This window comes from Paraburkholderia sp. BR13444 (genome assembly GCF_040948755.1).
GTDB classification, from domain to species: domain Bacteria; phylum Pseudomonadota; class Gammaproteobacteria; order Burkholderiales; family Burkholderiaceae; genus Paraburkholderia; species Paraburkholderia youngii.
Genome location: NZ_JBFPKM010000010.1, coordinates 228,698 through 278,833, shown reverse-complemented (window position 1 = coordinate 278,833; position 50,136 = coordinate 228,698). Strand labels below are relative to the sequence as shown.

45 protein-coding genes (1 of these 45 running past the window's edge) are annotated in these 50,136 nt (G+C 64.7%); 27 read left to right on the top strand and 18 right to left on the bottom strand.

Annotation, left to right across the window (positions count from 1 at the left end; genetic code table 11):
• Positions 1–464: 464 nt before the first annotated feature.
• From AB3X95_RS27010 to AB3X95_RS26995, 4 genes are all read right to left on the bottom strand, one after another.
• Positions 465–821, bottom strand: a complete 357-nt coding sequence (locus AB3X95_RS27010) for a c-type cytochrome (protein WP_368622995.1) — start codon at positions 819–821, stop codon at positions 465–467.
• Positions 821–1,612, bottom strand: a complete 792-nt coding sequence (locus tag AB3X95_RS27005; RefSeq protein ID WP_368622994.1) for a BON domain-containing protein — start codon at positions 1,610–1,612, stop codon at positions 821–823. The genes AB3X95_RS27010 and AB3X95_RS27005 overlap by 1 nt, the downstream gene beginning before the upstream one ends.
• Positions 1,613–1,638: 26 nt before the next feature.
• A complete protein-coding gene (locus AB3X95_RS27000) occupies positions 1,639–2,226 on the bottom strand; it encodes a phosphoheptose isomerase (RefSeq protein ID WP_062125567.1) in 588 nt (195 codons plus the stop codon).
• Between the two features lie 148 nt (positions 2,227–2,374).
• Complete coding sequence (locus tag AB3X95_RS26995; protein WP_176109765.1) at positions 2,375–2,887, bottom strand: YraN family protein; 513 nt, start codon at positions 2,885–2,887, stop codon at positions 2,375–2,377.
• Between AB3X95_RS26995 and rsmI the strand changes: the two genes are divergently transcribed.
• The gene (rsmI, locus tag AB3X95_RS26990; RefSeq protein WP_176122308.1) at positions 2,886–3,770 is read left to right on the top strand and encodes a 16S rRNA (cytidine(1402)-2'-O)-methyltransferase; all 885 of its coding nucleotides are present in this window, start codon (positions 2,886–2,888) and stop codon (positions 3,768–3,770) included. The two genes, AB3X95_RS26995 and rsmI, sit on opposite strands and share 2 nt — an antisense overlap.
• 122 nt (positions 3,771–3,892) lie before the next feature.
• Here rsmI and AB3X95_RS26985 read toward each other — a convergent pair whose 3' ends face one another.
• Complete coding sequence (locus AB3X95_RS26985; protein WP_368622993.1) at positions 3,893–4,498, bottom strand: septal ring lytic transglycosylase RlpA family protein; 606 nt, start codon at positions 4,496–4,498, stop codon at positions 3,893–3,895.
• Between the two features lie 646 nt (positions 4,499–5,144).
• Here AB3X95_RS26985 and AB3X95_RS26980 point away from each other — a divergent pair.
• From AB3X95_RS26980 to AB3X95_RS26970, 3 genes are all read left to right on the top strand, one after another.
• Complete coding sequence (locus AB3X95_RS26980; protein ID WP_176109768.1) at positions 5,145–5,789, top strand: MBL fold metallo-hydrolase; 645 nt, start codon at positions 5,145–5,147, stop codon at positions 5,787–5,789.
• A complete protein-coding gene (locus tag AB3X95_RS26975) occupies positions 5,786–6,418 on the top strand; it encodes an exonuclease (protein ID WP_013088123.1) in 633 nt (210 codons plus the stop codon). Before AB3X95_RS26980 ends, AB3X95_RS26975 begins: the two co-directional genes overlap by 4 nt.
• Before the next feature lie 90 nt (positions 6,419–6,508).
• Complete coding sequence (locus AB3X95_RS26970) at positions 6,509–6,967, top strand: Lrp/AsnC family transcriptional regulator (RefSeq protein WP_012431468.1); 459 nt, start codon at positions 6,509–6,511, stop codon at positions 6,965–6,967.
• Positions 6,968–7,030: 63 nt separating this feature from the next.
• Here the strand turns inward: AB3X95_RS26970 and AB3X95_RS26965 are convergent, their stop codons facing one another.
• From AB3X95_RS26965 to AB3X95_RS26955, 3 genes are all read right to left on the bottom strand, one after another.
• Positions 7,031–8,314 (bottom strand): cation diffusion facilitator family transporter, encoded by a 1,284-nt coding sequence (locus tag AB3X95_RS26965; RefSeq protein WP_176122310.1) that lies wholly within the window; start codon positions 8,312–8,314, stop codon positions 7,031–7,033.
• A 285-nt stretch (positions 8,315–8,599) separates the two neighbouring features.
• Positions 8,600–8,902, bottom strand: coding sequence for an H-NS family nucleoid-associated regulatory protein (locus AB3X95_RS26960; RefSeq protein ID WP_008921239.1), 303 nt, complete (start codon positions 8,900–8,902; stop codon positions 8,600–8,602).
• A 396-nt stretch (positions 8,903–9,298) separates the two neighbouring features.
• Entirely contained in the window at positions 9,299–9,961 is a 663-nt protein-coding gene (locus AB3X95_RS26955) for a HugZ family protein (protein WP_368622992.1), read from the bottom strand.
• Positions 9,962–10,213: 252 nt separating this feature from the next.
• Between AB3X95_RS26955 and AB3X95_RS26950 the strand changes: the two genes are divergently transcribed.
• Positions 10,214–11,428, top strand: a complete 1,215-nt coding sequence (locus tag AB3X95_RS26950) for an MFS transporter (protein ID WP_368622991.1) — start codon at positions 10,214–10,216, stop codon at positions 11,426–11,428.
• Positions 11,429–11,532: 104 nt separating this feature from the next.
• Here AB3X95_RS26950 and AB3X95_RS26945 read toward each other — a convergent pair whose 3' ends face one another.
• Together AB3X95_RS26945 and AB3X95_RS26940 are read right to left on the bottom strand one after the other, a co-directional pair.
• Positions 11,533–12,678 carry a branched-chain amino acid ABC transporter substrate-binding protein gene (locus AB3X95_RS26945; RefSeq protein WP_018436890.1) on the bottom strand — a complete coding sequence of 382 codons (1,146 nt, stop codon included), beginning with the start codon at positions 12,676–12,678 and terminating at the stop codon, positions 11,533–11,535.
• A 451-nt stretch (positions 12,679–13,129) separates the two neighbouring features.
• A complete protein-coding gene (locus AB3X95_RS26940; protein ID WP_368622990.1) occupies positions 13,130–14,233 on the bottom strand; it encodes an NAD(P)H-dependent flavin oxidoreductase in 1,104 nt (367 codons plus the stop codon).
• 321 nt (positions 14,234–14,554) lie between these two features.
• On the opposite strand from AB3X95_RS26940, the gene AB3X95_RS26935 reads away from it, so the two are divergent.
• Together AB3X95_RS26935 and AB3X95_RS26930 are read left to right on the top strand one after the other, a co-directional pair.
• Positions 14,555–15,253, top strand: coding sequence for a dienelactone hydrolase family protein (locus AB3X95_RS26935; protein ID WP_184226127.1), 699 nt, complete (start codon positions 14,555–14,557; stop codon positions 15,251–15,253).
• Positions 15,254–15,494: 241 nt separating this feature from the next.
• On the top strand, positions 15,495–17,051 hold the full coding sequence (locus AB3X95_RS26930; RefSeq protein ID WP_217709965.1) for an amidase: 1,557 nt from the start codon (positions 15,495–15,497) through the stop codon (positions 17,049–17,051).
• 127 nt (positions 17,052–17,178) lie between these two features.
• On the opposite strand, the gene AB3X95_RS26925 is transcribed toward AB3X95_RS26930, so the two are convergent.
• The 3 genes from AB3X95_RS26925 to AB3X95_RS26915 all read right to left on the bottom strand — a co-directional run bounded on the left by AB3X95_RS26925 (position 17,179) and on the right by AB3X95_RS26915 (position 20,061).
• Positions 17,179–17,490: a high-potential iron-sulfur protein gene (locus AB3X95_RS26925; RefSeq protein WP_176109775.1), complete on the bottom strand. Its 312-nt coding sequence runs from the start codon at positions 17,488–17,490 to the stop codon at positions 17,179–17,181.
• A 132-nt stretch (positions 17,491–17,622) separates the two neighbouring features.
• On the bottom strand, positions 17,623–18,729 hold the full coding sequence (locus tag AB3X95_RS26920) for an NAD(P)/FAD-dependent oxidoreductase (RefSeq protein ID WP_176122315.1): 1,107 nt from the start codon (positions 18,727–18,729) through the stop codon (positions 17,623–17,625).
• Positions 18,730–19,083: 354 nt separating this feature from the next.
• Entirely contained in the window at positions 19,084–20,061 is a 978-nt protein-coding gene (locus AB3X95_RS26915; RefSeq protein ID WP_176122316.1) for an AAA family ATPase, read from the bottom strand.
• Between the two features lie 281 nt (positions 20,062–20,342).
• Here AB3X95_RS26915 and AB3X95_RS26910 point away from each other — a divergent pair, with 281 nt between their 5' ends.
• Positions 20,343–20,903 carry a hypothetical protein gene (locus AB3X95_RS26910; protein ID WP_176367401.1) on the top strand — a complete coding sequence of 187 codons (561 nt, stop codon included), beginning with the start codon at positions 20,343–20,345 and terminating at the stop codon, positions 20,901–20,903.
• 54 nt (positions 20,904–20,957) lie between these two features.
• On the top strand, positions 20,958–21,755 hold the full coding sequence (locus AB3X95_RS26905) for an endonuclease/exonuclease/phosphatase family protein (protein ID WP_176109779.1): 798 nt from the start codon (positions 20,958–20,960) through the stop codon (positions 21,753–21,755).
• Positions 21,756–21,802: 47 nt separating this feature from the next.
• Here AB3X95_RS26905 and AB3X95_RS26900 read toward each other — a convergent pair whose 3' ends face one another.
• Complete coding sequence (locus tag AB3X95_RS26900) at positions 21,803–22,759, bottom strand: aldose 1-epimerase (RefSeq protein ID WP_368623001.1); 957 nt, start codon at positions 22,757–22,759, stop codon at positions 21,803–21,805.
• Positions 22,760–23,150: 391 nt separating this feature from the next.
• On the opposite strand from AB3X95_RS26900, the gene AB3X95_RS26895 reads away from it, so the two are divergent.
• The 5 genes from AB3X95_RS26895 to AB3X95_RS26875 all read left to right on the top strand — a co-directional run bounded on the left by AB3X95_RS26895 (position 23,151) and on the right by AB3X95_RS26875 (position 29,297).
• Positions 23,151–24,203, top strand: coding sequence for a LacI family DNA-binding transcriptional regulator (locus tag AB3X95_RS26895; protein WP_368622989.1), 1,053 nt, complete (start codon positions 23,151–23,153; stop codon positions 24,201–24,203).
• Positions 24,204–24,378: 175 nt separating this feature from the next.
• Positions 24,379–25,398, top strand: a complete 1,020-nt coding sequence (locus AB3X95_RS26890) for an ABC transporter substrate-binding protein (protein ID WP_176109781.1) — start codon at positions 24,379–24,381, stop codon at positions 25,396–25,398.
• 324 nt (positions 25,399–25,722) lie between these two features.
• Positions 25,723–27,288, top strand: a complete 1,566-nt coding sequence (locus AB3X95_RS26885; RefSeq protein WP_368623000.1) for a sugar ABC transporter ATP-binding protein — start codon at positions 25,723–25,725, stop codon at positions 27,286–27,288.
• A 49-nt stretch (positions 27,289–27,337) separates the two neighbouring features.
• Entirely contained in the window at positions 27,338–28,318 is a 981-nt protein-coding gene (locus AB3X95_RS26880; RefSeq protein WP_368622999.1) for an ABC transporter permease, read from the top strand.
• 22 nt (positions 28,319–28,340) lie between these two features.
• Positions 28,341–29,297 (top strand): ABC transporter permease, encoded by a 957-nt coding sequence (locus tag AB3X95_RS26875; RefSeq protein WP_368622988.1) that lies wholly within the window; start codon positions 28,341–28,343, stop codon positions 29,295–29,297.
• 187 nt (positions 29,298–29,484) lie between these two features.
• On the opposite strand, the gene AB3X95_RS26870 is transcribed toward AB3X95_RS26875, so the two are convergent.
• Complete coding sequence (locus AB3X95_RS26870) at positions 29,485–30,621, bottom strand: hypothetical protein (RefSeq protein ID WP_246392089.1); 1,137 nt, start codon at positions 30,619–30,621, stop codon at positions 29,485–29,487.
• 606 nt (positions 30,622–31,227) lie between these two features.
• On the opposite strand from AB3X95_RS26870, the gene AB3X95_RS26865 reads away from it, so the two are divergent.
• The 11 genes from AB3X95_RS26865 (at position 31,228) to AB3X95_RS26815 (ending at position 43,791) form a co-directional block, all read left to right on the top strand.
• A complete protein-coding gene (locus AB3X95_RS26865; RefSeq protein WP_368622987.1) occupies positions 31,228–31,998 on the top strand; it encodes a ferredoxin--NADP reductase in 771 nt (256 codons plus the stop codon).
• Between the two features lie 402 nt (positions 31,999–32,400).
• Entirely contained in the window at positions 32,401–33,288 is an 888-nt protein-coding gene (locus tag AB3X95_RS26860; protein WP_368622986.1) for a sensor histidine kinase, read from the top strand.
• Between the two features lie 10 nt (positions 33,289–33,298).
• Entirely contained in the window at positions 33,299–33,955 is a 657-nt protein-coding gene (gene rqpR, locus AB3X95_RS26855; RefSeq protein WP_176109785.1) for a response regulator transcription factor RqpR, read from the top strand.
• A 302-nt stretch (positions 33,956–34,257) separates the two neighbouring features.
• Positions 34,258–35,649: an amino acid permease gene (locus tag AB3X95_RS26850; RefSeq protein WP_018436903.1), complete on the top strand. Its 1,392-nt coding sequence runs from the start codon at positions 34,258–34,260 to the stop codon at positions 35,647–35,649.
• 469 nt (positions 35,650–36,118) lie between these two features.
• The gene (locus tag AB3X95_RS26845) at positions 36,119–36,640 is read left to right on the top strand and encodes a (2Fe-2S)-binding protein (RefSeq protein ID WP_368622985.1); all 522 of its coding nucleotides are present in this window, start codon (positions 36,119–36,121) and stop codon (positions 36,638–36,640) included.
• A 10-nt stretch (positions 36,641–36,650) separates the two neighbouring features.
• The gene (locus AB3X95_RS26840; protein ID WP_368622984.1) at positions 36,651–39,032 is read left to right on the top strand and encodes a xanthine dehydrogenase family protein molybdopterin-binding subunit; all 2,382 of its coding nucleotides are present in this window, start codon (positions 36,651–36,653) and stop codon (positions 39,030–39,032) included.
• A gap of 28 nt (positions 39,033–39,060) precedes the next feature.
• Entirely contained in the window at positions 39,061–39,858 is a 798-nt protein-coding gene (locus AB3X95_RS26835) for a xanthine dehydrogenase family protein subunit M (RefSeq protein ID WP_176122324.1), read from the top strand.
• 168 nt (positions 39,859–40,026) lie between these two features.
• On the top strand, positions 40,027–40,908 hold the full coding sequence (locus AB3X95_RS26830; RefSeq protein ID WP_368622983.1) for an AAA family ATPase: 882 nt from the start codon (positions 40,027–40,029) through the stop codon (positions 40,906–40,908).
• Positions 40,909–40,919: 11 nt separating this feature from the next.
• Positions 40,920–42,191 (top strand): VWA domain-containing protein, encoded by a 1,272-nt coding sequence (locus AB3X95_RS26825; RefSeq protein WP_368622982.1) that lies wholly within the window; start codon positions 40,920–40,922, stop codon positions 42,189–42,191.
• Positions 42,182–42,796, top strand: a complete 615-nt coding sequence (locus tag AB3X95_RS26820) for a CoxG family protein (RefSeq protein WP_368622981.1) — start codon at positions 42,182–42,184, stop codon at positions 42,794–42,796. The genes AB3X95_RS26825 and AB3X95_RS26820 overlap by 10 nt, the downstream gene beginning before the upstream one ends.
• Positions 42,769–43,791 (top strand): XdhC family protein, encoded by a 1,023-nt coding sequence (locus AB3X95_RS26815; RefSeq protein WP_368622980.1) that lies wholly within the window; start codon positions 42,769–42,771, stop codon positions 43,789–43,791. The genes AB3X95_RS26820 and AB3X95_RS26815 overlap by 28 nt, the downstream gene beginning before the upstream one ends.
• A 51-nt stretch (positions 43,792–43,842) precedes the next feature.
• Here AB3X95_RS26815 and AB3X95_RS26810 read toward each other — a convergent pair whose 3' ends face one another.
• Positions 43,843–44,556: a PepSY-associated TM helix domain-containing protein gene (locus AB3X95_RS26810; RefSeq protein WP_368622979.1), complete on the bottom strand. Its 714-nt coding sequence runs from the start codon at positions 44,554–44,556 to the stop codon at positions 43,843–43,845.
• Positions 44,557–44,890: 334 nt separating this feature from the next.
• Between AB3X95_RS26810 and AB3X95_RS26805 the strand changes: the two genes are divergently transcribed.
• On the top strand, positions 44,891–46,789 hold the full coding sequence (locus AB3X95_RS26805) for a DUF3857 domain-containing transglutaminase family protein (protein ID WP_368622978.1): 1,899 nt from the start codon (positions 44,891–44,893) through the stop codon (positions 46,787–46,789).
• A gap of 19 nt (positions 46,790–46,808) precedes the next feature.
• Here the strand turns inward: AB3X95_RS26805 and AB3X95_RS26800 are convergent, their stop codons facing one another.
• Together AB3X95_RS26800 and AB3X95_RS26795 are read right to left on the bottom strand one after the other, a co-directional pair.
• Positions 46,809–47,846, bottom strand: a complete 1,038-nt coding sequence (locus tag AB3X95_RS26800) for a serine/threonine protein kinase (protein ID WP_368622977.1) — start codon at positions 47,844–47,846, stop codon at positions 46,809–46,811.
• 218 nt (positions 47,847–48,064) lie between these two features.
• Positions 48,065–48,277: a hypothetical protein gene (locus tag AB3X95_RS26795; RefSeq protein WP_176122332.1), complete on the bottom strand. Its 213-nt coding sequence runs from the start codon at positions 48,275–48,277 to the stop codon at positions 48,065–48,067.
• A 420-nt stretch (positions 48,278–48,697) separates the two neighbouring features.
• Between AB3X95_RS26795 and AB3X95_RS26790 the strand changes: the two genes are divergently transcribed.
• Positions 48,698–50,136, top strand: the start of a protein-coding gene (locus AB3X95_RS26790) for an efflux RND transporter permease subunit (protein WP_368622976.1). It continues 1,744 nt past the right edge of the window; only the first 1,439 of its 3,183 coding nucleotides appear in the window; its start codon is at positions 48,698–48,700; the stop codon falls past the right edge of the window.

Genomic DNA, 50,136 nt, shown 5'->3' with positions numbered 1-50,136 from the left:
GATGATCCTCAGAAAGCTGAGGCTTTTTTACGCCCTTGTTCTGATCGCCTGGCTTAGCCGATCAATCACCGTAGACTTCCAGGCTTGAGGGCAAGCGCCGACCCAACCGAATTATTCAGACCCGACTGGATAGTTGGCCTCTTCACTTGGGTATTCAATCGAGGCTGTCACGTTCAAACGTTGCGTGCTACCTGGCTGCTCTCCCAGTTGTGTAGCCAATCGCTGCCCGCGGAAGCCAGGCGGCTCCCTGTCTTCGATAATGCAGGGCTTCTCGGTGAAAGATGGCATCGTTACTCATCGGGTTGCGGTGAGCATCGCGTACGGCTATTTTGTGAGGAGGAGGATCGAACTCCCGACCTTCGCATTGCGAACGCGACGCTCTCCCAGCTGAGCTACCCCCCCAACGAAAATAATTCTAGCACAGCCATTTTCCCTTTTGCCAAGCCTCCAGCCTCGGGAAAACCTCATCTGGACGGCGCGCCCGCGAGCACCCAGTCGACCACCGTGCGGATATCCGCATCGCTCATCGATTGATGGGCTGGCATCGGAATCATGCCCCATACGCCGGCGCCGCCGTCCTTCACCTTGCGCGCGAGTTTGGCCGGCGCCTGCGCGTCACCCCTATATTTCGCGGCGACTTGCTGGAACGACGGCCCGACCAACTTGCGATCCACCGCGTGACAGCCCATGCACGCATTCGCCGCGGCGACCTGCTGCCCGCGAAGTGCGGCCTCAGCCGCGCAAGCACCCGACGTCATCGTGCCCGCCATCGCACCGACCACCACCGCCAACACAACACCCCCAAGCGTCACACCCCGCATCAAGGCACCGCCTTAGGATTACCCGGCCGAACCGCCGTCGACGAATTAACCGGCGCAGGCGCCTGTTGATCGAGCGGTCGCGCGCTCACCCCCGAATCGGGAATCGCGCCGACCGTCGGCTCACCGACCTCGGGCTGCGAGGCGGCCACCGGCGCCGTCGCGCTCGCGGCCGCAGCGGCCTCCGCTTCCTGCGGCTGGATGTACTGGAACACCTTGACGACCTGCACGACGCCCGGCACGCGACTCGTGACGTCGGCTCCGATTTTGCCCTCATCCATCGTGACAAGGCCCATCAGATAAACGTTGCTGCGCTCGGCCACGACCTTGAAGTTGTTCGCCGAAATGTTCTTCTCGGCGATCAGCGCGGTCTTCACGCGCGTTTCGAGGTAGGTGTCGTTGGTGCGCGACGAGAACGAGCTCGCCGGCATGATCGCCAGTTCATTGACGATCGTATTCACGTTGTTCAGGTTCCGCACGATGCTCTCGGCGCGCTGCTTCGACACCTCGCCCGCGACCTCGCCGGTCAGCAGCACGCGGCGGTTGAACACCGTGACGTTCACGTGCGCGGAGTCCGGCAGGTTCTGGCTGATCTGCGACAGCGCCTTCACCTGAATCTCGCGATCCTCGGTCTGCGCGCCGAGCGTGCGACGGTCGGTCGCCATTAGCGCGCCGCCGCCCGCCGCGGCCCCGACGGCGAGAAAGCAGCCTTGCAGCGTGACCGACAGCCCCGCCGCGAACCCGACCACGAGCACGGTTCTCACCAGTGTCTTCTTGAGGCGGAATACGCTCATCAACTAGCTCTCCTTCGAAATCAGTCTCAGTCTTCGCCGAGCAACATGGCATCGATGCCGTCGCACAGGCAATGGATGGTCAGCAGGTGCACTTCCTGGATGCGCGCGGTGCGATCGGACGGCACGCATACGTGGATGTCGGTGTCACTCAGCACTTCCTGCGCGCGTCCGCCGCCCTTGCCGGTCAGCGCAACGACGATCATTTCGCGCTCATGCGCGGCTTCGATCGCGGCGAGCACGTTCGCGGAATTGCCGGATGTGGTGATCGCGAGCAACACGTCGCCGGGCTGACCGAGCGCCCAGACCTGTTTCGCGTAAATCTGTTCGAACGAATAGTCGTTGGCGATCGCGGTGAGCACGGAGGTGTCGGTGCTGAGCGCAATGGCAGGCAGACCTGGCCGCTCGCGCTCGAAGCGCCCGATCAGCTCGGCCGCGAAATGCTGAGCGTCGGCGGCCGAACCACCGTTGCCGCACGCGAGGATGCGATTGCCGTTGGCGAGCGCGGCGAACATCGTGTCGATCGCGGCGGCGATCGGCATCGAGAGGGTTTCGAGGGCTTCGAGTTTGACTGCCGCGCTGTCGCGGAAGTGTTGTTGGATGCGTTCGACTGACATCGAGTCTCTATCTTCTACCGCGAATGGACCGCACTGTGCGGCCGTGTTGTGAAGGCATACTGCCAGGCTGTGGCCGCCGATAAACTTGCGCTCGCGCGGCACGCGAGCGCAAGTTTATCGCACTCACGCGCGTTGTCCGCGCGGGCCGTCAGAGTTCGTCGGCGCGAAATGCATCGCGCAACCACACGAGCCTGCCGCTCTCGAACGCGACGACGTCGAAACGGCACGCGGGTTCATCGCGCGGGGCGCGGTTCGTCGCGGCGCGAGTCGCGAGATAGTGCCGCGCCGCTCGCACGATGCGCTGCCGCTTCTGCCAACCGATGCTCGCGGCAGCACCGCCGTAATGCCGCTGCGCACGCGCGCGAACTTCCACGAACACCAGCGCGCCGTCGCGATCGCTCATCACGAGATCGATCTCGCCTCCCCGACACGTCACGTTGCTCGCGACGAAGCGCAGACGCTGGCGCTGCAAAAACTCTCGTGCCCGTGCTTCGAAAGCGGCGCCGACGGATTTGGACTGGTGCGCGCAGGAAAAGTTGTGGGCGGTTTTTGGCCTGACGTTGATGGACGTCTTTTGCGCAGTCTTCGGCGCGACCTGCTCGCGCAAGCCCACATGGCACAATGTCGGCCTCGTTCCGTCTGTTTGTGTCTTCCGTGTCATGACTCCTCTCTCCGAACTCGCGCAAGGGCAGCAGTACCCCGCCTCCGCGCTGTATGTGGTGGCCACGCCGATCGGCAACATCGCCGACATCACGCTGCGCGCGCTGCACGTACTCGGACTCGCGGATCGCATCGCCGCCGAGGACACCCGCAACACCGGTCAACTGCTCGCGCGCTACGGCATCTCGAAGCCGCTCGTTGCCGTGCATCAGCACAACGAGCGCGCCGCCGCGCAGCGCGTGGTCGAGTATCTGCAGGCCGGAGAGCGTGTGGCCTATGTGTCCGACGCGGGCACGCCTGGCATCTCGGACCCGGGGGCCAAGCTCGTCGATGCCGTGCGCGAGGCCGGCTTCGCGGTGGTCCCGCTGCCCGGCGCGAGCGCGCTCGCCACCGCGCTCAGCGCGACCGGCGACTGGGTCGCGACGTTCTCGTTCCTCGGCTTCCTGCCGCCGAAGCCGAAGGCGCGCGCCGCCGCCTTGCAGGCGCTCGCGCAGCACCCTCACGCGATGGTGTTCTACGAAGCACCGCACCGGATCATCGAGACGGTGCAGGCGCTCGCCGATGCGTTCGGCGGCACGCGTCGTCTGCTGATCGCGCGGGAACTAACGAAGTTACACGAAGCGCTGCACCAGAGCACCCTGGCCGAAGGGCCAACGTGGCTCGCCGCCGATGCGAACCGGCAGCGGGGCGAATTCGTGCTGGTGGTCGAAGGCGCTTCGCCCAAAGAGGCCGGCGAGCACGATCACGACGCGCTGCTCGGCATCCTGCTCGAAGAATTGACGGTGAGCAGCGCCGCCAAGGTCGCGGCGGCGCTCACGGGCGCATCGCGCAACGCGCTGTACACGCGCGCGCTCGCGCTGAAGGAAGACAAGCCCGACACCTGAGGACAAAGCCGGGCGGGCAAAAGGCGGAAGAGAAAGAGAAAAGGGCCGCATGTCGCGGCCCTTCGCTTGTCTACAGACGGTTGGTTCAGCCGACGCGGCATCGCCGCCGCCGTCACGTCACATCACTTGTTCGAATCCGAGTTCGACGCGAGCGTCTCGTTCAGCTCGGCACGCGCTTCCTGCTGCGTGAGCCCTTCGATCTTGACACGCGCGGTGCCGCTGTGGCGCATGTCGAGCATGCCGGCGGCCGCCATCGACAGGTCGATCACGCGGCCGCGCGCGTACGGACCGCGGTCGTTGATCCGTACGATCACCGAGCGCGAATTGGCCGGATTGGTCACGCGCACGTACGAGCCGAGCGGCAGCGTACGATGCGCGGCCGTCAGGGCGTGCATGTCGTAACGCTCGCCGTTGGCGGTGCGGCGGCCGTGGAAGAAGCGTCCGTACCACGACGCACGTCCAATCTGATGGAAGTCAGGAACGTCGACGCCGTCCTCGGTGAGCGGCTTCGCGTCAGCCAGCGACGGCGCTGGCGCATCCGACGTGCTCGGGCTCGAGGCCGGCGCGCTACCGAACGATTGCGGTCCGAAAGAACTCAGGTGCATGTTCTTCGTACGTTGCGGCGTGTCGTTCGCGGACGTGTCGCTCGCACCCGGAGGCGTGGCGCAGCCGGCCAGTACAAAAAAGGCAAAAAGAGTCCCTAGACCACGGGATAGCCGAGTTTTCATAAGACGTGCAAACACATAGTCGAGCCGCGTCACCCGCGAAACTGCTGGGCATGTTGCTTGCGGCTCCGGCGGTAGGGGCGACAACGCGCCGCGCGAAAAAGCGCAGTACGTCAAAGCCCGGATACGGCTCACTCAGCCGCTACCGCACGGTTAATTTTCACGTCTGGCGCAACCTGTCCCCGGCAGCCTGACCAGACCCCACATGCCGCCAGTCGAACGTGGCAAACACGCTCTTGCGCGCGCAACTCAGCGCGCAGGAACGGCGGCGTAGGCCCCACCCAGCGTCACGGAGGTTAATTCCGTAGCAGGCGCGCGGCGCCTGGCTGGGCAAGACGTGTGCATCGAACGCATCGATACTTGATGGCCGTCGGCATTCCGACAGCCCTTACTTGAATAGCGAGCGGCATCTCCGTTTTGTGGGGATGCGTCGCCTTGTGGCTGCACAACTCTTGTGCATGGACTCCATTATACCCAAAAAAAAATTTTGGGATGGCGAGCACCCACAATCCTTGATCAATCTTCACATTTATCGCAAAAATGGGCATGCGACAGGCGCGACAATGCCATGCGCAAGCCCGTCGCGTCGGCGACGGAGACTGTCCCGAGGCCGGTACAATCAACGTTTTTCCAGCGCGTCGTTCCAGCCATGAAAGTCACCCTGATCCCCGTCACGCCGTTCCAGCAGAACTGCTCGCTGCTCGTATGCGAGACCACCGGGCGCGCGGCCGTCGTCGATCCGGGCGGCGACCTCGACATGATCCAACGCGAAGTCGCGCGGCAGAACGTGACCGTCGAGAAGGTCTTGCTGACACATGGCCACATCGATCACTGCGCCGGCGCGAAAACGCTCGCCACCCACTACGGCGTGCCGATCGAAGGTCCGCATCCCGACGAACGCTTCTGGCTCGACAAGCTGCCGGATCAAAGCACGCGCTTTGGCTTCCCCGCCGCCGATGCCTTCGAGCCGGACCGCTGGCTACAAGACGGCGACACCGTGCAGTTCGGCGACGAAACCTTCGAGGTGTACCACTGCCCCGGCCACACACCGGGCCACGTGGTCTTCTTCAGCCGGGCGCACCGGCTTGCGCTGGTCGGCGACGTGCTGTTCGCCGGCTCGATCGGCCGCACGGATTTCCCGCGCGGCAACCACGCGGACCTGATACGCTCGATCCGCGACAAACTCTGGCCGCTCGGCGACGACATCACGTTCGTGCCGGGCCACGGCCCGACCTCGACGTTCGGGGCCGAGCGCCGCACGAATCCCTATGTCGCCGACGGAGTGGGCGCATGAGCAGCGAAATCTATGTCAGTACCGACGTCGAAGCGGACGGCCCGATCCCAGGCCCGCATTCGATGCTGAGCTTCGCATCCGCCGCATACACCGAGGACAAGCAGTTGATCGCGACGTTCTCGGCGAATCTCGAACTACTCGAAGGCGCGGCGCCGCATCCAGTGCAAGAAGCGTGGTGGAAGACCCAGCCGGAAGCATGGGCGGCCTGCCGTCAGGACTTGCAGAAGCCCGAGGCCGCCCTGAGCGCCTATGTCGACTGGGTCGAGGCGCTGCCGGGCAAGCCGGTGTTCGTCGCGATGCCAGCTGGCTTCGACTTCACCTATATGTTCTGGTACATGATGCGCTTCGTCGGCCGCTGCCCATTCTCGTGGTCGGCGCTCGATATCAAGACGCTCGCCTTTGCGATGACCGGCCTGCCGTACCGCAAGAACATCAAGCCGCGCTTTCCGAAACATTGGTTCGACGAGCATCCGCACACGCACGTCGCGCTCGACGACGCAATCGAGCAGGGTGCCCTCTTTTGCAACATGCTGAAGGACTTGCGCGCGCGTCAGCCCGAACTGCCGGGGGACGGCAAGGATGATGGGGACGGCTCAGGGCAAAACGCCGCTCCGGACCCGGTAAATTAGGCAATCTCGCTCGCGAGAGCCGTTTTACATTGCGTTTCGTTTTCGCGCCCTCTACCATTCGTTGATACGGCGACGCTAACGGAGGCGCAGTTGACACTCGATACGTTCTCACAGAAGATCCTGCGCCTGCTGCAGCTCGACGCACGCCGTTCCGTGCAGGAAATCTCCGACCAGGTCGGGTTGTCGAGCACGCCGTGCTGGCGGCGCATCAAGGATATGGAACAGTCGGGCGTGATCCAGCGCTACACGGCTCTGCTCGATCGCGAAAAGCTCGGCTTGCACGTGTGCGCGCTCGCGCATATCCATCTGACGCGTCACACCGAAGGCGGCGTCGAGCAGTTCGAGCGGGAAATCGCTACCTGCCCCGAAGTGACCGAGTGCTACAGCACGACGGGCGAATCCGATTACATCCTGAAGATCGTCGCGCCCGACATCAAGGCGTACGACAGCTTCCTGCACGAACGCATTTTCAAGATTCCGGCCGTCGCCCAGGTGCGCACGAGCGTGGTGCTGCGCGAAATCAAGTTCGATACGCAGTTGCCGTTGTGACGGATGCCGCCGCCGCGGGCGGCATGGAAGTTCGCGGTTTCGAGCGTCCGAAACTGACCAAACTCAGGTGGCGTTGTGAGGCTCGGTGGCGGTTGACCGACCGGCGGGAGCGGTGCCGGTCTTGAGCTCCGCCGCCGAACCGCCTTGCGCGGCCGAGATATCCCGTTGCAGCAGCACGTCGAGCTTGCGTGCGCCGAGACGACGCTTGAGTGCCGTCAGATCGACGCGGCCGAGCGACTGCGCCTCGCTCTCCAGCAAACGAGCGACTTCGGCACCCTCCGCAGCGCGCCCTTCAGCAGACCCCGCCGCCGGCAACACCACCTCCACGTCGAGCCCGGTGCTCAGGTAGTGCAAATTCACCGCAGCGGCCCGCAAGCCACCCGCAGCCAGCGCTTCGTCGACCTCGGCGGTCACGCGCTCGCGCGGCGGCAGATCGACCGGTGGATGCGCGAGCGCGTCGTTTTCCGGGTCAACGTGAATCAGCGCGTCGAGCACGCGCTTGTCGGTCAGCACACGCAGACGCGCCGACTCCGCGATGTAATGGCCTTCCGACACCGAAATCATCGGATCGACGAGGATATGCGCGTCGACGAGCGCGAAATCGCCCGTCTTGCGCGTGCGCATTTCGTGCACGTCACGCACGCCCGGGGTGGACATCAGCAGCGCGCGCATGTCGGCGGCGGCGGTTTCGTCGAGCGCACGGTCCGACAGATCCTGCAACGCGTCCCAACCGAAGGTCCAGCCCATGCGCGCGACCATGAAGCCGACGATAGCCGCCGCGATCGGGTCGAGCAACCGCAGGCCGGCGAGACTGCCGACCACGCCGATCCCCACCACCAGAGACGACGCCGCGTCCGAGCGGGCGTGCCATGCGTTCGCGATCAGCATCGCGGAACGCACCCGGTTCGCCTCGTGCAGCATGTAGCGAAACAGCGCTTCCTTCGAGACCAGTACGAGCGCCGCGACCGCGAGCGCGCTCATATGCACGGCGGGAATATTTTGTAGATCGGCGAGCCGCGTACCGGCGCGCCACAACATACCGACGCCGACCGAGATCAGCAGCGCGCCGAGAAATAACGACGCCACCGTCTCATAACGGCTATGTCCGTAATTGTGATCGGCGTCGGGTTTTGCCCCGCTATGCCGATTGGCAATCAGCACGACAAAATCGGAAATGAGATCGGCGAGCGAATGGACACCGTCGGCAACCAGCGCCTGCGAGTGCGCGATCGTACCGATGATGATTTGCAGCGTCATCAATACGGTATTGACCGCAATACTCGCAAAGGTACTCTTGCGTGCAACGCGTTGTTTCTCGGCGGTTTGGGCGATCGCGGGGGACGGCATGCTGAAAAGGCGAAAAGGTCAGTTGTTGCTATTGTACCCGCCACGATTCGCCTGCGCAGGGAGGGCTGCGAAAAAACCTTTTTAAATCAGTCGCTTATCAAAACGAAAAGCATTCGCGTTCCAGCTACCTGAAGTGCATGCGACAGAAACCCGGCGCCGCAAATGACAAAACCGCGCCCTGAACGGTGCGCGGCTTTTTGAGATTCTGCAGCAGGCTATAAACGCGGTGGATTGCCAGTATTCGCATTACGTGCAGGCAAACCCTTACCATCCGCCGGATCGCGATTACTTCTGGATCAGAAACTTTTCGCGATCAAGACCGGCGATCCAGCGCGGCGGCTTGCCGCGACCGGACCACGTGCTGCCGCTTTCGGGATCACGATATTTAGGCGCGACGCCTGCGCGCGGCCGGCTCGCTTTAGCGCCCTTCGGTGCGCGGCCGCCGCCGAGTTCGCTCAGCGAAATGCCGTAGTCGGCCATTTTCTGCTTGATTTCATTCAAGACTTCCGCGTATTCGCGCGACTTCGCTTCTTCAATCTGCTTTTCGAGCTTCTCGCGCTGCGCGAGTAGTTCCTTGTAAGAAGACATAGGTTCCCTTGTGGTATGGATAAATGACGCCGGTCTTTTGCCGACTCGCCTTTGAAGGTTTCATGCCTCGGAATTTGATGGCGAGATTAACACAAAATAGAAAGGCTGGATAAGCGCCCGGAAAAAATTAATTTAAATTCGTTTCAAAAAGTTTCCTGCGTCGCTTCTGGGTCGGACTACGGCCTTTCAAATAGGTGATTTCGCACGTCGCTGAAAAATTCCTCCAGTCTGCATATTGATCCGATTTAACTATCAGAAAATGAGACTTGAGCCGTCTATTGCGCATCAAACATTTCACGGCATGAAAGCTTTGACTCGGATAAGCGCGCACTTTTGATACAGGTGTCTCTTCGTCGCGACTGGCACACGCTTGTTTTTCCGATGAACGATAAATGCTTAATCCGCATGCCGCTCGATGCAGACTTCGAGCGCCGCGTGCAATGTTCCGGTATCGGACCGCGCGTCATCGAATGCGAAGCGGCGGCGCACACCGTTGCGTTTCAGATCGGCGCCATAACGGTCGACGCCCAGCAATTCGACGCCGCCCGCGCCACTAAACCGGCGACCGAACTCCGCGATCAGCGCGTCCTCGTCGCTGGCGGCAAGCGGTGGCAGCGGATCGAGTTGCGCGCCGTCGAGCCAGCCCATCGCGCCGAAGCCGCCGATGTAGCGCAGCCGCTCGATCTCCATGATCCAGAACGTGAAATCGCCCAACGCCAGATAGCGCTCCGCGTCCGGGTGATAGCGCAGGTAGCGCCGCACCAGTTCCGGGTCCGAGTCGACCGGCTCGAAGCGGCCGAGCAGCGTGACGCGCTGGCTGCCCACCACGTCGCCATCGGGTGCGTCGACGGCCAGGAAACCGGCGCGCGGATCGGCGTGCAGGTTGTGCGTGTGCTCCGCGAGCCGGCTCACGAGGATCGTCGGACGATGCCGTGCGTCCGGCGCGAACGGCAACACCGACGGATACGGAAACCCCTCGGGCTGGCGAGCGTGCGTGGCGAGCGTGCCGACCGCAGCCGTGTGCAGCAGATGCAGCGGAGCGTGAGCGGGAATGTTCAACTGAGCGTTCCTCGGGTGAATTTGGAATGAACGGGAGAGCGTTGAGCGGCACAAAAGCCGTCACGCGCAGCAATGCAAAAAGCAACAGCGGCGCACCAAAGCATGACATGCAGCAATCCCGCTTCGTTGCATCTCCGGCCCATCAATCGTATGCGCCCGATCCCACGGCTCCAAGCGTTAGCCACCACGCTTCGATAGAATCGGAGATCCGCTTTCAATGCGCTTTCTCGCGCCCTCCGCCTCGAGACCTCCGTGCCCGATCACCATGCCTCCGAATTCGCCGTCCTCCCCGCCGCCCATCGCAACTTGTCCGTCACCGCACGGCAACGCGCACGGATCGCCACGATGGCGCTGTTTTTCATCGCCGGCATGATGTACGCGTCGTGGGGCGTGCATGTGCCGACGGTGCGCGACCGCTTCCATCTGAATCCGGCGATGCTGTCGTTCGCGTTGTTCGCGGTGGCGGGCGGATCGATCGGCGCGATGGTGACCAATGCGTCGTGGATCGCGCGGGTCGGCACGCGCCGGGCCTGTCTGGCCGGCGGCCTCGCGATGGCCGCCTGCGCGGCGCTGATTCTGGCCGTGCCCGCGTACTGGATTCTGCTGATCGTGCTGGCCGTCTTCGGCGCCGGCATGGCCACGCTCGACGTCGCGATGAACGCCGAAGCGAGCGCCGTCGAAAAGGCGCTCGGCAAGCCGATCATGTCCTCGCTGCACGGCATGTTCAGTCTTGGCGGCATGTTCGGCGCAGCGGTCGGTGGGGCGCTGCTGTCGCGCGGCATGGCGCCGGCCCTGCATCTCGCGCTCGCTGCGGCGACCAGCGCGCTCGTGCTGGTGCTCGCCTGCCCGTCGGTGTTGCCGCACGTGCCGCACGCCGAGCATCCCGATGCCGCGACGCCGCGCGCGAGCCGCTGGCGCTCGCCGGCGCTGTGGGCGCTCGGCACGATGGCGCTGGTCGCGCTGATCGCCGAAGGCGCGATGTACGACTGGGCCACGGTCTATATGCGCGATGTCGTGCTCTCGACGCCCGCGCTCGCCAGCGCCGCCTACGCGGCGTTTTCCGGCGGCATGGCAGTCGCGCGTTTTGCCGGCGACGCGGTGCGCGCCCGCTTCGGTGCACCCCAGCTCGTGATGATCAGCGCGGCGCTCGCCTGCGCCGGGATGGTCGACGCGCTGCTGCTGCCGAATCCGGTGGCAGCGCTCGCCGGCTTTGCGCTGATCGGCCTGGGCCTCGCGAACATGATGCCGGTGCTGTTCGCGGCGGCGGCGAGCGTGAAGGGCATCCACGCGGCCGAAGGGCTCGCGCACGTCGCGGGGCTGGCCTATTTCGGCTTGCTGCTCGGACCGGTGATCATCGGCGCCGTCGCGCAGGTGACCAATCTGACGATCGGACTGTCGGTCGTCGCGGTGTGCGCCGCGATGATCGCCTTCGCCGGGCCGAAGGTGCTGCGGCGTTTGAAGATCTGACAGGAGCGGTGAACAAAAGAAAAGGCACGCAAGCCTCGCGGCCCACGTGCCTCTCAAGCTGCGAATCGAAGTGCGGCGCGACGCCGCCTTCGATCACACCGAATTTACATCTTCACGACGTCGAGCAGCGTCTTCTTGCCTTGCTTGTAGTTGTACAGCGAGATCACGCCGTGCTGCAGGTCGCCCTTCGAGTCGAACGTCGTTTCGCCGATCACGCCCTTGTAGTCGGTCGCCGGCATCGCTGCCAGGATCTTCGCCGGTTCGGTCGAGTTGGCGCGCTTCATCGCGTCGACGATGATGTACACAGCGTCATACGTGAACGGCGCGTAAATCTGGATCGGCTGGCCGAAGCGCTTTTCGTACTTCGTTTCGAACGCCTTGCCGCCAGCCATCTTTTCGAGCGCCATGCCGGCTTCCGAGCAGACGATATTGTCGGTTGCGTCGCCGGCCAGGTCCGACAGCTTGTCGGTACACACGCCATCACCTGCCAGCACCTTCGCACGCAGGCCGAGCTGCTTTGCCTGCTTGGCGAACGGGCCGCCGGTTGCGTCCATGCCGCCGTACATGATCGCGTCGGGGTTTTCACCCTTGATCTTCGTCAGAATCGCGCGGAAGTCGACGGCCTTGTCGTTCGTCGCGTCGTGCGATACGACGTTCAGACCGAGCGCCTTCGCCGTCTTCTCGAACTCGTTCGCGAGACCTTGGCCGTAAGCGGTCGAGTCGTCGACGATCGCTACGCTCTTCACCTTCATGCCCTTCGCCGCGTAGTTCGCGAGTGCCGGGCCTTGCTGAGCGTCGGTCGCGACGACGCGGTAGGTCGTCTTGAAGCCTTGCTGCGTGTAGGCCGGGTTCGTCGCCGACGGCGAGATCTGCACGATGCCCGAATCGCTATAGATCTTCGATGCCGGGATCGAGGTGCCCGAGTTCAGGTGGCCGACCACGGCGACGACCTTGTCGTCGACGAGCTTCTGCGCAACCTGCGTAGCCGTGCGGGGGTCAGCCGCGTCGTCTTGCGCGTCGAGTTGCAGCGTGACCTTCTGGCCGCCGATCGTCAGACCCTTCGCGTTGATTTCCTCAACGGCCAGGCGCGCGCCGTTCTCGTTGTCCTTACCCAGGTGAGCGATACCGCCAGTCAACGGCGCGACGTGACCGATCTTGATGACCGTGTCGGCCGCGGCCGATGTTGCCAACGTCGCGAACAGCAGAGCGGCAGCGCTGATCGGCAACAGCTTTTGAATTTTGATGCTCATGTAAGTCTCCAGTTTCGGTCAAAACAACGTAATCGCCCTGTGCCCCGCTTCCCCTACACGTGTCGCTCAGTCCCGTGGACGACCACGCCGGTTGCATCGTTCATGCACTTGGCCAGTACGTTTACCGGACTGTTTGTGACAGTTGGCAAACCGTACTTGCGCGCAAGTGTAGGCCAACAAATTAATTTGCGGGAGTTTTTTGAGAAAGTGGGAACAACACTAATAGCGCAGTTGCTGCGCGAGCCGCTCGCGGCTTGGGCGAGCGAGCCGGAAAGCCCCATCCCATGCGGGTTTCCGCTAATTGGGAAGTTTCTCTGCGGGCGCGGATTTAGTCATTTTCCGGCTCCTGTCACATAAGATTCGAAGGGTTTTTCAACTCAAAAATGTGGCGTGCCGCACAGGAATGTGACAGCGGTAAAAAACTTAAATCAACCTTAAATCGACCACGCAATCAACGCATGAACCCGGCGATTCGCGCGGAGGCCGCCCGCCATTCCTGCTCGAGCTGCGCCATCAGTTCAGCCGCGCCGATTGCTTCGGCGCGCGTGCGCCCGAGCGGCGCACCCTGCCCCGCCCACAGCGACAGGTAGTCGCCGTTCTGCGCGCGCGCCGCGTGTTGCCGCAGCTCCTGCGTCAAAGCGTTTTGCACCGGATACGGCGCGATGCTTTCCGCCGATTCGCGCAAACGTTGCATCAACGGATTGCGGATGCCGCGAGCGTGACGGCCCGTGATCGCGCGCGTCACCGTGGTCGACGTATCGGACGTGCCGCGCACGCGGGTTTTCCATACCTCAGGGATCGCGCTCTCGCGGGTGGTCAGAAATGCGGTGCCCATCACCGCGGCTTGCGCGCCTAGCGCGAGTGCCGCGACGATGCCGCGACCGTCCATGATGCCGCCGGCCGCCAGCACCGGCAACCCGGTCGCGTCGACCAGTTGCGGCACGAGCGCCATCGTGCCGACCAGCGCATCTTCGAATGCGCCGATGAACGTGCCGCGATGCGCGCCTGCCTCCGCGCCTTGCGCGACGATCGCATCGGCACCCGCATCGCGCCACGCGATGCCCTCGGCAACATGCGTCGCAGTCCCAACTACATAGCTGCCGCCCGCATGCAAACGCTCGACGTCGGCCGCCGAAAGCAGTCCGAACGTAAAGCCGGCGACGGGCACACGCAAGTCGATCAGCGCCTCCAGTTGCGCGCGAAAGTCAGGCGCATAGTGTGCGAGCGGCTGGCCCGGCGGCAAACCGAGCTCGGCACGCAGCGGATCGATCGCGTCGAGCGCGCGACGCACGGTCGCTTCATCGGGCGAAACGGGATCGAGCACGAACAGATTCACGCCGAACGGGCGATCGGTCAGCGCGCGAATCGCCGCGACCTCGCTCGCGATCTTTTCGGGTGCGAGCGCCGCGCCCGCGAGAAAACCAAGCCCGCCCGCGTTCGATACCGCCGCGACGAGCGCCGGCGTCGTCGCGCCGCCGGCCATCGGCGCCTGCACGACGGGTACCCGCAGCTGGAAGCGCTCGGCAAACGGCGTCACAAAACTGCCTTCGTTCATGTTCGTTTCCTTTCCGGCGCAAAGCCGTCGATGTGCTGAGTCATGCGCTCGCCAACATGTCGCGAGATGCGCTGACACGCGCGAGCCACTACGCGCTGACTGTACCCGTCCGCGCCATCGCGGAGAAATGAATAATCGAGATCGTTTCAATCGCCTTACGAGAATCGAAGCGCGCCGCATTGCCCGCGAGGCCCCGTCCCGCCTCGCTGCAAGCCGGTTCTTTTGATGGCAAACTAACCGCCCGTTGCAGGGCCGCGTGGCCTTGAGCGTTTCGTACACACCGACCTCGCGCGGCGTTCGCGCGAGTCAATGGAGAACAACATGAGCACGACTTCCCGATGGATCGACATCCCGGCCGGCAACGACACTTTCGGCGGCTATCTCGCGCTGCCGAAGGGCGGCAAGGGACCGGCCGTCATCATCATCCAGGAAATCTTCGGCGTGAACAGCCATATCCGCTCGGTCGCCGATCAGTACGCGCAGGACGGCTATGTCGCGCTCGCCCCGGACGTGTTCTGGCGCGTGCAGCCGCGCGTCGAGTTGACGTATGAGGGCAAGGATCGCGAAAAGGGCATCGAGCTGATGCAGAAGACCAGGGTCGACGACGCGGTCGCCGACATCGGCGCCGCCGCGGCCGCCTTGCGCGCGCTGCCGGAAGTGACCGGCAAGGTCGCGGCGATCGGCTACTGCTTCGGCGGCCGTCTCGCCTATCTGGCCGCAGCGGCCGGTTCGGTCGACGCCGCAGTCGCCTACTACGGCGGCGGCATCCACAACCATCTCGACAAGGCCGCGAACGTCAAGGTGCCGATGCAGTTCCACTACGGCGAGCTCGACGCGCATATTCTGCCGTCGGACATCGGCCAGATTCAGGAGCGCTTCGCGGGTCGTGCCGACGTGCAATTCAACATCTACCCGAACGCGGATCATGGCTTCAACTGCTCGGATCGTGCGTCGTACAACCAGCACGCGTCGGCGTTGGCGCATGGCCGCACGCTGACGTTCCTCGGCGAGCGGATGTAATTCGCGGTTCCGGCAATTAGCCGGACCCGCCGCGTTACTGATGTGATCGCCAGCTCGCGCATTTGAAGTGAGCATTCGAATTCACATCAGTCACGTCGGCTCTCAACTCAGGTACTCTGTGAAAGACGGCGTGTCGGCCGACACGCCGTCTTTCACATGCGCGGCGCCCGGGCGGAGCAACGCGAAATCGAGCGAAACGACGCCGTCGCGCGTGCATGGCCGGCCGCGAATTCGACGCAGCATGCCAACCGACCGCGAGGGCTCAAACGACGTGCTATCAGACTATCTCGCTCATGATGCCATCGGCCTCGCCGAACTCGTGCGCACGCGCCAGGTTAGCGCGCGCGAACTGATCGACGTCGCGATCTCGCGCACCGAGGCCGTCAATCCCGCGATCAACGCAGTGGTTCTGAAGGACTACGATGCGGCCCGCCAGCGCGCATCGCGCGACGACGCAAATCGCGCGAATAGCGCCGACGGCGTGAACGGAACGGACAACTCCTCCGCCCACGCCGCGCTCGCGGGCGTGCCGTTCCTGATCAAGGATCTCGGCGCGCCCGTGGCGGGACTGCGCATGGCCATGGGCAGCCGCCACTACCGCCACTTCATTCCGACGCAGGACGCGCCGGTCGTCGCGCTCGCGAAAGCGGCGGGTCTGAACATCTTCGCGAAGACCAGCACCTCCGAGCTCGGCCAGATGCCTTATACGGAGCCCGAACTATTCGGCGCGTGCCGCAATCCGTGGAATCTCGATCACACGCCGGGCGGTTCGAGCGGCGGCGCGGCGGCGGCGGTCGCCGCTGGCGTGGTGCCGCTCGCGCATGCGTCGGACGGCGGCGGCTCGATCCGAATTCCGGCGTCATGCTGCGGACTGTTCGGCCTGAAACCGTCGCGCGGTCGCGTGCCGCGCGCGGCGCAGGCCAGTGCCGGCGAACTCGGCATCGATCACGCTGTCTCGCGCAGCGTGCGCGACAGCGCATTGCTGCTCGACCTGCTGGCGGGCAACGCCGAGCGGCCGGCCGGCGCACCCGGCACCTTTCTCGGCGCAACGCGCGAGCCATGCAAGCCGCTGACGATCGCCTACGTGACCGAGCCGATGCTCGCGCCGTCGTTATCGGCCGATGCGCGCGCCGCGCTCGACGACGCCGCGCAACTCGCGAGCTCACTCGGCCATCGTCTGGAGCCGGTGTCGCTCGGCGTCGATTTCGCGGCGGTCCGTCATGCTTTCCTGACGCTGTGGTCGGTGACGGCCGAAGACCTCGTGCTGAACGCGGAGCGCATCACCGGCCACAGGCCGACGCGCGGCGAGTTCGAAATTTCGACGTGGGCGATGGCGCACGTCGGCCGCAAGATCGGCGAGCAGGGTTTGCCGGCCGCGCTCGACGAACAGCGCCGCATCACCGCGCGTCTGACCGATCTGCTGAACCGCTACGACGTGCTGTTGTGCGCGACGCTCGCGTCCGCGCCGATCAAGATCGGCGAGATGCGGCCGAGTTCCGTCGAGCGCATGCAGATGCGCGCGGTCACCACGATGCCGCTGGAACGATTGATGAAGAAACTGCTGTTCGAAGCCTCGAACAAGGCATTCGCTTGGGCCGGCTGCACGGAGCTGTTCAATCTGAGTGGCCAGCCGGCGATGTCGGTGCCCTTGTACTGGAACGCGCGCGGGCTGCCGATCGGCGTGCAGTTCGCCGCGCGTGTCGGCGGTGAGGCGACGCTGTTTAGACTCGCCGCGCAACTCGAGGCGGCACGTCCGTGGTTCGACAGGCGCCCACCATTGATGAAAGCGCGGCGCTAAAAAATCCAGCGGCCGGCTGCAATCCGCATCTGGCGCAAGACGCCACGATGCACGCAGTCGCGGAATGCGCCGCGATGTCGCCGCGCATCCCGCGCAAAGCCTGCTAGCACATCACACGCAGGCTCGATCAGGCCTTCTTGTTATAAGCGCTGCACCAGCCGGTGGCAGCGACCTGTTTGCCCGCGAACATCGGGCAGCCGCCGTAGGCATCGCCCGCCTTGCCCTGGAAGAAGCTGCAGTTGCTGCATTGCTGGCCTGGCGCGAATTTGGCGAATTTCGCCTTGTCGACCTTGCTCGCGTCCGCCTTGTAGCCAAGCGCCTGCGCGGTCGGATCGGTTTCGGAGACTTTCGGCGCGTCGGCGAACGCCTGGCGCGACAGTGCGAGTGTCGATGCCACACCGATGCTGGTGATCAAAAACGTACGACGGGAAGATCTCATGGGGACTCACTCCATTTATATTGGAATCAACGCCGTTCTGATGACAGCGTTCGCCAAGCATAGCAACGAAGCCGTCTCCGGTGATATTCCAAATGCTGGAGATAAGCGGATCGGTACGGTGTAATCGCGCGCTTACGCGCGCCCCGCCAGCTCGCAGACCCGCTGCGCGATCGGCAGTGATGCCGTCAGACCCGGCGACTCGATGCCGAACAGATTGACAAGCCCGCGCACGCCATGCGCGGCCGGCCCCTGAATTACGAAATCGGCGGCGGGTTCACCAGGACCTGAAAGCTTCGGACGAATGCCCGCGTAAGCCGGCTGCAACGCGTTATCGGGCAAGGCCGGCCAGTACGCGCGAATCGCCGCATAAAACGACTCCGCGCGGCGGGGATCGACGTCGTAATTGATCGCGTCGACCCACTCGACGTCGGGACCGAAACGCGCCTGGCCGCCGAGATCGAGCGTCAGGTGCACGCCCAGGCCGGCCTCGTTCGGCATCGGATAGATCAGGCGGCTGAACGGCGCGCGCCCCGAGATGCTGAAGTAATTGCCGCGGGCGAAGTAAAGCGGCGGCACGTGGCGCGGGTCGAGCCCGCGAATCTTGCGCGCGAGCGCGTTCGCATGCAGACCCGCGCTGTTGATCACGCAGGCGGCGCTGATCGTGGTGGGCGCCGCACCGCCGACCGCGATCGTGAAGCGGCCGTTGTGAGCCTCGATCGCCTCGACCGGCGCATGAAACGCGTACACGGCGCCGTCACGCTCGGCATCGCCTTGCAGCGCGAGCATGTACTGATGACTATCGACGATCCCCGTCTGCGGCGAAAACACCGCCTCCACGCATTCGAGCGCCGGTTCGAGCGCCTGCGCCTGATCGCCGGTGATGCGCATCAGGTCGAGCACGCCGTTGTCGCGCCCTTTGGCCATGATGCTTTCGAGCTGCGGAATCTGGTTGCGCGACGTCGCGACGAGCAGTTTGCCGCAGCGCGAATGCGGCACGTTGCGCTCGGCGCAGTAGTCATACAGCATTTCGCGGCCGCGCACGCACAGCGTGGCCTTCAGCGATCCGCGCGGATAGTAGATGCCCGCGTGAATCACTTCGCTGTTGCGTGAACTCGTGCCCACGCCGATCGCGTCGGCGGCCTCCAGCACGATCACTTCGCGCCCGCGCGCCGCCAGAGCGCGCGCCGTCGCGAGGCCGATCACGCCGGCACCGATCACTACACATTCGATCTGATCCATATCCGTTGACGCGGCGCATCGCACCGCGCGCTGCCTCGTTCAGCCGATGGAAGGAAGACAGGAACGGCATCTCGCCGCCGCGTTCCGTTCATTGTCGAACGTATCTGTCCGCTGGGTCTGCTTATGTCTTTTTATCACCCCCACGGAAAATTGTACGACTCGGTACAGACAGAAGTGACAAACGCTCGTGCGCCTCGACCAGGTGATGTCGGCGCAAACCGGCTTGACTCCACGATCTACGTCGAAAACAGCAACAATTGCCGTTGCATTCACCACACACATTGTACGAATTGCCGCGACAGCCACCAAAATCACGAAAAACGCGGGATTGGTGCAAGAAACTGGCCGAAAACGTCAAAACCCGATCGGTTTTCGCCGGTTTCCGTAATCGAGCCGGATATCGGCGGGTTCGACCCGGTCGCGTCCCGCGATGCGCGCCGCGCCGAAGCCGTTCAGGATCGCGCGGCGCATCTCGCGCGGCGATGCCCGCTTGAGCGCATCGAGCGTCGCGTCGCCGAGCGTCTCCGGAAAGCGCAGGCCCCAGTTGTGCGCGCCGCGGATTTCGTCGTAGATCGCCTGCGCGATGCGTCGCGCGCCGGCGTGGTCTGGCGGCGCGATCTCGTAGACGTTCATGCGGTTGAGGATCGGCTCGGGGATCGCGCGTTCGTCGTTGGCGGTCGCGATCCAGATCACGTTGCCCGCGTTGATTGGTATCTCGGCGAACTCGTCGACGAAGCTCTGGGCGGTGTCGTGTTCGAGTAGCGCGTACAGCGCGCCGAGCGGGTCGTATTGCGAATCGCCGGTCGCCTTGTCGATCTCGTCGACAGCGATGACCGGGTTCGCATAGCTGCCGTTCACGAGCGCATCGAACACCTTGCCCGGCTTCGCGTTCTTCCATTGCGACGACGCGCCCGACAGAATCCAGCCCGCCGTCAGCGAACTCATCGCGACGTATTGGTACGCGGTGCCGAGCAGGCGCGCCAACTGCTTCGCGAAATGCGTCTTGCCGATGCCGGGTTCGCCGAGCAGCAGGATCGGCATCAGTTCGAGCCGATCCTCGGTTTCGAGGCACAGCGCGACCTGCTTGCGGATGTCGTCGAGCGGTGAGGAAAAATTGGGCAGCGCGTCGATCAGATCGTCGATCGACGGCATCCGGTTCGGCTTCACGCAGAAGCGCAGATTGCCGTTTTTCAGCATCTTTTCGTAGGTCGTGCGCAGCGCCTCGTTCGCGCCTTCGCCGAGACCGTTCAGCGCGCTTTCGACCTCGTCGAGGTCATACACCCGGCTGAACGAGGCCACGGCGATTTCCTGTTTGACCATTGCTGTCGTCATCGCTCACCCCGTCTCGCTGATCCTGCTGCGGCGGCGCCTTGTGAGCGCCGATACCAGTCCAGTGTAGCGAGGACACAAGTGCGTGCAAGCCAGCAGTCGCACGACTCTGCTGCTAACGATCGCGGGCATTCCGATCCTTATCTGGAATGGATTGTTGCTGAACCGGCCCTCCTCGGCCGTGTCAGAAATCGTTGCGGCCATCGGGGGTAAGATTGCTTCCTGACCTGCTGCGGCGAGAGGCAAGGCAACCCCGCAACCGACGCGTGAGCGGAGAACCTTTTATGTGGAAAACCAGTATCGTGGCCATGCTGCTTGGCGCTTCGTTGCTCGCCCACGCGCAACAACAGCCAGCGCAGCAGGTCGTGCAATGGCAATTGCAGGTAGTGAAAGATGGCCAGCAGATCGATTCGTTCGACGGCACCACTACCGTCGGCCAGGCGCGCACGGATACGCATCACCAGGTCGTGCAACACAATGTCGGCTGCAAGGACCAGCCGGCCGGCAGCATCGATCTGTCGCGCACGATCACGGTGTCGCCGCTGCGCGTCGATCCCGAGGGCGTGATGTTTTCGATCGACACGCAGGAAACGCTCGAGGACAACAACGCGGGGCGCACCGACATCGGCTGCAAGCTGCCGCCGCAACCGCGCCAGGTGAGCGCGAGCCACCCGGGTCTGGTGGTGCCGCCGGATCAATGGGCGAGCTGGACGATCGTCGATCGCAATCCGAACCTCGTGTACCGCGTGCACGCGAGCGTCGTGAGCAACGGTGCGAATGCCAACGGTACGAATGGCGGCACGAGCGGCAATGGCGCCGCGTCTGGCGGCAACACTCCAAACTGACAGGAACCGCGCGCCTGACCGGCGCGCTCAAACAGAACACGTGGATAACGCGGCATGCGAAACCCAGAAGAACTGATCCGCGAGAGCCTCGCACCGAACGATTTCGTCGCTGTGAGCTGGAACCTGCACAAAGGCCGCACCCCGCTCGGTTTTCAGGCCTGGCAGGCGATGCAGCGCTGGGTTCAATCGACTCACGCGGACGCGTACTTCCTGCAGGAAGCGATGGCGCGGCGCATGCCGTCGCCGGTGTTGGCGAGTAGTTTCGGTGCGCCGATGGACGATCCACTGACCGACGTCTGGCACTGTCAGGCGACCGAAATCGCGCGCGCGCTCGAACTCGAAGTCGCACTCGGCCCGAACGTGTTCAAGCCGTCGTGGCGGCACGGCAATGCAATTCTGTCGCCGCATCCGCTGGATCTTGGCGGCCGCTGGGACATTTCCGCGCACCGCTTCGAAAAGCGCGGCCTGCTGGTCGCGCGTGCGACGTTCGGCGGGCGGCTCGTCACGCTGCTGTGCGCGCATCTCGCGCTGACACGTCCGGCGCGCTTGCGGCAGATGAACTGGATCGCGCACTGGATCGCGAAGGAAGCCCCGGACGGTCCGCTCGTGCTGGCCGGCGACTTCAACGATTGGCGCAACGACTCGGTGCCGCTCTTTCGCGAGCACGGCTTGCAGGAAGTCGCGACGCTGCTCGGCGAACCGGCGCGCACGTTCCCGGCGTTCTCGCCGGCGCTGTCGCTCGACAAGATGTTCGTGCGCGGCATGCAGCCAGTCGAATGGATCCAGCCGACGCAGGAGACCGCGTGGCTGTCGGATCATTTGCCGTATATGGCGAAGTTGCGCTTGGAGTAAACGTTTTCGCTCGTTGCGCCTCCGCCAACGGAAAACGCGTGCTCCCTTCACTCGCGATTCGGTGTCCAGCTCAACGCCGCTTCTATCTCTTCCCCCGGCTGCAACACGCAGCCGCCAACGTGCTTTTGTGTACCAATCGCGTTGAAGCAGTCGGTCGTGTTCGTGACCGGCTCCACGCATAGCTGCGGATCGTTGGCCGGCGCGAACACGACCAGGTGATCGAACGGCGCGTCGGCACGCATCGTCAGCTTGCGGCGCTCGTCGGGCCACGCGATCGTCGCCGCGCGCGACCAGTTCGAAAAGTTGTTATCCAGATCGAACGCGTCGGGTGACATGCCCGCGCGCAACGCGTCGACGGCCGGATGCGGGCCGAGATGCGTCGGCAGCACATCGGTGTCCGCGTGCCACATCGCCTGCACGTCGGCATGGATGCGCGTCGCCGCGGTGCGCGGATAGTACGGGTGATGGCCCATGCCGAACGGCATCGGCCGATCGGCGAGATTCCATGCGGACATCGTGATGTGCAGCGCGCCGCCGCGCAACTCGATACGCTGCCGCGCGCGATAGCGAAACGGCCAGTCGCCGGCCACGCTCGCATCGGGCTCGTGCTCGAAGTGCAAGTCCACCGCGCTTTCACTGCGCGCTCCGACGCGCCATGGACGACGCCACGCGTTGCCATGCAGCGCGTGGGCGAAATGCGGGTCGTTGCCGGCGAGATCGATCGTCGCGCCGTCGAACGCGAAGCGTGCATCGCGAATCCGGTTGCAGTACGGGAACAGCGGGAAGCTCGCCATGCGCAGCGGATCGCGCGCTTCGAACGCTTCCGGCAGCGCCGGCCGCAGCCAGTGCAACGGGCCTTCCGGGGTGACCTCGTAGAACGCCGCGAGCGCGCCGCCAATGTCCGGCGCGAGCACCGCGCGCAATGCGCCGGCCGACAACGTGACGAGGCGCGCGGCGATCGCGGGATCGTCGAGCCATGACAGCTGCGCCGCCGATCGGGTCACCGCATATGCCTCGCCCGGCCGTGCAGGAATCAGGGACACGTCGCGCATGATCAGACGAGGCGAAACCGCGAGCGGAAAGCGGTAACAGAAACGTGCATTCATATCTCCTTTGACGTGCCGCGTACCCCGCGGCCGGCGGACTACGGCAGTCCGCCCCGAGCGAGAATCGCACGACACCGCATTGCCGGTCAATATTATTAGTAATAAATTCGCTCAAAAAGAGCCGGTAACGGAGCGTAAGCTCGATTCCCAAATGGCGGGTTAGCGCGCGTTGCCGCGCGCATATTATTAGTGGTACCGTCAGCACCATGATGCCGCTGGCATTCCCCTGCTTCAGCGCCGCCCCAGCGCGGCCCGCACAATGAAAAAATCGACTCAACGCCGTCCCACCATGACCGACATCGCCAAGCTCACCGGCGTGTCGCAATCCACCGTCTCGCTCGTGCTCAACAACGCGGCCGGCGCGAAGTTCTCCGAGGCCACCCGCAACAAGGTGCTGAAGGCCGCGCACGACCTCGGCTACCGGCTGTCGCTGCGCGAGCCGCTCACCGCATCGAGCGACGAGCGCAATCTGATCGTCTATCTGGCCGATGAAATCTCCACGAGCCCGCACCCGGTCGTCAACATCGACGGCGCGCGCGACGCAGCGTACGCGAGCGGCAAGATGCTCGCCGTCTACTCGACGCACGGCAACGCCGACATCGAAAAACAGGTACTCGACACGCTCATCACCAATCCGCACGTCTTCGGCGTGATCTACGCGACCGTCTACACGCGTAAGGTCGCGCCGCCGGCCGCGCTGTCGCAGGTGCCAACCGTGCTGCTGAACTGCTACACCGGCGACAGCACGTTTTCGTCGGTCGTGCCGGCCGAGGTCGCGGGCGGCCACCTGGCCACCGAGTACCTGTTGCAAGCCGGCCACCGGCGCATCGGCTACATCAACGGCGAGCCATGGCAGGACGCCGCGAAAGACCGGCTGAAGGGCTACCGCACCGCGCTCGCGACCGCCGATCTGCCGTTCGCGGCCGAACTCGTGCGCGACGGCGACTGGAGTTCCGGCCTCGGCTTCGAGCTGACACTGTCGCTGATGCGCGAAGCCAATCCGCCCACCGCGATCTTCTGCGCGAACGACCTGACCGCGATCGGCGCGATCGAGGCGCTCAAGCAGCTGGGCCTGCGCGTGCCCGAGGACGTGTCGGTGCTCGGCTACGACGACCAGGAAATCGCCCGCCATACGCATCCGCCACTGTCCACGGTGGTGCTGCCCAACTATGAACTCGGCCGCTGGGCCGTCGAGACGCTGCTGCAGGAAGAGCACAACCGCGCGGCCGGCGCACCGGTGCGCCATCGCACGGTGAAGCTCGACGGACCACTGGTCGAACGCAGCTCGGTCAGGGTAATTACCGAGGCAAAACCGGCGACGACTAATATTATTAGTGATTGACCGATAATAATTCCGAGTGGAATAATCGGCACGTCGGGTCGGGAAGAACACGCACCGGTGAGTTATAGCCAACTGCATCCTCGCCGTCGAAACAGCGCCGGGCTCCCGGCTGGACAGAGACAATCCCGAGCAGCACAAAAAGCAAATACACCGTCACCGGTTACTGGAGGAAGACATGGCGTCGCTCATTACGCAGTCGCGCATGCACGCGCGCAAGCAGCAGATTCGTCCGCTCGCAGCTTCGCTGCTGGCTCTGGCAATCGGTGTCGGCGCGGCGGCCGCGCATGCCGACGACGCATTGCCGAAGCTGGCGACCAAGACCCCGTTGAAGGTCGGCTTCGCGCAGACCGAAAGCAACAACCCGTGGCGTCTCGCGGAAACCAGGAGCTTCAAGGACATCGCCGCGAAATGCGGCTGGCAGATCGTGATGACCGACGCCAACGGCTCCAACTCCAAACAGGTCTCCGACATTCAAAGCATGATCGCCCAGCACGTCGATCTGCTGGTATTCCCGCCGCGTGAAGAAAAGCCGCTCGCGCCGGTCGTGCTGCAGGCGAAGAAGGCCGGCATTCCGGTGATCCTCGTCGACCGCAACGTCGACCAGTCGGTCGCGAAGGCGGGCCGCGACTACATCACGTTCATCGGCTCGGACTTCATCGATCAGGGTCACCGCGCGGCCGACTGGCTCGTCAAGGCGACGGGCGGCAAGGCGAAGATCATCGAGCTCGAAGGCACGACGGGTGCGTCGGCCGCGAACGATCGCAAGAAGGGCTTCGACGAAGTGATCGCGAAGAACCCCGGCATGACGATCATCGCGTCGCAAAGCGGCGACTTCGCGCGCGACACCGGCCGCAAGGTGATGGAAACGCTGCTGCAGGCGCATCCTGACGTGACCGCCGTGTACGCGCACAACGATGAAATGGCGCTCGGCGCGATCGCCGCGATCAAGGCGGCCGGCAAGCAGCCGGGCAAGGACATCCAGATCGTCACGATCGACGGGACCAAGGGCGGCATGGACGCGATCGCGGCTGGCGAGCTCGGCGCGAGCGTGCAGTCGAGCCCGTTCTTCGGCCCGCTCGCCTGCGACGTCGCGCAGCGCTATGCGAAGGGTGAAAAGATCCCGACCTGGGTCAAGGTGTCCGACCGCTTCTACGACAAGGAAAACGTGCAGCAGAACATGCAGTACGGCTATTGATCGCAAGCATCGGGAAGCGCCCCGGGGCGGCATGTTCCCGGGGACTCCCTTCGGCGTTGTAGCAGGAAGCCATCCGCCTTCTATGAATGTCTCCTCGTCGGGCGGGTGGCGGGAAGGCTTCGAAGCGACGCGCCCGTGACCGACGGACCGTCGCTTCGCTTTTATGCGGGCGTAACATGGCCGCACGCGCTGGGGCGGCCCGACCGCGTCGCCAGCAACAGCGCATCGGGCAATATCGGCAGCATCCGCATCAGGAGAACTCCCGTGACGGAATCTGGCAAAGAGACGCCACACTCCCCCCTTACCCGTTCGCCGCTGCTCGAGATGCAGGACATCGGCATCAGCTTCGGCGGCGTGCCCGCGTTGCGCGGCGCGAATCTGAGCGTGGCAGCCGGCGAAGTACACGCACTGATCGGCCAGAATGGCGCCGGCAAATCGACGATGATCAAGATCCTGACCGGCGCCTATCGGCGCGGCTCGGGCAGCGTGCGCTTCGAAGGCCGCGAGGTCGATTTCCGCACGCCGAAGCAGGCGCGCGAAGCGGGCATCAGCACGATCTACCAGGAGATCAACCTGGTGCCGTTCCGCTCGGTCGCGGAAAACATCTTTCTGGGCCGGGAGCCGCGCCGCTTTGGTCTGATCGACTGGCGCACGGTGCAGCAGCGCGCGGCCGCGCTGCTCGATTCATTCGGTTTGCAGCTCGACGTGAAAAAGCCGGTCGGCCGTTACTCGACCGCGATCCAGCAGATGGTGGCGCTTGCGCGCGCGGTGTCGTCGGACGCGAAGATGGTGATCATGGACGAGTCGACGTCGTCGCTCGACGAGCGCGAGGTCGAGCTGCTGTTCACCGTCGTGCGCAAGCTGCGCGACGACGGCCGCGCGGTGATCTTCGTGTCGCACCGGCTCGACGAGCTTTACGCGCTGTGCGATCGCGTGACCGTGATGCGCGATGGCCAGACGGTCGCGCAAAGCACGATGGCCGAGATGGACAAGCTGCAGCTCGTCACGACGATGCTCGGCCGCTCGCTCGCCGCGGTCGTGCAGGACGACACGGCAGCGCGCGAAGCGAATCTCGCGAAGCGCGGCGAGCAGGTGATCGGCGCGACACAGCTTGGCGCGCCGCCGAAGGTCAACGGCGTGTCGCTCGACGTGCACGCGGGCGAGGCGGTGGGTCTGGCCGGCCTGCTCGGCTCGGGCCGCACCGAAACGATGCGGCTGATGTTCGGCGCCGATCCGCTCGCGCAAGGCTCGCTCGCGATCGGCGGCGAGACGGTTGCGCTGAAATCTCCGCAGGACGCGATCGCTCGCGGCCTCGCGTACCTGACCGAAGACCGCAAGGGCGAAGGCATCGTCCCGGAACTGTCGGTGCGCGACAACCTGACGCTCGTCTGCCTGCGCACGCTTGCGAAGAACGGCATCGTCGACGTGAAGAAGCAGCAGGTGATCGTCGATCGCTTCATCGCGTCGCTCGGCATCAAGCTGCGCTCGGCCGATCAGCCGATCCGCGAGCTGTCGGGCGGCAATCAGCAGAAAGTGCTGCTCGCGCGCTGGCTCGCGGCTGAACCCGCGCTGCTGCTGCTCGACGAGCCGACGCGCGGCATCGACGTCGGCGCGAAAGCCGACGTCGCGAAGATCGTGCGCGAGTTGCGCGACGCGGGGCTCGCGGTGCTGCTGTCCGCGTCCGAGCTCGAAGAGCTGACCGCGGTCGCCGATCGCGCGGTCGTGATCCGCGACGGCCGCACCGTCGCCGAACTGAACGGAGCCGAGATGAGCGAGACCGCGATCATGGATGCGATCGCCTACGGCAGCGAGGGCCAATCTGCGCTCGCGCAAGCCGCGCGAGCGGCACACATCGAAGACGCGCTGGAGGGCGACCGTCATGGCGCTTAAGCTGCATTCCAATCCGCTGCGCGGCGAGGCGCCGGGCGCCGATACAACCATGATGCAATCGACCGACACGCCGCCCGTCCGGTCCGCGAGCACTGTGCAGAAGTGGCGCCATCTCGCGATGCAGCGCGAAGTGATCGTGCTGCTCGCGATGGTGCTGTTCAACCTTATCTTCACGCCGCATTTCTGGTCGCTGCAGACCTTCAACGTGAACATGACGCAGGTCGTGACGATCGTGATCGTCGGCATCGGCATGACGCTGGTCGTGGCGACGGGCGGCATCGATCTGTCGGTGGGCGCGTCGATGGCGATTGCGGGCGCGCTCGCGCCGATGCTGTTCCTCAACATCGCGGGACCGCTCGGCATCGCGCTCGCGTTCGTGCTGCCGGTGTTGGCGGCCGCCCTGTGCGGCGTGTTCAATGGCCTGCTCGTCACGCGATTATCGGTGCAGCCGATCGTCGCGACGCTCGTGCTGTTCATCGCCGGACGTGGCATCGCGCAGGTCGTCACCGACGGCAGTCTGCAAGCGTTCAACACGCCAGCCTTTCAGTGGATCGCGCTCGGCAAGGTCGCGGGCGTGCCGTTCCAGGTGCTGCTGATGCTCGCGCTCGTCGGCGTATTCGTGTGGGTCGTGCGCAAGACGCTGTTCGGCCAGTATCTGCTGATCACCGGCGGCAACGAAAAAGCCGCGTATCTGTGCGGCGTGCCGACCGCTGCCGTCAAGATGATCGCGTACACGCTGTGCGCGGCGCTCGCGGGCCTCGCGGGGCTTATCTCGATCTCGGTGAATTCCTCGTCGGACGCGAACGTCGTGGGGCTCGGCGTCGAACTCGATGCGATCGCGGCGGTCGCGGTCGGCGGCACCGCGCTGACGGGCGGCAAAGCGTATATAGGCGGCACGCTGATCGGCGCGCTGATCATCCAGTTGCTGCGCTATACGCTGCTCGCGCACGGCATTCCCGATGCGGCCGCGCTCGTCGTGAAGGCCGGCATCATCGTCGCGGCGGTTTACGTGCAGCGGCGCTCGCGCTGACAACCTTTCGGGATTCGATGCGATGAAAAAGAATCTTCCCATCCTGCTCGCGCTCGCGGCGCTCGTCGTCTTTGGCCTCGTGCGCTATGACCACTTCGGCTCTGCGTACAACATCACATCGTTCTGGCGCTACAACTCGATGTTCGCGCTGATCTCGATCGGCATGGCCTTCGTGATCATCACGGGCGGCATCGATCTGTCGGTCGGCACGGTCGCGGCGCTCGCGAGCGTGGTCGCCGCGCTGACGAGCTTCTACGGGGGCTGGGTCGCGGTGCTGGCGGGCTGCGCGGCCGGGCTCGCGGTCGGCGTGCTGAACGGCATCATCATCACGCGGCTCAAGATCCTGCCGTTCATCGTCACGCTTGCGACGAGCCTCGGCGCGCACGGCGTCGCGCTGTTGCTGGGCAAGAACGATGCGGTCTCGATCGCGGCCGATTCGAACTTCGGCAACTTCGGTCAGGGCGACCTGCTCGGACTGCCGATTCCGGGACTCGTCGCGCTGGTCGCCGCGGTGGCCGGCTGGCTCGCGCTGCGCAGCACGCGCTTCGGGCGGCACTCGCTCGCGATCGGCGGCAGCGAAGAGGCCGCGCGGCTGATGGGGCTTAACGTCGACCGCACGCTGGTGATGGCCTATGCGGTCAGCGGGCTGCTCGCCGGCATGGCGGGCGTGATCCTCGCCGCGCAGTTCGGCGCGGGGCAGCCGAACGAAGGCGTCGGCTGGGAGCTGTTCGCGATCTCGGCGGTCGTGCTCGGTGGCACGCTGCTGACCGGCGGCGAAGGTTCCGTCGCGATGACGATTGCCGGCGTGCTGCTGCTCGGGCTCGTGTTCAATCTGCTGAACTTCGAGAACGGACTCGGCTTCATCAGTCTGTCCGCGTACTGGCAATCGGTGATTCGCGGCGTGTTCCTGCTACTCGTGATCGTGCTGCAGGCGCGGGTGCTGAAACAGCGAGGAAAAAAGCGGGCGGCGGCGGCCTGAGCAAGCGGCACCCGCGAATTGGCGTCAACAATACCATCGGACAGATTTTCCTTATTCGACTGAGGCTTGCCGCTACAATCGCCGCCCCCGATCCATATCTGTGTACCGATAGACTCGCCGTGAAACCGTGTGACCGTGACGTGTCCCCGACGCGTCAGGACGTCCCCGATCGTCGTCCTCGGTTTCCTTATTGATTGTTCGTGCGCAACGTCCAGACCGTCGCGGTATTGGTGGCGTCGTCCACCGCCGTGAACTGCAGGTGGCGCTTGCTATCGAGGCCGAAGGCGAGGCCGAACGCCGAGCCCGGCGCAGGATCGACCTGCAATTGGGCGACGAACTGTCCGTCGACGGTGAACTCGACGATTTCGCTGGGCTGATTCGGGTCGGGGTTGACCGCGTCGCCGTTTGCGGTGACGAGATGCCCGTTGGGTGCGAGTGCCAGCGCAAGCGGACCGTGCAGGTGCTTGTTGTCCTGGTAAATCATCCGGCCGACGCCGCCATCGTGATTCGCGCCCGCGGCGCCGTAGATGGCGAACACCGCGTTGTCACCGGTCGAGGCGACGTAGAGCACGTCATGCGATGGGTCGTACGCCAGTCCGGTCGGGCCGACCACCAGCGCCGCCGGATCGGTGCGGTGCAGATAGCCTGACGCGATGATGGTCGAGCTAGGCAGCATCTGAACGCCGTTCTCCCCGATCGCAAGATCGATCCGCGCGACCTTTCCATTCAGCACGTCCGAGACGAAGACCCGGACGAATTGCCCCCCGTCGATCACGGTGAGATCCCAGGGGCCGTCCAGCAGCTTCTTATCTTTCAGTTCCGTGACGAGCCCGCCCTGCGGATTGATGACGAGCAGCGAGCCCGGAGGGACGACGTTCTTGCCATCCGTGGTCGGCACATTGCCCACCAGCACGAAGCCACTTCTGAGCACCGCGAGCGCCGTCGTGAGACCGAGATTGCTTCCCTGGAAGAAGGTCACCGGATTGCTATTGGGCACGAGCTTGACGATCGTCGTACCGGTTCCCTGCAGGTTCGACTTCGCATTGAAATTCGACACCACCACATCGCCGGGTTTGAGCATGCTCCAGGACGGCACGCCGAACGGCACGAACGCCATGCCATACGGATTCACATCGCCGTTGGCCGGAACGGTCGACGAGGTCACGGACTGCGGCGGCAAAATCACCTCCTGCGCCTCGGCCCCGACCGCCCCCAACGATAAAACCAGCAGACCGGCCTGACACACCGCACGACGTAAGCGGCGCGATGCGCGTGCCCGTATCACCAAGCCGGTGAAGTCCGTATATGAACCGAATGCAGACATCGCACGAGAAGTTTCCATTTGACACCTCCTACTCGCAGGGGCGGTCGCGGCCGCCAGGACGAGTCGCGCAGCCACCGCACTGCCTGGCTTCGCGCGACTCGCGTCCTGCGTAAACGAGGTGACGTCAGGCGTATTCCCCAAAAAAATCGCGCCGTGCAACCGATAGTCGAACCCGAGGCGATCCCGATGGCGTCGGGACGGTTCCGCCCCACTTGCCAGCCTTATCAGCATGCTCAATGCTGCAGCGCACGCCGCGTTTCGGTATCATCTTGAAATTGTTGCCCACGCGGCGCGTCGCTTTCACGCCTGCCGGACAGCCAATGGCAGCCGCCCTGCGCGGCGTTCGCCGAGTCGCCGTACCCCGCTGAAGCACGGCCGCTCTCACGCCAACGTACTTCGCGGCGCCAGCAAGCCGGCGCCGCCGCTTCCCGGTTTGGCAACCCGCTTTACCACGCTCGCCCGCCGCGCCGCGGCCCCGCCCCGGCGGGCACGGTAAAATGCTGGATTGCGCGGGAGTCCCGACCACGGATCAGCGCAGCATCGCCCTTGCCGTGCCGGCCGGCTCAGACGACTGGCCGCCTTTGTTTTCGCACTATCCAAGAAGCCATGAGCAACCTGAATTCACAAACCGTCCTGAGCGTCCATCACTGGACCGATACGCTTTTCAGCTTCACCTGCACGCGCGATCCGTCGTTCCGCTTCGAAAACGGCCAGTTCACGATGGTCGGCCTGCAGGTCGACGGCAAGCCGCTGCTGCGCGCCTACAGCCTCGCGAGTGCGAACTACGAAGAACATCTCGAATTCCTCAGCATCAAGGTGCAGGACGGTCCGCTCACGTCGCGTCTGCAGCATCTGAAGGTCGGCGACGAAGTGCTGATCGGCAAGAAGCCGGTCGGCACGCTGGTGGCCGATAACCTGCTGCCGGGCAAGACGCTGTGGCTGCTGTCTACCGGCACGGGCCTAGCGCCGTTCATGTCGATCATCAAAGATCCGGACATTTACGACCGCTACGAGCGCGTGGTGCTCACGCACACCTGCCGTTTCGTCGACGAACTCGCGTACAAGGAATACATCACCGAGCACCTGCCGGCGCATGAACACCTCGGCGAGTTCGTGCAGGAAAAGCTGCTGTACTACCCGACCGTCACGCGCGAAGCGTTCCAGAACCGCGGCCGCATCACCGAGCTGATCGAAACCGAAAAGCTGTTCGCCGACCTCGGCGTGCCGGGTTTCTCGCTCGAAAACGACCGCGTCATGCTGTGCGGCAGCCCGCACATGCTGCGCGACACGCGCAAGCTGCTCGAAGACGCCGGTTTCAAGGAAGGCAGCAACAACGAGCCGGGTCATTACGTGGTCGAAAAGGCCTTCGTCGGCTAAGCCGGTATTCCCTCTCGCGGCCCACGCACCGCGAATTTCAAAAAAGGAGCCTCTGGGCTCCTTTTTTTGTTGCTTCGTTACAAATTGGACCCTGTTACATCACCTTCGCTGTCAGAATTCCTCTGACACGGCGGGCGTATGACAAACATCAAGTAATTTCTACAAACCATGCGCTAAGCCTTGGGGCGACTGCTTTTTTAATCTTTTTGGGATATCATCGCGCCGCAAGATCAGACGAATTCGTACACTGAACATCGTCAACCCGAGTTGTTACTGAATGTAAATTTCGTTACGTTGGGCCATCGTGTTTCGTCCGACGCGAAAACCGCGTGATTCGCAGGCGCTGATCGCGTCTGCGCGCGCCCGCTTCGCTGTCCACTCCGCTTCCTGAGAGGGAAATTCATGGATACGCCGACTGCCGTCCCGTTCAACGCTGCCTTGGCCTCGGCCGCGCAGCGTGATGGCTTCGACATGCCGTCGCACGCCGCCCGCGAGATCGAGCGGCTGCGCGCGCGGGTGCGCGAGCTGTCGGCCGAACTGGTCGACGCGCAGGAAAGCGTACGCCGCCACGTCGCGCGCGAGTTGCACGACAGCGTCGGCGCCGAGCTGACCGCGACACGCTTCGCGCTCGCCGGCATCGAAACCTGGCTGCCCGCCGACGCGCCGCCGCAATGCGCGGCCGCGCTCGCGGTCGCGAACCGTTCGCTCGACGCCGTGCACGCGGCGAACCGCGAGGCCATCGCGCAACTGCACGCGCCGTCGTTCGAGACTGGCCTCGCCGGCGCGCTGAAGTGCTGGGTGCGCGACTTCTCCTCTCGCACCGGCTTGCGCACCACCGTCACCTGCGCCGACGACGCGCGTCTCGCGCGCCTGTCCGCCGATGCCGCGCTCGCCGTGTTCCGCGTCGCGCAGGAAGCGCTGAACAACGTCGCGAAGCACGCACGCGCGAGCTGCGCCGACGTGCGTGTCGAAACGGATGCGCGTCATCTGAGGCTCATCATCAGCGACGACGGCATCGGTCTGCCGCGCGGCGCGCGCGAACGCGGTGGCCAGAAACAGCCAGGCGGTCATTTCGGCCTCGCCGGCATGCAGGCGCGCTGCGCCGCATTCGACGGCACGTTGCGGGTCGGCGCGAGGCGCGCAAGCGTCGGTTGCGGCGAGGATAGCGGCACTGGCAGCAACGGCGCCGTCGCCCCGCGCGGCACCTTGATCCAGGCCCGCTTCGCGTGGCACGCGGTGCTGGCCACCACCCCCGCCCCGCGCGCCGCCCGGCGCGCGCTGCAATCGTGAGCACGCGACCATGAGCCTGCGCATCCTGATCGTCGAAGATCACGCGGTGGTCCGCCAGGGCGTTCGCCAGCTGCTGCTCGATCGCGGCGTCGCGCGCGAGGTCGCCGAGGCGCAAAGCGGCTCCGAAGCGCTCGACTCGGTCGTCCATCACAGCTTCGACGTCGTGCTGCTCGACATCTCGCTGCCCGACATGAATGGCGTCGAGGTGCTCAAGCGCCTGAAACGCAAGGCGCCACGCGTCGCGGTGCTGATGTTCTCGATGTACCGCGAGGACCAGTACGCGGTGCGCGCGCTCAAGGCCGGCGCGTCCGGCTATCTGTCGAAGACGGTCGACGCCGCGCAGATGATCGGCGCGATCCAGCAAGTCGCCGCGGGCCGCAAGTACGTGAGCCCCGAGATGGCCGAGGCGCTCGCCGACTACGTGTCGTTCGACGGCGAGCAGTTGCCGCACGAAAAGCTGTCCGATCGCGAGTACCAGACGCTGTGCATGCTCGCGTCGGGCAAACGGCTCACCGATATCGCCGCCACACTGTCGCTGTCGGTGAAGACGGTCAGCGTGTACCGCACGCGGCTGCTCGACAAGATGAAGCTGCGCAACAACGCCGAGCTCACGTTCTATGTGATGAGCAACCGCCTCGTCGATCTGAATCCAGCGATGGCCGGCTAGGCCAGCAGACGCCATAGCGCATGACTGCGGCGTTGTGCCGCAGTCGGCCCGAGCCGATCGTGGCGCCCGCACAAACGAAAAAATTCCGTCCCCATCGATCGCCTATTCAGTAAAAGCCTACTGCCGCCCCGCGTGCGGCACCGCAAGACCACCCCGACGCCCCTCCTGGCGGGAGTTTCCGCCCATCGCCCTGGTCCACGAAGCGCCGTTTTGAACCGGCCCGGTGGCACGCATCCGCTAGAATTGCGGGTTTTCCCGACATTCGGCGCGCAACACGCGTGCACCACTGGAGACCCACGCCAATGTCCCTGTTTCGCAAAAAGAGCGTCGAGCACATGCTTGCGGCAAGCGCTCAGACCGCCGGCCTGAAAAAGGCGCTCGGCGCGCTCGACCTGACTTTCCTCGGCGTCGGCGCCATCATCGGCACCGGCATCTTCGTGCTGACCGGCACGGGCGCCTTGCAGGCCGGCCCCGCGCTAATGATCTCGTTCGTGATTGCGGCGATCGCCTGCGGCTTCGCCGCCCTCGCCTATGCCGAATTCGCGTCGACAATTCCGGTCGCCGGTTCGATCTATACGTACTCGTACGCGACGCTCGGCGAGCTGGCCGCGTGGATCATCGGCTGGGACCTGATGCTCGAGTACGGGCTCGCGACCTCGGCGGTGTCGGTCGGCTGGTCCGGCTATCTGCAGTCGCTGCTGTCGGGCTTCGGCGTGTCGCTGCCGATGGCGCTGACCGCGGCCCCCGGCGCCGTCCCCGGACACGAAACGCTGTTCAACCTGCCCGCCTTCCTCGTGATGATGGCGATCACCACGCTGCTGTCGGTCGGTGTGCGCGAATCCGCGCGGATCAACAACATCATGGTGGCGATCAAGGTCGTGGTCGTGCTGCTCGTGATCGGCGTCGGCGTGTTCCACGTCACGCCGGCCAACTGGCACCCGTTCATGCCGCACGGCTGGAGCGGCGTGTTCGGCGCGGCCGCGGTGATGTTCTTCGCGTTCATCGGCTTCGACTCGGTGTCGTCGGCGGCGGAAGAGGTGAAGAATCCGAAGCGGGATCTGCCGATCGGCATCATCGCGTCGCTCGGCGTGTGCGCGGTGCTGTATGTGGCCGTGGCTGCGGTCGTCACCGGCATCGTGCCGTCCGAGAAGTTCATGGGCATTTCGCACCCGGTGTCATACGCGCTGCAGCTCGCGGGGCAAAACTGGGTCGCGGGCTTCATCGACCTCGGCGCCGTGCTCGGCATGCTGACCGTGATTCTCGTGATGGCCTACGGTCAGACGCGCGTGATCTTCGCGATGTCGCGCGACGGGCTGCTGCCCGCGAAGCTGTCGAAAGTGCATCCGCGCTTCGCGACGCCGTTCTTCACGACGTGGCTCGTCGGTATCTTCTTCGGCCTGATCGGTGCGCTGGTGCCGCTCAATGTGTTGGCTGAACTGATCAATATCGGCACGCTCGCGGCATTCTCGATGGTGTCGATCGCGGTGCTCGTGCTGCGCAAGACCCACCCCGAGCTGCCGCGCGCGTTCCGTTGCCCGGGCGTGCCGGTCGTGCCGGTGCTCGCGGTCGCATCGTGCCTGTTCCTGATGCTGAATCTTCAAGGCATCACGTGGGGCGCGTTCCTCATCTGGCTCGCGATCGGCATGGTCGTTTATTTCGGCTACTCGCGCCGTCATTCGAAACTGGCAAAGTAAGGCGCCGTTTTCAACGAGGCCGCGCCAATGAGCTGAATGCTCGCGAGCGCGGCCTCGCTTTCCGCTGATTTATCGAAGCGCCCCGTCATGCCCTGCAGACGGGGCGCTCGTCTTTGCGGCGTCCCGTTCCGTGGCCCCGTCTTCTGTTGGTGCGCTCGCGCGCGCCGACACACTTCCCCTCATAGCGCGTCCGCGCGATTTGTGCTTTACTTTTCGGCAGACTTGTAAAACCCGCAGCACCCTCATCGGACCTCGCGAACCGCAGTCACTCGCAGTCGAAGCAAAAGCAGGGGCAACAACAATCACAGGTCCGGTCTCACCCACAGCAACTATCTTGCATGGGATCGTGGTCAGCGTGGAGGCGGGGATCGATACGCCGAAGCGCTCGCTCCGATCAATCGCGTTTAAACCGCATGGGACCGCGGTAAGCGCTAAAGCGCTAACCGCGGTCGACATAGGAGACAGCTTCATGGCGATCAGCATCAGTCTGACGGTCAATGGCGCACCCGTGAGCGCCTCAGTCGACCCTGGCACCCTGCTTGTCCAGTTCCTGCGCGATCAACTCCGTCTGACCGGCACCCACGTCGGCTGCGATACCGCGCAATGCGGCGCCTGCACCGTGCATCTGAACGGCCGCGCGATCAAGTCCTGCAACATCCTCGCCGCGCAAGCCGATGGCGCCGAAGTCACGACCATCGAAGGGCTCGCGCACAACGGCGCCCTGCATCCGATGCAGGCCGCGTTCAAGCACTGCCACGGTCTGCAATGCGGCTTCTGCACGCCGGGCATGGTGATGAGCGCGGTGTCGCTGGTGCAGCATCTACCCGATCTGACCGGCGACGAAGTGCGCGAACAGCTCGACGGCAATCTGTGCCGCTGTACGGGTTATCACAACATCGTCAAGGCCGTGCTCGAAGGCGCCGCGGGTATGAAGGCGTCCGCCGCATCGAGCGCAACTGCCGGCGCGAATGCCACCGGCGCAACCGCCTGAGGAGCCGACGATGAACGCACCCGATACCCAGAGCCTGATCGGCGCCGCCGTCGAACGCAAGGAAGACTATCGCTTCCTGACCGGCAAAGGCCAGTACACCGACGACATCGTGCTGCCGCAGCAAACCTACGCGGTGTTCCTGCGCTCGCCGCACGCGCACGCGAAGATCAACAGCATCGACACGAGCGCGGCCAAACAGTCGCCGGGCGTGGTCGCGATCTTCACCGGCGCGGACCTGGCGGCGGAGAAGGTCGGCGGACTGCCGTGCGGCTGGCTGATCCACAGCACCGACGGCAAGCCGATGAACGAGCCGCCGCATCCGGTGATCGCGCATACGAAGGCGCGGCATGTGGGCGACCAGATCGCGCTCGTGATCGCCGAATCGATCAAGGCCGCCAAAGATGCGGCCGAACTGATCGAGGTCGATTACGAAGAACTGCCGGCCGTCGTCGATACCGCGCATGCGGCCGACCCGGGTCAGGCGGCGGTGCACGACGAAGTGCCCGACAACGTCTGCTACAACTGGGGCCACGGCGACAAGGCCGCGACCGACGCCGCGTTCGCGAAAGCCGCGCACGTGACCACGCTCGACATCGTCAACAATCGGCTCGTGCCGAACGCGATCGAACCACGCGCGGTCAACGCGAGCTATTCGGCGCAGGACGATAGCTACACGTTGTATGTGGCGAATCAGAATCCGCACGTCGAGCGGCTGCTGATGGCCGCGTTCGTGCTGTCGCTGCCGGAATCGAAGCTGCGCGTGATCGCGCCGGACGTCGGCGGCGGCTTCGGCTCGAAGATCTTCCTGTATGCGGAAGACGTCGCGCTCACATGGGCATCGAAGAAGATCGGCCGGCCGGTCAAATGGACGGCCGAGCGCTCCGAGGCGTTCCTTTCCGACGCGCACGGCCGCGATCACGTGACCAAGGCCGAGCTGGCGATGGACGCCGACGGCAAGTTCCTCGCGATGCGCGTGCATACGATCGCCAACATGGGCGCCTATCTGTCGACGTTCGCGTCGAGCGTGCCGACGATCCTGTACGCGACGCTGCTCGCCGGCCAATACGCGACGCCCGCGATCTACGCGGAAGTGAAGGCGGTCTTCACCAACACCGTTCCCGTCGATGCGTATCGCGGCGCGGGCCGGCCGGAAGCGACGTTCGTCGTCGAGCGTCTGGTCGAAGCCGCGGCGCGCGAGATGAAGCTCGACCCCGCGGAAATTCGCCGCCGCAACTTCATCACGCAGTTCCCGTACGCGACCCCGGTCGGCCTCACCTACGACACCGGCGACTACAACGCGATTCTGTCGCGCGCGCTGACGCTCGCGGACGTCGAGGGCTTCGCCGCGCGCCGGCAGGAATCGGAAAAGAACGGCAAGCGCCGCGGCCTCGGCTACTCGTGCTACATCGAGGCATGCGGTCTCGCGCCGTCGAACATCGCGGGCGCGCTCGGTGCGCGCGCGGGCCTGTTCGAAGTCGGCCAGATTCGCGTGCACCCGACCGGTTCGGTCACCGTGTTCACGGGTTCGCATAGCCACGGCCAAGGCCACGAGACGACCTTCGCGCAAGTGGTCGCCGACCGCCTCGGCATTCCACTCGACAGCGTCGAGATCGTGCACGGTGACACCGGCCGCATCGCGTTCGGCATGGGCACGTATGGCTCGCGTTCGATCGCGGTCGGCGGCTCGGCAATCTCGAAGGCGCTCGACAAAATCGAAGCGAAGGCGAAGAAGATCGCCTCGCATCTGCTGGAAGCGTCGGCTGAAGACATCGAGTTCAAGAACGGCGTGTTCCGCGTCGCGGGCACCGACCGCACGAAGGCGTTCGCGGAAATCTCGCTCGCAGCCTACGTGCCGCACAACTATCCGCTCGATGTGCTCGAACCGGGCCTCGAAGAAAGCGCGTTCTATGACCCGACCAACTTCACGTATCCGTCGGGCGCGTACATCTGCGAGATCGAAGTCGATCCGGACACCGGCGAGAGCCGCATCCAGAAGTTCACCGCGGTCGACGATTTCGGCAACGTGATCAATCCCATGATCGTCGAAGGCCAGGTGCATGGCGGGCTCGGGCAAGGCATCGGCCAGGCGATGCTCGAGCGCTGCGTGTACGACAACGACAGCGGCCAGCTGCTGTCCGGTTCGTACATGGACTACGCGATGCCGCATGCGTCCGATCTGCCCGACTTCACGGTCGAGACTTCGAAGGGCACGCCGTGCACGCACAACCCGCTCGGCGTCAAAGGCTGCGGCGAAGCGGGCGCGATCGGCTCACCGCCGGCCGTGATCAACGCGATCATCGACGCGCTCGCGCCGCTTGGCGTGACCAATCTGCAGATGCCGGCCACGCCGCATCGCGTGTGGTCCGCGATTCAAGCGGCGAAGCAAGCCTGACCCAACGATCCTGAGCGGAGCATTCGACATGTATTCATTCGAGTATCAACGCGCGACGGATCCGCAAGCGGCCGCCGCAGCCCTCACCGCCGACCCGGAAGCGAAGTTTCTCGCCGGCGGCCAGAGCCTTCTGCCGACGATGCGCCTGCGTCTTGCCCAGCCGTCGCAACTGATCGACGTGACGCGCATTCCCGCGCTCAAAACGATCAGCGTCGACGCGAACAAGGTGACGATCGGCGCGGCCGTTTGTCATGCCGACGTCGCCGAGCATGCGGACGTGCGGCGCGTGTTGCCCGCGCTCGCGGAGCTGGCTTCGAATATCGGCGATCGCCAGGTGCGCGCGCTCGGCACGATCGGCGGCTCGCTCGCGAACAACGATCCGGCCGCGTGCTACCCGGCCGCCGCGATGGGGCTCGACGCGACGATAGTCACGGACCGGCGGCGCATCGCCTCGAGCGATTTCTTCGTCGGCATGTACGAGACCGCGCTCGAACCCGACGAGTTGATCGTCGCCGTCGAGTTTCCGGTGCCCGAGCGCGCCGCATACGAGAAATTCCGCAATCCGGCCTCGCACTTCGCGCTGGTCGGCGTGTTCGTGGCGAAGTCCGCAGGCGGTGTGCGGGTTGCGGTGACGGGTGCGGCGTCGTCGGTATTTCGCGTGCCCGAGCTCGAAAGCGCGCTGTCGGCGAACTTCACGCCCGAGGCGGCACGCGCGGTCAGCGTGTCGCCCGACGAGCTGAACGACGACATGCACGCGAGCGCCGCGTATCGCGCGCATCTGATTCCGCTGCTCGCCGCGCGCGCGGTCACGAAGGCAAATGCCTAGCGATACTCGCTAGGCGGCCCGGCTTGCCGCGCGAACATCTTGGCGCGCGCAAGCCGGCTTCGTTCCTTTCGCGAGCAGGCGCCTGCGTTCAACGCCGAGCTCGCGCCCATTGCGTTCTTCACTCGCGCCGCGCCTTGTCATGGCCTGTCGCGCAGATTCAGGACCACCATGCAGCCGGCTTCGATCGACGACACCCTCGCCCAACTCGCCGCCCAAGGCTATTTCGCGAGCCGCGAACTGGCGACCGCGCTGTATCTCGCGCTGCGCATGGAGCGGCCGCTGTTCGTCGAAGGCGAGCCGGGTGTCGGCAAGACCGAGCTCGCGAAAGCGGCGGCCGGCATGCTCGGCACCGCGCTGCTGCGGCTGCAATGCTATGAAGGACTCGACACCGCGAGCGCGCTTTATGAGTGGGACTACCCGCGCCAGATCATGGCGCTGCGGCTCGCCGAAGCGAGCGGCGAGCGCCCCGACAACGACACGCTGTATCGCGGCGAATTCCTGCTGAAGCGTCCGCTTCTACAGGCACTGCTGCCCGACGAAAACCATCCCGGCGCGCGACGCGTGCTGCTGATCGACGAAATCGACCGCGCCGACGAACCGTTCGAGGCCTTCCTGCTCGAACTGCTTTCGGATTTCCAGGTATCGATTCCCGAATACGGCACCGTGCGCGCCGCACAGCCGCCGCTCGTCATCATGACGTCGAACCGCACGCGCGAAGTGCACGATGCGTTGAAGCGCCGCTGTCTGTATCAATGGATCGGCTATCCGGATCGCGAGCGCGAACTCGAGATCGTCGCCGCGCGCGCGCCGCAAACGTCGGCGCAATTGCAGCGGCGCGCGGTCGACTTCGTGCATCGGCTGCGCGGCATGGATCTGTTCAAGGCGCCTGGCATCGCCGAAACGATCGACTGGTGCCGCGCGCTCGAAGCGCTGTCGGTGACGGAGCTCGATCCGCAATCGGTGCAGAACACGCTCGGCGTGCTGCTCAAGTATCAGGATGATCTCGCGCGCGTGGATGCCGCGCAGATCGCGCAGTGTCTGGCCGGGTGAGGGTCGTCGGCATGACGAACGACATCGGCATAGGCATAGGCAGACACGACGGCGAAAAGCAGCAGTCCGCGCCCATGCTCGCGCGCAACGTCGTTCATTTCGTGCGCGTGCTGCGCGGCGCCGGTTTGCCGATGTCGCCCGCACAGGCCGTCGACGCGCTCGCCGCGTTGCAGTGGATCGATCTCGGCCGCCGCGACGACGTGCGCGCCGCGCTTGCCGCGCTGCTCGTCACCGCGCCCGACGAACGCGAGCTATTCAATGCCGCATTCGATCTTTTCTGGCGCAACCCCGACTGGGAGGGCAAGCTGCGCGCACTGCTGCTGCCGAAAGTGCGCGACGGGCTGCCGCCGCCGAAGCGCAACAACCGTCTCGCCGATGCGCTCGCGGTACGCATGCCGCCGTCGCCGCATCTGAATGCGCCGCAAGAAACCGAGCAGCACGAGTTGCATGCCCAGTTGACGTTCAGCGCGGAAGAGCGGCTGCGCCATCGCGATTTCGACACGCTGAGCGCCGACGAATGGCGCACGCTGCGTCATCTGATCCGCGGCCAGCGGCTGCCGCTCGCCACCGAACCGACGCGGCGCCTGAAGGCGGCATCGCACGGCACGCACGCGGACCTGCGCGCGAGCGCGCGGCACGCGGTGCGCGCCGGTGGCGACTGGACCGTGTGGAAGTATCGCGCGAGGGTCGAGCGCAAGCCGCCGCTCGTGCTGCTGCTCGACATTTCCGGCTCGATGAGCAACTACTCGCGCGCGGTGCTGTACTTCTGCCACGCGCTGTTGCAGTCGCGCGAACGTCTGCAGGTGTTTCTGTTCGGCACGCGGCTCACGAACGCGACGCGCGCATTACGCGAACGCGATCCCGACGTCGCGATCGCGACGCTCAGCGATCAGGTGGTCGACTGGTCGGGCGGCACGCGCATCGGTGCGGCGCTCGCCGAATTCAACCGACGCTGGGCGCGCCGCGTGCTCACAGGTCGTGCAACGGTGCTGCTCGTCACCGACGGTCTCGATCACGAAGCGATCGACGTGCTCGATACCGAAATGGCGCGCCTCGCACGTTTCGCGCATCGCATCGTGTGGCTCAATCCGCTGCTGCGGTTCAGCGGCTTCACTCCGAAGGCGCGCGGCGTGCAGGCGATCCTGCCGTATGTCGACGCGCATCGTCCGGTTCATAATCTAGACAGTCTCGCAGCGTTCGGCCGCGATCTCGCGCAATTGACGCGCACGCCTCGCCACGCAGTCGCCGCGACGACACTCGCAGGAGCAACGTCATGGAATTGAGCGAAACTCATACGCTGCCGGTCGCGCAGCAGCAAACGTGGGACGCGTTGAACGACACGGAGATTCTGCGCGCCTGCATCCCCGGTTGCGAAAGCATCGACCCGGACGGCGAAAACGCGTACCTGGTCACGCTGAGCGCGGCGGTCGGCCCGGTCAAGGCGCGCTTCAAGGGGCGCATGCAACTGACCGACATCGACGCGCCGAACGCCTACACGATCGTGTTCGAAGGCCAGGGCGGTGCAGCCGGCTTCGCGAAGGGCAATACGCAGGTCACGCTCGAAGCCGACGGCGATGCCGCGACGAAGCTCTCCTACACTGCCAACGCGCAGGTCGGCGGCAAGCTCGCTCAGATCGGCTCGCGGCTCGTCGACGGCGCGGCGCGCAAGATCGCCGGGGAGTTTTTCAAGCGCTTGAGTGCTCAGCTCTCGGGTGAGAATAGCGCTGATGAAGCTGCGGACGGCGACGCGTCGGTGGAGACCGAAGCCGAAGCCGCGTCAGCGTCAGCGTCTGCGCAAGCGGAATCGAACGACGCCGCGGACGGAGAGTCCGGCGGCGAAGCCAAGAAGGGGAAGAAATCATGGACAGCGTGGATCTCGAAGTTCTGAAAACCAGCGCCCGCTGGCTGGAGGACGGACATCGCGCGCTCCTCGTGACGGTCGTGAAGACGTGGGGCTCGTCGCCGCGTCCCGAGGGCGCGATGCTCGCGGTGCGCGACGACGGCCTCGTGGTGGGCTCGGTGTCGGGCGGCTGCATCGAAGACGATCTGATCGACCGCGTACGGCAACAGGGCATCGAGCAGACGCATCCGGAAGCAGTGAAATACGGGATCACAGCCGAGGAAGCGCATCGCTTCGGGCTGCCGTGCGGCGGCACGATCCAGCTCGTGCTCGAACCGTTGACGCGGCAAAGCGGCATCGCCGAGTTGTGTCACGCGGTGGAGAACGGCCGGCTCGTCGCGCGCGAACTCGACATGGCGACGGGCGCGGTGCGGCTCGACAACGCGCAGGCGACCGACGGCGTGCATTTCGACGGCGAGCGTCTGCTGACGATCCACGGCCCGCGCTACCGGATGCTCGTGATCGGCGCCGGGCAGTTGTCGCGCTACCTGTGCCACATCGCGGTGGGGCTCGATTATCAGGTGACGGTCTGCGATCCGCGCGAGGAATACACCGAGGAATGGGACGTGCCGGGCACGAAGATCGTCCGCACGATGCCGGACGATACCGTGATCGACATGAAGCTCGACGAGCGCTGCGCGGTGATCGCGCTCACGCACGATCCGAAGCTCGACGATCTCGCGCTGATGGAAGCATTGAAGACGCCGGCGTTTTATGTCGGCGCGCTCGGCTCGCGCCGGAACAATCACGCGAGACGCGAGCGTTTGAAGGAGTTCGATTTGAACGAAGCCGAACTGGCCCGTTTGCATGGGCCAGTCGGCATTTATATCGGCAGCAGGACGCCGCCTGAGATCGCCGTGTCGATTCTCGCGGAGGTGACGGCGGCCAAGAATGGCGTGTCGCTGCCGACGCTATTGCAGGTCGAAGGGGCGAAGGCTGCGCGGGAGATTGCGGCGTCGGGTGGCGCCGCTTGCAAAGTGTAGCCTGCCGCGTTCAACAAACCAGACGGAGGGCACCGGGCGTGCCTTCCGCGCTTACATCAAGCCGCAAACCACCGCCGCGATCACTGATCCGCTCACCAGTACCACGCCCACCACGCGGCGTTTATTCAATTCGGTCCACAGCAGCACGCCGGTCAGCGACAGCAGAATCAGGCCGCCCGCGATCGTGTCGATCAACAGCACCCACCCGACGCTGAGACCCACGCCCTTGTGCAGATTGCTCAGCGTCGCGAAAAACGAGTTGCGCGTGTGCTTCACCGTCACGAAGCCATTGCCGACCCAGTACTCGGCCTGCACGCTCTGGCCCGGGCCCATGATGCCGACCTGCCATTGCTCAGGCTGAATCGTGCTGTGATCGCCCCACGCGACCGGATGGGCGGGCTCGCGCTTCGCGCGTCCAGGCTTGCCGTCGATCTTCAGTTCGCGTTGCAGCCACTTCGCCATCTCCCCCGGCGAGCGCAGCGGTTTCTCAGGCACCGCGATCTGCATTTCCTCGACCTGCGGCGCGCCCGTGGAAATTTTCAGCGGACCGGCGCGATGATTGAGCAGAAAGCCGGTCACGCCGAACATCAGCCCGAGCACCGCGCCCCACAAGCCGATCCAGCCATGCACATTGCGCAGCCACTTGATGAAGGTCGCACGACGCGAACGCTGCCGCCGCGGCGCCTGCTGCGCGGCGGCGCCCGGCGCGGGGACGGCCGGCGCGGCGACGGTAGGTTTCAAATCGATCGATTCAGGCGCGTTCAAAACGGACTCCGGGCTAGAGCGGTAAGAAGAATTCGAGTGAGAAGAGGCGGATCGGCCGGCTTGTGGTCCGGGCGATCGCGTGAAGGGCTGGCTGGCGGTCACAGAGGAGGAGACGCGTGACAAAAAGCTTACGATGCCTTTCAATTGATAAACATTATCATTACACAATTAAGTGTTTTGCTCAATGTCGGGACGCTGTGGTTGCGCGGTGCATACCCGCCGGGCAATCTCCGAGTCGCTTCCAGATGCGCGCCAGCCGCTTGACATCCGCGCGGCGTGAAACGACGCTAGCTGGCGATGCCGTCAACGTTATCGTCCGGGGATACCTGCTGTCATGCGACTCTGCCTCGTGGTCCTTGCCTCCGCTGGCTGGCTGGCCGGCATTCATGCCGCGAGCGCGAGCGTGCCGGTCAAACTGGACGACCCGTACACCAACGAAGGCGAGACGCAGACCTTCACCATCAGCGCGGACGGCTCGTATGCGAAGCTCGATTCGATGACGCTGCGCGTGAACAACGAAGCCGGTGTCGAGCGGGTCGCGCAGCAATACGTCTGGTTCAACCGCAACATGGCCGACGTGCAGATCCTCGAGGCCTATACGGTCACCGCCGACGGCAAACGTCACGACGTAGCGCCCGAGCAGATCCGCGACGTGCAGGAAGTCCGTTCGTTCGACGCGCCGATGTTCCAGGACATCCAGGAAAAAGTGATCGTGTTCCCCGCGGTCGAACCCGGCGCGCGCGTGCATCTGACGTACCGCAAGACGCAGCGGCAGCCGATCGTGCCTGGAGAATTCAGCGACTTCACGCCGCCCGACCTCGCGCCGACCCGCAACTTCCGCCTGATCTACGACCTGCCCGCTGACAAGCCGTTGTACGCGGACGCGCGCGGCTTCAGCGCGGTGACGCCCATCACGCGCGACGGCCGCACGCGCTACGAATTCCGCTACGACAAGGCGCATTTCGACCGGCTCGAACGCGGCTCGATCGCGTACGTGTCGTATGGGGATCGGCTGATGGTGTCGACGTTTCCGAGCTATGCCGCGTTCGCCGCGTCCTATCGCAGCTCCGCGGCCGACCCGGGTACGCACGACGCCGCGATCACCCAGCTCGCGCAGCAGTTGACCGCGCACGATCACACCCCGCGCGACAAAGCCAAAACGCTGTACGACTGGGTTCGCCGCAATATCCGCTATGTCGCGATCTACGTCGGGCGAGGCTCCGTCGTGCCGCACAGCGCGAGCGCGATCCTCGCGAACCGCTATGGCGATTGCAAGGACCACGTGGCGCTCTACGGCGCGCTGCTCGACGCGGTCGGCGTGCGCAACGAGCCGGCGCTGATCAGCAGCGGCACCATCTACACGCTGCCGAGCGTGCCCGGCTACGGCGTCATCAATCATGCGATCACGTGGCTGCCCGATTTGCAGACGTACGCGGATTCGACCGCGTCGAACGTCGAGTTCGGTTTTCTGCCTTCATCCGACATGAACCGTCCCACCGTGTTGATCGACGACGGCGTGCTCGCGCAAACACCGGCCACCGCGCAGATGTCGCGCAGCACCGATCTCGCGATCAAGATCGAACCGGACGGCTCGGCGAGCTTCACGTATCGGCTGCAGGATGCCGGACCGCATGCCGAGCAGGCCCGCGCGCGGCTACGCACGCAGACGCCCGGGCAACGAGAGGAATCGATCCAGGCCGAGTTGCGCAACGCGAATCTGCGCGGCACCGCGACGCTGACGACGAGCGACCTCAGCGCGGTCGACGGCCCGCTCACGCTGACGATGAAAGGCACGCTGGAAAGTCTCGTGGTGACCGGCATGACCGCATCGATCCCGGCCCTGACGAGCCTCGGCGGCGGCGTCGAGGCCGATACGCGCTACTGGCTCGGCGAACGCAAGCGCACGCAGCCGTTCGTGTGCCACAACCTCGCGATCCACGAACGCGCGCGCATCGAACTGCCGGCCAACTTCCGCGTGCTCGACATGCCGGAGGCGCAACGCACGCAGGACCGCTTCGTCGATTTCACGTCGGAGTACACGTTCGATCCGCTCAGCAACGTGGTCACGATGACGCGCGAAGGCGCCACCCATTTCGACAGCGACGTCTGCACGCCCGATGATTTCACGCGCATGCGTCCCGCGATCGAAGCGATCGGACGGGACGTGCGCGCGGAGGTGATCGTCAGATCGACGCTGGTGGAGTCGTCGAACGTGGCGTCGCAGGCGCCTTGACCATCAACGCGTCAACGCGTCAAACCGGCCACAACGGCCCTTCCTGCATCGCGCCGATCTGCTCGCGCATCTCGAGGATGCGGTCCTCCCAATAGCGCTGGGTGTTGAACCATGGAAACGCGGCCGGAAACGCCGGATCGTTCCAGCGGCGCGCGAGCCAGGCCTGATAGTGAATGAGCCGCAACGTGCGCAGTGCTTCGATCAGATACAGTTCGCGCGGCTCGAACTCGCAGAAATCCTCGTAGCCGGCGAGCAGGTCGGCGAGCGCGCGCGACGCCTCCGCGCGTTCGCCCGGCAATAGCAGCCACAGGTCCTGAATCGCCGGACCCATGCGGCTGTCGTCGAAATCGACGAAATGCGGACCCGCATCGGTCCACAACACGTTGCTCGGATGACAGTCGCCATGCAGACGCAAGGTGCGAATCTCGCCGGCCCGCTCGAACGCACGCGCCACGCCTTCGAGCGCGAGATTCACGACGGTTTCCCACGCGGTGCGCAGGTCGTCGGGCACGAAACGATGCGCGAGCAGGAAGTCGCGCGGCTCGTAGCCGAACGTGTCGATGTTCAGCGCGGGACGTTCCGCGTAGTCCTGGGTCTGCCCGATCGCATGAATGCGTCCGATGAAACGTCCGAGCCATTCGAGCGTCTCGCGCCGGTCGAGATCCGGCGCGCGACCTCCGCGTCGCTCGAAGACCGAGAAGCGGAAACCGTCGAAGCTATGCAGTGTGCGGCCATCGAGCATGCGCGCAGGCACGGCCGGAATCTCGCGCGCGGCGAGCTCGGCGACGAACGCGTGCTCTTCGAGAATCGCCGCGTCGCTCCAACGCTCGGGACGATAGAACTTCGCGACCACGGGCGGACCGTCTTCGACGCCGACCTGATACACGCGATTTTCGTAGCTGTTGAGCGGCAGCAGACGGCCGTCGGTCCGCACGCCGGACGTTGCGAGCACGCCGTCGATCGCGTCCAGCACGGTTTCCGGCGTGAGCCGCGCGAACGGCACGGCGCCATCGGCGCCGGCCTCAGGATGGAAATTATCGGGAATGGTGTCGTTCATGCCCCGCATTGTGCGCCGCGCCGCGGCTAAAGACGAGGGCGACGGCTCGCAATGCGTGCGTGGCATCGCTAGAAATACGGGCTGATTTCCGGCGCGCCGTGAATCGACGCGAGCATCGACCCGCAGCGATGCTGGCGAGCCGATCTCACCTTACAACATCACTACAGCCCACTCCTGCGTGTCACACCACGGCAATGAGCAACAGGTAAGCCTCTCGTTCAATGCGTCTGCGCGCCGGCCGGACGTATCAGGTCGCCGGTATCGATCAGATCTTCGAGGAAAAAGGGTTCGGTATTGAGCTGCGGCGATGCGCCGGGTTCGCCGGCGTACCACGCCACCATCGCCATGTCGCCAAGAATGCGCATGACGATTCCGCGCGCGCCTTGCGGCACGGCGATATGTACCGATCGGACAATGGAACCGACTTGCATGATAATTCCCCGCTTCCCTTAGCCGGCTTTATGATTTCACGCCGGTCGAGGTGATGATAAAAACGCCGCTTCGCATTGGACGTTGCGTGCGCACTTGATCTGTCGCGCGCATGGCGCGTGAGAGGTTCGAGTCATTGTTCCCGCTTTGCGGGGCTTTGGGAAGGCGAATAGAAGGCTTTCACCAGTCGTTTCGCCCTATTCCCATTACGCTGCGCACAGCCGATGATCTCGGCGTCAGACGTCGTAATGAAGACCATCATAAACCCTGCCGGGGGGAGACATCAAAAACGTGCATTACCTGAACGATCTGCCAGATGCGAGTGAGGCGCAGCTTCGCACCTGCCTTCGCGCCGACCGGCGCGCCTGCGTTTCCGATCCGCGCGGCGCGAGTGCCGCTGATTTCATTCGACTGCACTAGTCATGTGGATCGTTCGTCTTGCGCTACGGCGCCCCTATACGTTCGTCGTGCTGGCGTTGCTGTTGCTGATCGTCGGGCCACTGACGATTCTGCGCACGCCCACCGACATCTTTCCGAACATCGATATTCCGGTGCTGTCGGTGATCTGGTCGTACAACGGCCTGCCCGCCGACGAAATGGAGCGGCGCATCGCGCTGAACTACGAACGCGGCTTGTCGGTGGCGGTCAACGATATCGAACACACGGAATCGACGTCGCTGAACGGCATCACGGTCATCAAGATCTTTTTCCAGCCGGGCGCGAATATCGACGAAGCGCTCGCGCAGGTCACCGCCCTGTCGCAGTCGCAAGTGCGCTCGCTGCCGCCCGGCATCACGCCGCCGTTCATCCTGCGCTACAACGCGTCGACGGTACCGATTCTGCGGCTCGCGTTGTCGTCCGCGTCGCTGACCGAGCAGGAGCTGTTCGACTTCGGCAATAACTTCCTGAAGACGCAGCTCGCCACCGTGCCGGGTGCATCCGCGCCGCTGCCGTATGGCGGCAAGCAACGGCAGATCATGATCGATATCGATTCGCGCAAGCTGCAGGAGCGCAATCTGTCGCCGATGGACGTGGTCAGCGCGGTCTCCGCGCAGAACCTGATTCTGCCTTCGGGCACCGCGAAAATCGGCTCGACCGAGTACTCGGTGGTAATGAACGGCAGCCCCGATTCGCTCGCCGGGCTGAACAACATTCCGATCCGCACCACCGCAAACGGCACCGTCTATATCCGCGACGTCGCGCACGTGCGCGACGGCTACCAGCCGCAGACCAACATCGTGCGCGTGAACGGCCAGCGCGCCGCGCTGCTGACGATCAACAAAAGCGGCAACACGTCCACGCTCGATATCGTCGACCGCATCAAGACGATGATGCCGACGCTGCGCAATCTGGTGCCCCCGTCGCTGAATATCGACCCTGTCGCCGACCAGTCGCTGTTCGTGCGTGCGTCGGTGGAGGGCGTGCTGCGTGAAGCGCTGATCGCCGCGTGCCTGACGGGCCTGATGATTCTGCTGTTCCTCGGCAACTGGCGCGCGACGCTGATCATCGCGGTATCGATTCCGTTGTCGATGATCACGTCGATCATCGCGTTGTCCGCGCTCGGCCAGACGATCAACATCATGACGCTCGGCGGGCTCGCGCTGGCGGTCGGGATTCTGGTCGACGATGCGACCGTCGCGATCGAGAACATCAGCCATCAGCTCGAACAGGGCAAGACGCTGGAACAGGCGATTCTCGACGGCGCGCATCAGATCGCGATTCCGACGCTCGTGTCGACGTTGTCGATCTGTATCGTGTTCGTGCCGATGTTTCTGCTCACCGGTGTCGCGCACTACCTGTTCATTCCGCTCGCCGAAGCGGTGGTGTTCGCGATGCTCGCGTCGTACTTCTTCTCGCGTAC

Coding starts and splice junctions, on each gene's coding strand:
- AB3X95_RS27010 (WP_368622995.1), bottom strand. CDS start 821: ATGCGGGGTGTGACGCTTGGGGGTGTTGTGTTGGCGGTGGTGGTCGGT.
- AB3X95_RS27005 (WP_368622994.1), bottom strand. CDS start 1,612: ATGAGCGTATTCCGCCTCAAGAAGACACTGGTGAGAACCGTGCTCGTG.
- AB3X95_RS27000 (WP_062125567.1), bottom strand. CDS start 2,226: ATGTCAGTCGAACGCATCCAACAACACTTCCGCGACAGCGCGGCAGTC.
- rsmI (WP_176122308.1), top strand. CDS start 2,886: ATGACTCCTCTCTCCGAACTCGCGCAAGGGCAGCAGTACCCCGCCTCC.
- AB3X95_RS26995 (WP_176109765.1), bottom strand. CDS start 2,887: ATGACACGGAAGACACAAACAGACGGAACGAGGCCGACATTGTGCCAT.
- AB3X95_RS26985 (WP_368622993.1), bottom strand. CDS start 4,498: ATGAAAACTCGGCTATCCCGTGGTCTAGGGACTCTTTTTGCCTTTTTT.
- AB3X95_RS26980 (WP_176109768.1), top strand. CDS start 5,145: ATGAAAGTCACCCTGATCCCCGTCACGCCGTTCCAGCAGAACTGCTCG.
- AB3X95_RS26975 (WP_013088123.1), top strand. CDS start 5,786: ATGAGCAGCGAAATCTATGTCAGTACCGACGTCGAAGCGGACGGCCCG.
- AB3X95_RS26965 (WP_176122310.1), bottom strand. CDS start 8,314: ATGCCGTCCCCCGCGATCGCCCAAACCGCCGAGAAACAACGCGTTGCA.
- AB3X95_RS26960 (WP_008921239.1), bottom strand. CDS start 8,902: ATGTCTTCTTACAAGGAACTACTCGCGCAGCGCGAGAAGCTCGAAAAG.
- AB3X95_RS26945 (WP_018436890.1), bottom strand. CDS start 12,678: ATGAGCATCAAAATTCAAAAGCTGTTGCCGATCAGCGCTGCCGCTCTG.
- AB3X95_RS26940 (WP_368622990.1), bottom strand. CDS start 14,233: ATGAACGAAGGCAGTTTTGTGACGCCGTTTGCCGAGCGCTTCCAGCTG.
- AB3X95_RS26935 (WP_184226127.1), top strand. CDS start 14,555: ATGAGCACGACTTCCCGATGGATCGACATCCCGGCCGGCAACGACACT.
- AB3X95_RS26930 (WP_217709965.1), top strand. CDS start 15,495: ATGCCAACCGACCGCGAGGGCTCAAACGACGTGCTATCAGACTATCTC.
- AB3X95_RS26925 (WP_176109775.1), bottom strand. CDS start 17,490: ATGAGATCTTCCCGTCGTACGTTTTTGATCACCAGCATCGGTGTGGCA.
- AB3X95_RS26920 (WP_176122315.1), bottom strand. CDS start 18,729: ATGGATCAGATCGAATGTGTAGTGATCGGTGCCGGCGTGATCGGCCTC.
- AB3X95_RS26915 (WP_176122316.1), bottom strand. CDS start 20,061: ATGACGACAGCAATGGTCAAACAGGAAATCGCCGTGGCCTCGTTCAGC.
- AB3X95_RS26910 (WP_176367401.1), top strand. CDS start 20,343: ATGTGGAAAACCAGTATCGTGGCCATGCTGCTTGGCGCTTCGTTGCTC.
- AB3X95_RS26905 (WP_176109779.1), top strand. CDS start 20,958: ATGCGAAACCCAGAAGAACTGATCCGCGAGAGCCTCGCACCGAACGAT.
- AB3X95_RS26895 (WP_368622989.1), top strand. CDS start 23,151: ATGACCGACATCGCCAAGCTCACCGGCGTGTCGCAATCCACCGTCTCG.
- AB3X95_RS26890 (WP_176109781.1), top strand. CDS start 24,379: ATGGCGTCGCTCATTACGCAGTCGCGCATGCACGCGCGCAAGCAGCAG.
- AB3X95_RS26885 (WP_368623000.1), top strand. CDS start 25,723: ATGCAGGACATCGGCATCAGCTTCGGCGGCGTGCCCGCGTTGCGCGGC.
- AB3X95_RS26880 (WP_368622999.1), top strand. CDS start 27,338: ATGATGCAATCGACCGACACGCCGCCCGTCCGGTCCGCGAGCACTGTG.
- AB3X95_RS26875 (WP_368622988.1), top strand. CDS start 28,341: ATGAAAAAGAATCTTCCCATCCTGCTCGCGCTCGCGGCGCTCGTCGTC.
- AB3X95_RS26870 (WP_246392089.1), bottom strand. CDS start 30,621: ATGTCTGCATTCGGTTCATATACGGACTTCACCGGCTTGGTGATACGG.
- AB3X95_RS26865 (WP_368622987.1), top strand. CDS start 31,228: ATGAGCAACCTGAATTCACAAACCGTCCTGAGCGTCCATCACTGGACC.
- AB3X95_RS26860 (WP_368622986.1), top strand. CDS start 32,401: ATGGATACGCCGACTGCCGTCCCGTTCAACGCTGCCTTGGCCTCGGCC.
- rqpR (WP_176109785.1), top strand. CDS start 33,299: ATGAGCCTGCGCATCCTGATCGTCGAAGATCACGCGGTGGTCCGCCAG.
- AB3X95_RS26850 (WP_018436903.1), top strand. CDS start 34,258: ATGTCCCTGTTTCGCAAAAAGAGCGTCGAGCACATGCTTGCGGCAAGC.
- AB3X95_RS26845 (WP_368622985.1), top strand. CDS start 36,119: ATGGCGATCAGCATCAGTCTGACGGTCAATGGCGCACCCGTGAGCGCC.
- AB3X95_RS26840 (WP_368622984.1), top strand. CDS start 36,651: ATGAACGCACCCGATACCCAGAGCCTGATCGGCGCCGCCGTCGAACGC.
- AB3X95_RS26835 (WP_176122324.1), top strand. CDS start 39,061: ATGTATTCATTCGAGTATCAACGCGCGACGGATCCGCAAGCGGCCGCC.
- AB3X95_RS26830 (WP_368622983.1), top strand. CDS start 40,027: ATGCAGCCGGCTTCGATCGACGACACCCTCGCCCAACTCGCCGCCCAA.
- AB3X95_RS26825 (WP_368622982.1), top strand. CDS start 40,920: ATGACGAACGACATCGGCATAGGCATAGGCAGACACGACGGCGAAAAG.
- AB3X95_RS26820 (WP_368622981.1), top strand. CDS start 42,182: ATGGAATTGAGCGAAACTCATACGCTGCCGGTCGCGCAGCAGCAAACG.
- AB3X95_RS26815 (WP_368622980.1), top strand. CDS start 42,769: ATGGACAGCGTGGATCTCGAAGTTCTGAAAACCAGCGCCCGCTGGCTG.
- AB3X95_RS26805 (WP_368622978.1), top strand. CDS start 44,891: ATGCGACTCTGCCTCGTGGTCCTTGCCTCCGCTGGCTGGCTGGCCGGC.
- AB3X95_RS26800 (WP_368622977.1), bottom strand. CDS start 47,846: ATGAACGACACCATTCCCGATAATTTCCATCCTGAGGCCGGCGCCGAT.
- AB3X95_RS26795 (WP_176122332.1), bottom strand. CDS start 48,277: ATGCAAGTCGGTTCCATTGTCCGATCGGTACATATCGCCGTGCCGCAA.